This is a genomic window from Leucobacter holotrichiae (assembly GCF_055791005.1).
The window spans coordinates 56,828-112,861 of the sequence record NZ_JBVUAC010000009.1; the positions used below are offsets into that span (position 1 = coordinate 56,828).

51 protein-coding genes, 1 tRNA gene, 1 pseudogene and 1 riboswitch (1 of these 54 running past the window's edge) are annotated in these 56,034 nt (G+C 70.1%); of the genes and pseudogenes, 24 read left to right on the forward strand and 29 right to left on the reverse strand.

Annotated features, from left to right (window positions below):
* From pgm to AC0KXF_RS12015, 4 genes are all read left to right on the forward strand, one after another.
* Positions 1–1,409: the 3' portion of a phosphoglucomutase (alpha-D-glucose-1,6-bisphosphate-dependent) gene (gene pgm, locus AC0KXF_RS12000; protein ID WP_473109412.1), read on the forward strand. The gene continues 241 nt to the left of window position 1, outside the view; the window shows 1,409 of its 1,650 coding nt (coding positions 242–1,650); its start codon lies beyond the left edge, outside the window; its stop codon occupies positions 1,407–1,409.
* A gap of 50 nt (positions 1,410–1,459) precedes the next feature.
* The gene (pheA, locus tag AC0KXF_RS12005) at positions 1,460–2,410 is read left to right on the forward strand and encodes a prephenate dehydratase (protein WP_473109413.1); all 951 of its coding nucleotides are present in this window, start codon (positions 1,460–1,462) and stop codon (positions 2,408–2,410) included.
* Positions 2,411–2,581: 171 nt separating this feature from the next.
* Positions 2,582–3,319: an SDR family NAD(P)-dependent oxidoreductase gene (locus AC0KXF_RS12010; RefSeq protein ID WP_473109414.1), complete on the forward strand. Its 738-nt coding sequence runs from the start codon at positions 2,582–2,584 to the stop codon at positions 3,317–3,319.
* A 25-nt stretch (positions 3,320–3,344) separates the two neighbouring features.
* The gene (locus AC0KXF_RS12015) at positions 3,345–4,862 is read left to right on the forward strand and encodes a peptide MFS transporter (RefSeq protein WP_473109415.1); all 1,518 of its coding nucleotides are present in this window, start codon (positions 3,345–3,347) and stop codon (positions 4,860–4,862) included.
* A gap of 1 nt (position 4,863) precedes the next feature.
* Here AC0KXF_RS12015 and AC0KXF_RS12020 read toward each other — a convergent pair whose 3' ends face one another.
* Positions 4,864–5,862: a diacylglycerol/lipid kinase family protein gene (locus AC0KXF_RS12020; RefSeq protein ID WP_473109416.1), complete on the reverse strand. Its 999-nt coding sequence runs from the start codon at positions 5,860–5,862 to the stop codon at positions 4,864–4,866.
* 112 nt (positions 5,863–5,974) lie between these two features.
* Between AC0KXF_RS12020 and serS the strand changes: the two genes are divergently transcribed.
* From serS to AC0KXF_RS12035, 3 genes are all read left to right on the forward strand, one after another.
* Entirely contained in the window at positions 5,975–7,243 is a 1,269-nt protein-coding gene (gene serS / locus AC0KXF_RS12025; protein ID WP_473109417.1) for a serine--tRNA ligase, read from the forward strand.
* Position 7,244: 1 nt separating this feature from the next.
* Positions 7,245–8,132 (forward strand): HAD family hydrolase, encoded by an 888-nt coding sequence (locus AC0KXF_RS12030; RefSeq protein WP_473109418.1) that lies wholly within the window; start codon positions 7,245–7,247, stop codon positions 8,130–8,132.
* 66 nt (positions 8,133–8,198) lie between these two features.
* Positions 8,199–8,286 (forward strand) — tRNA-Ser (locus tag AC0KXF_RS12035).
* 135 nt (positions 8,287–8,421) lie between these two features.
* Here the strand turns inward: AC0KXF_RS12035 and AC0KXF_RS12040 are convergent.
* The 8 genes from AC0KXF_RS12040 to AC0KXF_RS12075 all read right to left on the reverse strand — a co-directional run bounded on the left by AC0KXF_RS12040 (position 8,422) and on the right by AC0KXF_RS12075 (position 15,872).
* Positions 8,422–8,691 (reverse strand): GlsB/YeaQ/YmgE family stress response membrane protein, encoded by a 270-nt coding sequence (locus tag AC0KXF_RS12040; RefSeq protein ID WP_223044990.1) that lies wholly within the window; start codon positions 8,689–8,691, stop codon positions 8,422–8,424.
* A gap of 202 nt (positions 8,692–8,893) precedes the next feature.
* The gene (locus AC0KXF_RS12045; RefSeq protein ID WP_473109419.1) at positions 8,894–9,184 is read right to left on the reverse strand and encodes a DUF7882 family protein; all 291 of its coding nucleotides are present in this window, start codon (positions 9,182–9,184) and stop codon (positions 8,894–8,896) included.
* Between the two features lie 9 nt (positions 9,185–9,193).
* Positions 9,194–9,517: a DUF7882 family protein gene (locus AC0KXF_RS12050; RefSeq protein WP_473109420.1), complete on the reverse strand. Its 324-nt coding sequence runs from the start codon at positions 9,515–9,517 to the stop codon at positions 9,194–9,196.
* A gap of 87 nt (positions 9,518–9,604) precedes the next feature.
* A complete protein-coding gene (locus AC0KXF_RS12055) occupies positions 9,605–10,078 on the reverse strand; it encodes a hypothetical protein (protein WP_473109421.1) in 474 nt (157 codons plus the stop codon).
* Entirely contained in the window at positions 10,078–11,325 is a 1,248-nt protein-coding gene (locus AC0KXF_RS12060; protein WP_473109422.1) for an aminotransferase class I/II-fold pyridoxal phosphate-dependent enzyme, read from the reverse strand. Before AC0KXF_RS12060 ends, AC0KXF_RS12055 begins: the two co-directional genes overlap by 1 nt.
* Before the next feature lie 83 nt (positions 11,326–11,408).
* On the reverse strand, positions 11,409–12,395 hold the full coding sequence (locus AC0KXF_RS12065; protein ID WP_473109423.1) for an LLM class flavin-dependent oxidoreductase: 987 nt from the start codon (positions 12,393–12,395) through the stop codon (positions 11,409–11,411).
* 170 nt (positions 12,396–12,565) lie between these two features.
* The gene (locus AC0KXF_RS12070) at positions 12,566–13,936 is read right to left on the reverse strand and encodes an MFS transporter (protein WP_473109424.1); all 1,371 of its coding nucleotides are present in this window, start codon (positions 13,934–13,936) and stop codon (positions 12,566–12,568) included.
* A 169-nt stretch (positions 13,937–14,105) separates the two neighbouring features.
* A complete protein-coding gene (locus AC0KXF_RS12075; RefSeq protein ID WP_473109425.1) occupies positions 14,106–15,872 on the reverse strand; it encodes an acetyl/propionyl/methylcrotonyl-CoA carboxylase subunit alpha in 1,767 nt (588 codons plus the stop codon).
* A gap of 158 nt (positions 15,873–16,030) precedes the next feature.
* Here AC0KXF_RS12075 and AC0KXF_RS12080 point away from each other — a divergent pair.
* The 6 genes and pseudogenes from AC0KXF_RS12080 to panB all read left to right on the forward strand — a co-directional run.
* A pseudogene (locus AC0KXF_RS12080) lies at positions 16,031–16,465 on the forward strand (FAS1-like dehydratase domain-containing protein); the annotation flags it as partial.
* Positions 16,466–16,551: 86 nt separating this feature from the next.
* Positions 16,552–16,998 carry a MaoC/PaaZ C-terminal domain-containing protein gene (locus tag AC0KXF_RS12085; RefSeq protein ID WP_473109426.1) on the forward strand — a complete coding sequence of 149 codons (447 nt, stop codon included), beginning with the start codon at positions 16,552–16,554 and terminating at the stop codon, positions 16,996–16,998.
* A 74-nt stretch (positions 16,999–17,072) separates the two neighbouring features.
* A complete protein-coding gene (locus AC0KXF_RS12090; protein WP_473109477.1) occupies positions 17,073–18,248 on the forward strand; it encodes a UDP-N-acetylmuramate dehydrogenase in 1,176 nt (391 codons plus the stop codon).
* A gap of 4 nt (positions 18,249–18,252) precedes the next feature.
* Positions 18,253–18,999, forward strand: a complete 747-nt coding sequence (locus AC0KXF_RS12095) for a DUF2520 domain-containing protein (RefSeq protein ID WP_473109427.1) — start codon at positions 18,253–18,255, stop codon at positions 18,997–18,999.
* Positions 18,996–19,874: a pantoate--beta-alanine ligase gene (gene panC, locus AC0KXF_RS12100; RefSeq protein WP_473109428.1), complete on the forward strand. Its 879-nt coding sequence runs from the start codon at positions 18,996–18,998 to the stop codon at positions 19,872–19,874. The genes AC0KXF_RS12095 and panC overlap by 4 nt, the downstream gene beginning before the upstream one ends.
* On the forward strand, positions 19,871–20,725 hold the full coding sequence (gene panB / locus AC0KXF_RS12105) for a 3-methyl-2-oxobutanoate hydroxymethyltransferase (protein WP_473109429.1): 855 nt from the start codon (positions 19,871–19,873) through the stop codon (positions 20,723–20,725). Before panC ends, panB begins: the two co-directional genes overlap by 4 nt.
* A 176-nt stretch (positions 20,726–20,901) precedes the next feature.
* Here panB and AC0KXF_RS12110 read toward each other — a convergent pair whose 3' ends face one another.
* From AC0KXF_RS12110 to AC0KXF_RS12125, 4 genes are all read right to left on the reverse strand, one after another.
* The gene (locus AC0KXF_RS12110) at positions 20,902–22,317 is read right to left on the reverse strand and encodes an O-acetylhomoserine aminocarboxypropyltransferase/cysteine synthase family protein (protein ID WP_473109430.1); all 1,416 of its coding nucleotides are present in this window, start codon (positions 22,315–22,317) and stop codon (positions 20,902–20,904) included.
* Positions 22,314–23,576, reverse strand: a complete 1,263-nt coding sequence (locus AC0KXF_RS12115; protein WP_473109431.1) for a MalY/PatB family protein — start codon at positions 23,574–23,576, stop codon at positions 22,314–22,316. Before AC0KXF_RS12115 ends, AC0KXF_RS12110 begins: the two co-directional genes overlap by 4 nt.
* Positions 23,577–23,654: 78 nt before the next feature.
* Complete coding sequence (locus AC0KXF_RS12120) at positions 23,655–24,878, reverse strand: heparan-alpha-glucosaminide N-acetyltransferase domain-containing protein (RefSeq protein WP_473109433.1); 1,224 nt, start codon at positions 24,876–24,878, stop codon at positions 23,655–23,657.
* Positions 24,879–24,889: 11 nt separating this feature from the next.
* A complete protein-coding gene (locus AC0KXF_RS12125; protein WP_223044975.1) occupies positions 24,890–25,369 on the reverse strand; it encodes an ATP-dependent zinc protease family protein in 480 nt (159 codons plus the stop codon).
* Between the two features lie 24 nt (positions 25,370–25,393).
* On the opposite strand from AC0KXF_RS12125, the gene AC0KXF_RS12130 reads away from it, so the two are divergent.
* Positions 25,394–26,587 (forward strand): RimK family alpha-L-glutamate ligase, encoded by a 1,194-nt coding sequence (locus tag AC0KXF_RS12130; RefSeq protein ID WP_473109434.1) that lies wholly within the window; start codon positions 25,394–25,396, stop codon positions 26,585–26,587.
* Positions 26,588–26,604: 17 nt separating this feature from the next.
* Here AC0KXF_RS12130 and AC0KXF_RS12135 read toward each other — a convergent pair whose 3' ends face one another.
* Entirely contained in the window at positions 26,605–27,330 is a 726-nt protein-coding gene (locus tag AC0KXF_RS12135) for a YceI family protein (protein ID WP_473109435.1), read from the reverse strand.
* A 421-nt stretch (positions 27,331–27,751) separates the two neighbouring features.
* On the opposite strand from AC0KXF_RS12135, the gene AC0KXF_RS12140 reads away from it, so the two are divergent.
* A complete protein-coding gene (locus AC0KXF_RS12140) occupies positions 27,752–28,429 on the forward strand; it encodes a hypothetical protein (RefSeq protein ID WP_473109436.1) in 678 nt (225 codons plus the stop codon).
* 74 nt (positions 28,430–28,503) lie between these two features.
* Here the strand turns inward: AC0KXF_RS12140 and AC0KXF_RS12145 are convergent, their stop codons facing one another.
* Positions 28,504–30,372, reverse strand: coding sequence for a hypothetical protein (locus tag AC0KXF_RS12145; RefSeq protein ID WP_473109437.1), 1,869 nt, complete (start codon positions 30,370–30,372; stop codon positions 28,504–28,506).
* 12 nt (positions 30,373–30,384) lie between these two features.
* Positions 30,385–30,630, reverse strand: coding sequence for a hypothetical protein (locus AC0KXF_RS12150; protein WP_473109438.1), 246 nt, complete (start codon positions 30,628–30,630; stop codon positions 30,385–30,387).
* 10 nt (positions 30,631–30,640) lie between these two features.
* On the opposite strand from AC0KXF_RS12150, the gene AC0KXF_RS12155 reads away from it, so the two are divergent.
* On the forward strand, positions 30,641–31,402 hold the full coding sequence (locus AC0KXF_RS12155) for a response regulator transcription factor (protein ID WP_473109439.1): 762 nt from the start codon (positions 30,641–30,643) through the stop codon (positions 31,400–31,402).
* A 38-nt stretch (positions 31,403–31,440) separates the two neighbouring features.
* On the opposite strand, the gene AC0KXF_RS12160 is transcribed toward AC0KXF_RS12155, so the two are convergent.
* Both AC0KXF_RS12160 and AC0KXF_RS12165 read right to left on the reverse strand, forming a co-directional pair.
* Positions 31,441–32,508 (reverse strand): diacylglycerol/lipid kinase family protein, encoded by a 1,068-nt coding sequence (locus AC0KXF_RS12160; protein WP_473109440.1) that lies wholly within the window; start codon positions 32,506–32,508, stop codon positions 31,441–31,443.
* 46 nt (positions 32,509–32,554) lie between these two features.
* Complete coding sequence (locus tag AC0KXF_RS12165) at positions 32,555–33,172, reverse strand: hypothetical protein (protein WP_473109441.1); 618 nt, start codon at positions 33,170–33,172, stop codon at positions 32,555–32,557.
* A 345-nt stretch (positions 33,173–33,517) separates the two neighbouring features.
* On the opposite strand from AC0KXF_RS12165, the gene AC0KXF_RS12170 reads away from it, so the two are divergent.
* Positions 33,518–35,164: a deoxyguanosinetriphosphate triphosphohydrolase family protein gene (locus AC0KXF_RS12170; RefSeq protein WP_473109442.1), complete on the forward strand. Its 1,647-nt coding sequence runs from the start codon at positions 33,518–33,520 to the stop codon at positions 35,162–35,164.
* Positions 35,165–35,411: 247 nt separating this feature from the next.
* Entirely contained in the window at positions 35,412–36,047 is a 636-nt protein-coding gene (locus tag AC0KXF_RS12175; RefSeq protein WP_473109443.1) for a class II aldolase/adducin family protein, read from the forward strand.
* A 168-nt stretch (positions 36,048–36,215) separates the two neighbouring features.
* On the opposite strand, the gene AC0KXF_RS12180 is transcribed toward AC0KXF_RS12175, so the two are convergent.
* From AC0KXF_RS12180 to AC0KXF_RS12205, 6 genes are all read right to left on the reverse strand, one after another.
* On the reverse strand, positions 36,216–37,529 hold the full coding sequence (locus AC0KXF_RS12180) for a hypothetical protein (protein ID WP_473109444.1): 1,314 nt from the start codon (positions 37,527–37,529) through the stop codon (positions 36,216–36,218).
* A 95-nt stretch (positions 37,530–37,624) separates the two neighbouring features.
* On the reverse strand, positions 37,625–38,359 hold the full coding sequence (locus tag AC0KXF_RS12185; RefSeq protein ID WP_473109445.1) for a PspA/IM30 family protein: 735 nt from the start codon (positions 38,357–38,359) through the stop codon (positions 37,625–37,627).
* An 80-nt stretch (positions 38,360–38,439) separates the two neighbouring features.
* Positions 38,440–40,392, reverse strand: a complete 1,953-nt coding sequence (locus AC0KXF_RS12190; RefSeq protein WP_473109446.1) for a TPM domain-containing protein — start codon at positions 40,390–40,392, stop codon at positions 38,440–38,442.
* 205 nt (positions 40,393–40,597) lie between these two features.
* Complete coding sequence (locus AC0KXF_RS12195; RefSeq protein ID WP_473109447.1) at positions 40,598–41,308, reverse strand: NUDIX hydrolase; 711 nt, start codon at positions 41,306–41,308, stop codon at positions 40,598–40,600.
* A gap of 48 nt (positions 41,309–41,356) precedes the next feature.
* The gene (locus AC0KXF_RS12200) at positions 41,357–41,632 is read right to left on the reverse strand and encodes a hypothetical protein (RefSeq protein ID WP_473109448.1); all 276 of its coding nucleotides are present in this window, start codon (positions 41,630–41,632) and stop codon (positions 41,357–41,359) included.
* Between the two features lie 96 nt (positions 41,633–41,728).
* Positions 41,729–43,279 carry an acyl-CoA carboxylase subunit beta gene (locus AC0KXF_RS12205; RefSeq protein ID WP_473109478.1) on the reverse strand — a complete coding sequence of 517 codons (1,551 nt, stop codon included), beginning with the start codon at positions 43,277–43,279 and terminating at the stop codon, positions 41,729–41,731.
* A 317-nt stretch (positions 43,280–43,596) separates the two neighbouring features.
* Here AC0KXF_RS12205 and AC0KXF_RS12210 point away from each other — a divergent pair, with 317 nt between their 5' ends.
* The gene (locus AC0KXF_RS12210; RefSeq protein WP_473109449.1) at positions 43,597–44,469 is read left to right on the forward strand and encodes a biotin--[acetyl-CoA-carboxylase] ligase; all 873 of its coding nucleotides are present in this window, start codon (positions 43,597–43,599) and stop codon (positions 44,467–44,469) included.
* Between the two features lie 27 nt (positions 44,470–44,496).
* On the opposite strand, the gene AC0KXF_RS12215 is transcribed toward AC0KXF_RS12210, so the two are convergent.
* Positions 44,497–45,912 carry an APC family permease gene (locus AC0KXF_RS12215; RefSeq protein WP_473109450.1) on the reverse strand — a complete coding sequence of 472 codons (1,416 nt, stop codon included), beginning with the start codon at positions 45,910–45,912 and terminating at the stop codon, positions 44,497–44,499.
* A gap of 39 nt (positions 45,913–45,951) precedes the next feature.
* Complete coding sequence (locus AC0KXF_RS12220) at positions 45,952–47,622, reverse strand: amidohydrolase (RefSeq protein ID WP_473109451.1); 1,671 nt, start codon at positions 47,620–47,622, stop codon at positions 45,952–45,954.
* A 182-nt stretch (positions 47,623–47,804) separates the two neighbouring features.
* Between AC0KXF_RS12220 and AC0KXF_RS12225 the strand changes: the two genes are divergently transcribed.
* Complete coding sequence (locus AC0KXF_RS12225) at positions 47,805–48,533, forward strand: TetR/AcrR family transcriptional regulator (protein WP_473109452.1); 729 nt, start codon at positions 47,805–47,807, stop codon at positions 48,531–48,533.
* Between the two features lie 27 nt (positions 48,534–48,560).
* Here AC0KXF_RS12225 and purU read toward each other — a convergent pair whose 3' ends face one another.
* The 3 genes from purU to AC0KXF_RS12240 are packed head-to-tail and all read right to left on the reverse strand — an operon-like array spanning position 48,561 to position 52,038.
* Positions 48,561–49,466: a formyltetrahydrofolate deformylase gene (gene purU / locus AC0KXF_RS12230; RefSeq protein WP_473109453.1), complete on the reverse strand. Its 906-nt coding sequence runs from the start codon at positions 49,464–49,466 to the stop codon at positions 48,561–48,563.
* 26 nt (positions 49,467–49,492) lie between these two features.
* Entirely contained in the window at positions 49,493–50,317 is an 825-nt protein-coding gene (locus AC0KXF_RS12235) for an HNH endonuclease (protein ID WP_473109454.1), read from the reverse strand.
* Positions 50,314–52,038: an ATP-dependent nuclease gene (locus tag AC0KXF_RS12240; RefSeq protein ID WP_473109455.1), complete on the reverse strand. Its 1,725-nt coding sequence runs from the start codon at positions 52,036–52,038 to the stop codon at positions 50,314–50,316. Before AC0KXF_RS12240 ends, AC0KXF_RS12235 begins: the two co-directional genes overlap by 4 nt.
* Before the next feature lie 180 nt (positions 52,039–52,218).
* A riboswitch (ZMP/ZTP riboswitch) is annotated at positions 52,219–52,303 on the forward strand.
* Between the two features lie 48 nt (positions 52,304–52,351).
* On the opposite strand from AC0KXF_RS12240, the gene glyA reads away from it, so the two are divergent.
* The 4 genes from glyA (at position 52,352) to AC0KXF_RS12260 (ending at position 56,023) form a co-directional block, all read left to right on the forward strand.
* On the forward strand, positions 52,352–53,635 hold the full coding sequence (gene glyA, locus AC0KXF_RS12245; protein ID WP_473109456.1) for a serine hydroxymethyltransferase: 1,284 nt from the start codon (positions 52,352–52,354) through the stop codon (positions 53,633–53,635).
* 85 nt (positions 53,636–53,720) lie between these two features.
* A complete protein-coding gene (locus tag AC0KXF_RS12250) occupies positions 53,721–54,605 on the forward strand; it encodes a bifunctional methylenetetrahydrofolate dehydrogenase/methenyltetrahydrofolate cyclohydrolase (RefSeq protein WP_473109457.1) in 885 nt (294 codons plus the stop codon).
* A 242-nt stretch (positions 54,606–54,847) separates the two neighbouring features.
* Positions 54,848–55,495, forward strand: a complete 648-nt coding sequence (locus AC0KXF_RS12255) for a DedA family protein (RefSeq protein ID WP_473109458.1) — start codon at positions 54,848–54,850, stop codon at positions 55,493–55,495.
* Between the two features lie 162 nt (positions 55,496–55,657).
* Positions 55,658–56,023, forward strand: a complete 366-nt coding sequence (locus tag AC0KXF_RS12260) for an ArsR/SmtB family transcription factor (RefSeq protein WP_223044955.1) — start codon at positions 55,658–55,660, stop codon at positions 56,021–56,023.
* Positions 56,024–56,034 lie beyond the last annotated feature (11 nt).

Here is a 56,034-nt window from a genome sequence, read left to right on the forward strand (position 1 = left end):
TCGGCTCCGACACGCATCCGCTGTCGGCTCCGGCCGAGCACACGGCGCGCGAGGTGCTCTCCGCGGCCGGGGTGCACGTGCTCGCGAAGGCCGGTACGGGCGACGAGGTCTTCGTGCCGACCCCCGCGGTGAGCCACGCGATCCTCACCCACAACCGCGATCGCGCCGTCGATGACCCCGGCCGTGCCGACGGCATCGTGGTCACGCCGAGCCACAACCCGCCCGCGGACGGCGGGTTCAAGTACAATCCTCCCCACGGCGGCCCCGCCGACACCGACGCGACCGATTGGATCGCCGCCCGAGCCAACGAGCTGCTGGAGGGCGGGATCGACGCGATTCCCCGCGCAAGCGAGGACGGGATCGGCGGTGAGCCGGTCGGCCGCTACGACTTCCTCGGAGAGTACGTCGAGGCGCTCGGCGAGGTCATCGACGTCGACGCGATCCGCGAGGCCGGTGTGCGTTTGGCCGCGCACCCGCTGGGAGGCGCGAGCGTGGCCTACTGGGCAGCGATCCGCGACCGCTACGAACTCGATCTGACCGTGCTCGGCCCGGGAGTCGATCCGCAGTGGGGCTTCATGCACCTCGACTGGGACGGGAAGATCCGCATGGATCCCTCCTCTCGTCACGTCATGTCCACCATCGCGGACTCGCAGTCCCTCTACGACCTCGTGACGGGCAACGACGCCGACGCTGACCGCCACGGCATCGTGACCCGCGAGGGCGGGCTCATGAACCCGAACCACTATCTCACGGTCGCCATCGACTACCTGCTGACGCACCGGCCGGACTGGCCCGCGACCGCGAAGATCGGAAAGACGCTCGTCTCGTCGGCGCTCATCGACCGGGTGGTCGCCTCGCACGGGCGCGAGCTGCTCGAGGTGCCCGTGGGTTTCAAGTGGTTCGTGCCCGGACTCTCGTCGGGCGAGGTCGTGTTCGGCGGCGAGGAGAGCGCGGGGGCCTCGTTCCAGCGCTTCGACGGCACGGCCTGGAGCACGGACAAGGACGGGATCCTGCTCTGCCTGCTCGCCGCCGAGATCCAGGCGGTCACCGGCCAGTCCCCCTCCGAGCGCTATGGCGAGCTCGTCGGGCGCTTCGGCGAGCCCGCGTACGCCCGCGTCGACGCGGCGGCGACCCCCGAGCAGAAGCGCCGCCTCGGAGCGCTGGCCCCCGACGACGTGACCGACACCGAGCTCGCCGGCGACCCGATCACCGCGATCCTCACCACCGCCCCGGGTAACGGCGCCCCCATCGGCGGGCTCAAGGTGCAGACCGAGCACGCCTGGTTCGCGGCGCGGCCCTCCGGCACCGAGGACGTCATGAAGATCTACGCCGAGTCGTTCCGCGGCCCCGAGCACCTCGCCCTCGTGCAAGAAGCAGCCCAGGCGCTCGTGGCGCGCGTGCTCGGCTGAGAGCGAATACCCGGCTCGGCAAGTCTCTGCGGCGCGGTACTCTGGACATCATGTCGCAGAGCCCCGCACCCGTCCGCCGTTACTCCTATCTGGGGCCGGCGGGGACGTTCACGGAGGCCGCGCTCAAGCAGGTGCCCGAAGCCGCCGATCAGGAGTGGAACCCCGTCGCGAACCTCGGCGAGGCCCTGAACGACGTCGTCACCGGCTACAGCGATGCGGCGATGATCGCGATCGAGAACTCGATCGACGGCGGGGTCACGGTCGCGCAGGATGCGCTGGCGACGATCCCGGGTCTGCGCATCGTGGGCGAGTACCTGGTGCCGGTGCGCTTCGTGCTCGTCGCGCGCCCGGGCACCGGTCTCGAGGACATCGCGGTCGTGTCGGGCCACCCGGTCGCTTACGGGCAGTGCCGGGCCTGGCTCGACGACCAGGTGCCGAGGCACCGTCACCTTCCCGCGACGTCGAACGTGCAGGCGGCCGCCGACCTCTTCGACCTCGAGAAGGGTATCGACGCCGCGATCGCTCCCCCCGGCATCGAGGATCACTACGACGTCGAGGTGCTCGCCGAGGGCATCGCCGAGAACCCCGATGCGGTGACCCGGTTCGTGCTCGTCAGCCGCACCGCGCCCGTCGGCGAACCGACCGGGGCCGACAAGACCAGCCTCATCGCGGAGCTGCCCGAGGATCGCGCGGGTGCCCTGCTCGAACTGCTCGAGCAGTTCGCGACCCGCGGGGTGAACCTCACGCTGCTGGCGTCGCGGCCGATCGGTGACCGCATGGGTCGATACCGCTTCGTCATCGACGCCGAGGGACATGTGAAGGACGAGCGGGTGGCCGACGCTCTGCTGGGTGTGAAGCGGTTCAGCCCGCGCGTGGTCTTCCTGGGGTCGTACCCGCGAGCGGATCGTGTGGCCGCGAGCATCCGCACCTCTTACGACGACGAGGCGTTCAGGGACGCCCGCGACTGGCTGCGCAAGATTTGCTCAGGCGAAGACGCGTAGCGTCTGAGTGCAAATCTTGGTGACGCCACTGCGTCAGCATCGAGGGCACGCCCGATGGCGAGGACGCGTAGCGGACGACCGGTTCAGCGTGTCGAGCCCGAGGTTCTCGGCGGTGCGCCCGAGGCGCGATTCGCAGGCGAGCGGAAGCAGAGTTCACAGGGAGAAGGACGTATGCGGGGACTAGCAGAGAAGGTCGTCGTGATCACCGGTGCAGCCGGGGCGATCGGCGAGGCCGCCGCGACGAGGTTCATCGAGGAGGGCGCGAGAGTCGTCGCCGTCGACTTCGACGCACAGGGGCTCGGAGGGCTCGCCGGGCGGCACCCCGAGATCGAGGCGACGTTCCAGCTCGACGTCACCGTGCCGGAGGCCGTCACCCGTGTCTTCGACGAGATCGCCGAGCACTGCGGCAGGATCGATGTGCTCATCAACAACGCCGGTATCAACGCTCGGTTCCCCTTCGAGGAGATTCCCTTCGAGAGCTGGCGCCGGGTCATGGGCACGAACCTCGACGGCGCCTTTCTCGTGGCTCAGGCCGCCGCACGTCACATGCTCGCCGGGGCGGGCGGAGCCATCGTGCACACGGCCTCGACCAACGGTCTCGTCGGCTACCGCAACCACGCCCTTTACAGCACAGGCAAGGGTGCCCTCGTCGAGCTCACGCGCTGCATGGCACTGGATCTCTCGCCCACCATCCGGGTCAACGCGGTCGCGCCCGGGTACATCCGCACCCCGCTCATGACAGCCGGGGACGAGCAAGCCGCGAGCATCCCGCTCGGCCGCTTCGGCACTCCCGATGAGGTCGCCGGTCTGTTCGCCTTCCTCTCCTCCAATGATGCCTCGTACATCACCGGCCAGACCTATGTCGTAGACGGGGGCGAGACCGCCGGCGGCCTGCTCAGCGGCTTCTGAACGGTCGATCACGAAACGGATCATCATGGAGCACCTCGTCTCAGCGCCGATGACGACCGTCACCACACCGCTGCCCGTGGGCAGATACCGCAGAGCCCAGCCGAAGCACTTCTGGAACCTCGCATTCACCGAGATGTGGGAGCGCTTCAGCTACTACGGTCTGAACGCGGTGCTCACCTACTACCTCATCTACACGGTCGCCGAGGGCGGCCTCGGAATGAACGAGACCGTCGCCGTCAGCATCGTCGGCGCCTACGGCGGCGCCCTGTATCTCGCACAACTGCTCGGGGCGTGGCTCGCTGATCGGGTCGTGTCGGCCCGCCGTCTCGTGTTCTGGGGCGCGGTGATCATCACCGCCGGGCACGTCTCGCTGGCGTTGCTTCCCGGCCTTGCCGGACTCGCGCTCGGGATCGTGCTCATCGCCGTCGGAACGGGTCTGCTGAAGACGAACATCACCTCGATCATCGGGGTGCTCTTCGGCGGCTGGTCCCGAGAGGCCCGCGACTCCGGTTTCTCGTACTTCTACCTCTCGATCAACCTGGGGGCGATCCTCGGCCCGCTCGCCACCGGCTGGCTCCAGTCGAACCTCGGTTTCCACTGGGCGTTCGGGATCGCAGCAGTCGGCATGACCGCGGCGCTCATCCAGTACTCGATGCGCATGCGCGCCCTGCCTGCGGAGACCGACGTCGTGCCGAACCCGATCGCGAAGCCGGGCCTGTTCAAGGCCGCCGCCTGGGCGCTGCTCGGCCTCGTGGTGGTGGCGCTGCTCGCGGTCTTCGGCGTGATCCGCGCCGACAACCTCAATTACGTGGTCGGCATCATGATCGCGGCCGCGGCGATCTCGTACTTCGCAGTGATCCTCTCCTCGAAGCACATCGACGGGAACGCCCGGAAGCGCGTGCGCGGCTACATCCCGCTCTGGCTCGCCGAGACCCTCTACTACGGCTTCTACCTGCAGCTGTTCACGACCGTGCCCCTCATCGTGACCGCGCGGGTGGACCTCGACCTCGACGGGTGGATCTTCCCCGAGGGTTGGTTCTCGGTCGTCGGCACCATCGCGCTCGTGCTCATCATCCCGCTGATCGCGACCGTGTGGAAGGACAGCTGGATCGGCCGTCTGCTGCCCGCTCAGAAGTTCCCGCTGGGATTCCTGTTCATCGGCGCGGCCTACCTGCTCCTCATCACGACCGCTTTCTCGACGGGGAAGACGGTGCCGGTGTGGCTCATCATCGTCGCGCTCGTACTCGCCGGCATCTCCGAGGTCTTCGTCGGCCCCATCGGCTTCTCCGTCGTCACGCGCATCGCACCCGGCCGCTTCAAGACTCAGCTCGTCGCCCTGAAGATCCTCACACTCGGGGCGGGTTCGACGCTCGCCGCGCTCTTCGCGACGCTCTACACCGTCGTTCCCGAGCTCACGTTCTTCGTGCTCATCGGCGGGGTGGCGGTGGTCGCAGGGATCGCCGTGCTCGTCGGCGCCCGTTCGATCCACCGCGCTCTCGATACGGGCATCGATGAGACCGGCGAGCCGCTCGAGGCCCCCTGACTCAGCTCTGCGCGTTCCACTCCGGCAGCACGCGCACGATGAGAGCACCGGGATCCACCGTGCCGCTCACGGCGAGCGCGAGACCGAAATCGTCGCCGTCGAGCTGCACCGGCTCGGGGTCGGAGACCCCGAGGGCGTAGCGCCTGGCCTTGAGGTAGTTGACGCTCTTCGTGTCGTGCACGAGGTCGATGATCCTGCGCCCCGTCTTGGTCCTGCGCAGCACCCCGTTCTCCCAGCCGATCTTGTTCCAGATGCGCAGCCACGAGAACGGCCCGAGGGGCCGCAGCGCCACGACGTCGAGCAGGCCGTCGTCGAGTTTCGCGTCGGGGATCAGCAGCACGCCGCCCGGCATCAGCCCGCAGTTGCCGATCATCACGGTGTACACCGAGAGCGACTTCACGGGCGCGCGGTCGACGGAGTAGTGGATCTGCAGCGGCCGATCCTTCAGCATCGTGCGCACGCCCGCGTCGACGTAGGCGAGCCAGCCCAGGCGTTTCTTGAGCGTCGCCCGGGTGGCGGAGATCGCGCGAGCGTCGAGGCCCATGCCCGCCAGCACGAGGAAGGTGTGCTCGTCTTCACTGTCGTCCTCGCGCACGATGCGCAGCACCCCCAGGTCGATGGCGCGCTCGCGGCCGTAGAAGGCGGCGCGCACCGCGGCCTCGGGCCTGCCGAGCGGCATGCCGAGGTTGCGTGCGAGCAGGTTGCCGGTGCCCTGCGGAACGATCGCGACCGGGATCCCCGATCCTCTCAGAGCTTCGGCCACCGCGCGCACCGTGCCGTCCCCGCCGCTCGCGAGCACCACACTCGCCCCCTCGGCCATGGCGCGCCGCGTCGCCGCGATCCCGGCATCCTCGGCATCGGTCTCGTACCAGCGGGTGGGTCCCCACCCCGCCTGGTGCTCGTGATGCGCGATGGCGGTGCGGAGCGCGGGGAGATCGGTCTTGAGCGGGTGATAGACCACGGCGGCGACGGGCAGGCTGCGCGCGGGGGTCTGGGACATGCAACCAGGGTAGCGGTGCGACGCGGGTGTGCGGCCGCGCCCGCGGGTGCGCCGCGGCCGCACCTGGGAACCGGGGCCCTGCGCGGGCCATCCGCACGGGTAAGCTGGGGGAGTGATCGATCCAGTCCTGCTCCGCACCGATCCTGAGGCCGTCAAGCGCTCGCAGCGCGCACGAGGAAACGATGAGGCGGTGGTGGATCAGGCGCTCGCCGCAGACGCGGCCCGTCGATCGGCCCTCACCGAGTTCGAGGGGCTGCGCGCCGAGCAGAAGGAGTTCGGCGGTCGCGTGAAGGCGGCGTCGAAGGACGAGAAGCCCGCCCTCATCGCGCAGGCGCAGCAGCTCGCAGCGAGCGTGAAGGCCGCCGAGGCCCGCGCCAAGGAGGCGGAGGCCGAGTTCGAGGCGATCGCGATGCGCATCGAGAACCTGGTGCTCGAGGGCGTGCCCGTCGGCGGTGAGGAGAACTTCGTCACGCTGCGCGAGGTGGGTGAGAAGCCCGAGTTCGAGTTCGAGGCGCGGGATCACCTGGAACTCGGCGAGATGCTGGGCGCGATCGATATGGAGCGCGGCGCGAAGGTGTCGGGCGCGCGCTTCTACTTCCTGCGCGGCGTCGGGGCGCGGCTCGAGCTGGCGCTCATGAACATGGCGCTGGATCGCGCGCTGTCGCACGGCTTCACGCCGCTCATCACGCCGACGCTCGTGAAGCCCGAGGTCATGCAGGGCACCGGCTTCCTCGGCGAGCACGCCGACGAGGTCTACCATCTGCCGGCGCAGGATCTGTTCCTCACCGGCACCAGCGAGGTCGCCCTCGCCGGCTACCACGCCGACGAGATCATCGACCTCTCGGGCGGCCCGCTGCGCTACGCCGGCTGGTCGACCTGCTACCGCAGCGAGGCCGGCTCGCACGGCAAGGACACCCGCGGCATCCTGCGCGTGCACCAGTTCAACAAACTCGAGATGTTCGTCTACACCTCGCCCGAGGAGGCGGAGGCGGAGCACGACCGGCTCGTCGGCTGGCAGGAGGACATGCTGCAGTCGCTGGGCCTGCACTACCGCGTCATCGATGTGGCGGCGGGGGACCTCGGTTCGAGCGCGGCCCGCAAGTTCGACATCGAGGCCTGGGTGCCCACGCAGAACGCGTACCGGGAGCTCACCTCGACCTCCAACTGCACCACCTACCAGTCGCGCCGGCTCGCGACCCGGTTCCGCGGTGAGAACGGCAAGACGACTCCCGTCGCCACCCTCAACGGCACGCTCGCGACGACCCGCTGGCTCGTGGCGATCCTCGAGACCCACCAGCGGGCCGACGGCAGCGTGGTGGTGCCCGAGGCGCTGAGGCCGTACATGGGCGGGCTCGAGATGCTCTCTCCGGCGGGAGTCTGAGATGGGTGCCGCATCCGCAGCAGCCGTGTCCGTGACGGGGGATCGGCGCCACCTCATCGCCCTCGACCTCGACGGCACCGTGCTCGACCACGGCTCCGGCGGACCGGGCGATGAGCCGGAGGGCGGGCACATCGATCCCGAGCTCGGCGATGCGATCCGCTCCCTCCACGACGCCGGCCACGAGGTCGTCATCGCGACGGGCCGCTCGGTCGATGCGACGCTCCCCGTCGTCGAGCGGCTGAGGATCCGCCCCGCCTGGGTGGTCGCCGCCAACGGCGCGGTAACGCTGCGACGCGACCCGCTCGCGCCCAGATCCTACCGACGCGAGTACGTCGAGGCCTTCGACCCGAGCGACGCGCTGCGCAAGATCCGCACCCAGCTGGTGACCGCGCGCTTCGCGGTCGAGCTCGCCGACGGCACGTTCCTCTACACCGCGCCGATCCCCACGGGCACGCTGCCCGCGGAGCAGCGCATGGTGCCGTTCGATGAGCTGCTCGGCGTGCAGGCCTGCCGCGTGGTGGTGGTGTCGCCGGATCACCGGCTCGAGGAGTTCCTCGGTGCCGTCGAGACGCTCGGCCTCACCCACGTCTCCTACGCCGTCGGAAGCACCTCGTGGCTCGACATCGCGCCCGACGGCGTGACGAAGGCGAGCGCGCTCGAGGTGGTGGCGGCGCACCTCGGCATCGACCGCTCGCGCGTGTTCGCGGCCGGTGACGGGCGCAACGACATCGACATGCTGCGCTGGGCCGCGCACTCGGGCGACTCCGTCGCGATGGGGCAGGCCGTGCCCGAGGTGCAGGCCGTCGCCGGGCGCGTGACGGGCTCGGTCGAAGAGAGCGGGTTGCTGAGCGCGCTGCGCGACCGCTTCCCCGAGGTGCTCGGCGGCTGAGGCGCGTGGGGCGGGGCCCGGGGGCGCGGTTTCTGGCGCGCTCCCGGCTTTGCTAAGCTCGTCGGCGGAGGGTTGTCCGAGCGGCCGAAGGAACTTGTCTTGAAAACAAGCAGGCGGTAACCCCGTCTCAGGGGTTCAAATCCCCTACCCTCCGCGGATAGGAAATAGCCCCTGACCGGGCGTTACGACGCCTGGTCGGGGGCTGTTCTGCGATCGTCCCGTGTTTCGATGGAGAACACGGGAAGGCCCCCGCCGACGGCGAGGGCCTTCCCAGTACTGCGCAGACGGGTCAGTCCGCTGCTCCCTTGCGACCCACGATGAGGCCCCAGATCAGCAGCACCACGATCGAACCGCCGATCGCGAGCAACCAGGTCTGCAGCGACCAGAAGTTCTCAAGGCTGGCGTCGAAGATCACCGAACCCAGCCAACCGCCGAGCATCGCTCCCACGACGCCGAGAAGCAGCGTCACGAACCAGCCGCCTCCCTGCCGTCCCGGAAGGATCGCCTTTGCGATCGCACCGGCGATCAGACCGAGCACGAGAAAAGCAATGAAACCCATGTCCTGCTCCTTTCCATGAGGCGGCCCGCCTGGAGGCAGAACCGCTCGGGTAATGACGACGCTACTCTCACCGCCCCTGACGCTGCAGGGGCTTGCGCGACGCCTTGCCGATGCGGTAGAAGCCGAAGCGCAGAGGCCGAGCCAGGAGCACTGCCGACCCGTGGTCCCCAACGCGTGCGCGAAGACTCGATGGGCCGAGCGATCAGCTCGGGTGGGGCGGCTCCTCGACCAGCCGCAGGCCCCCCTGCGAGTTGGCGTGCGCGAGAAGCTGCTCGATCCACGCGGGGTTCAGCTCGTCCGTGGTGCGCTGGTCGAACTCGAAGTGCACGGGCATGGAGGGGTGCAGCCAGATGCTGTGCTGGCGCTCGTCGCTCCAGGTGAACACGAGGCTCTCCTGCAGGTTCAGCTTCGCGAGGATCACCGTGCGCAGGTGGGTGAGTAGCCGATCGTCGAATGCGAATCGTTCACCGTGCCCATAGATGAGATGTCCCATCGAGTCCCCCTACTTCTGTTCTGTCTGATGCTGTTGCGCCTCCTGCTCGGAGACGACGATGAGTCCCCGAGGTGTGTGCGCAAGCTCGTTCAGCACGGCGAGCCAGTGCCTGTTGAGCTGCGGTGCGCGGCTTCCGGCGAACCGGAAGGAGAGAGGGATGGAGGGGGTCAGCCAGATCGAAACCCGTCCGCCTCCTCGTTCGGCCGGCACAGTCCAGCTCATGAGGAAGCTCTCCTGTCTGCGCATCTTGATAGTGATCGCGACCTTGAGGTGCGCGAGGGTGCGGTCGTCGAATTCGTATTCTTGCACGCCGCCATAAGTAAGGAAGCCCATGGGCCTATGCTCCCACCTTTTCATCGCGCCGTGTGGGGCGCGCCGTAACGAATACAGAAATGAACTGGGAAAAGCTGCGGCGCGGGGTCACTCGAGGGGATGGCGCACCATTTCGCCCGCGCCCGGATACTCGTCCTCCTCGGGTTTCGGATCGCGCGCGTCGGCGTACGCGAAGGCGATCGAGGCGATGACGAGTGCGAACGCGAGGATGCCGAGGGGATTGCAGAGCGCGATCGACATCTCGCCCGAGAACGCGGATCCGGCGGCGAGACTCAGCACCGAGACCAGTTCGTCGCCGACGAGATCCGGTACGGTGAGACCGAAGCCGACCGCGCATGCCCACGCGAGCGAGAGAGCGACGATTGTGCTGCGGCCGGTGCGCTTGCCCCGTGCTCGGGTGACGCCGACGCGGCGGGCGAGCCAGAGGTGGAGGGCGACGAACACGAGCCCGATCGTCGGTGCATACCACCAGGTGAGCGGCCCGCCGATCCCGAACAGCCAGCGCCCCGCGCACATCCAGAGCGCGAGTATCGTCCCGACCAGCACGATGAAGCGTCCCATCAGACTGCCGCCTCCTTCGCGCCGCCGAGCGCGCGCAGCCGCTCGACGGCGGTGCGCAGGGTCTGTTCGTCCTTGACGAAGGTGAACCGCAGCCAGGGGTCGAGCGCACGCGCCGTGGCGGACCCCTCGCGGCAGAACGCGCTGATCGGCACAGCGGCGACTCCGACGAGTTCTGGCAGCGCACGGGCGAAAGCGGCTCCGGCCCCGACATCGACCGGCTGCTCGCCGGAGCCGAGCAGCGGTGCGGCGTCGGCGCAGACGAAATACGTGCCGTTCGGCACGATCACCTGAAAGCCGGCCTCGCGCAGCCCGTCGACGAGCAGATCGCGGCGGGCGGAGAGCGAGTCGCGCAGCACCGCGATGTCGGTGTCCCCGTCGACGAGGGCTCGGGCGATCGCGGGCTGGAAGGGGGCGCCACCGGTGTAGGTGAGGAACTGCTTGATGGCGGTGACGGCCTCGATCAGCTCGGCGGGGCCGGCGATCCAGCCGATCTTCCATCCGGTCAGCGAGAACGTCTTGCCCGCCGAAGAGACTGTGAGCGTGCGCTCAGCCATGCCGGGCAGGGTCGCGATCGGGGTGTGGGAGAGGCCGTCGAAGGTGAGGTGCTCGTAGACCTCGTCGGTGACGACCAGCGCGTCGACTCGCTGCGCCGCCGCGGCCACCGCCCGCAGCTCTTCTGCGGAGAGCACGGTGCCGGTGGGGTTGTGCGGGGTGTTGAGCAGGATCAGGCGCGTTCGCTCGGACACCGCGGCGTCGAGTGCGGCCGCGTCGAGTCTGAAACCGTCGGCTCCCGCGACGAGGGGGACGGTGACGTGGGTCGCACCGGCCATCTCGATCGCTGCCGCGTAGGAGTCGTAGAAGGGCTCGAGTGTCATCACCTCGTCCCCGGGCCCTGCGAAGGCCAGCACGGCGGCGGCGATCGCCTCGGTGGCTCCGGCGGTGACGAGCACGTCGCGGTCGGGGTCGAGCTCGATCCCGTAGTGCCGCGACTGGTGGGCGGCGATCGCCCGCCGCAGGTCGGGAATGCCGCGTCCGGGAGGATACTGGTTGGCGCCGTCGCGGATCGCTGCCATGGCGATCTCGCGGATCCACTCCGGGCCGTCGGCGTCGGGGAAACCCTGACCGAGGTTCGCGGCGCCGGTGCGCTGAGCCAGCGCCGTCATCTCGGCGAAGATCGTCGGTCTTGTCGAGCCGTCGGGGGAGGCGAGACCGCTCGCCCGGGCCACGTCACGCCATCTCTGCACCACGTCTCCCAGTCTAGGCGCCCGCTGCACGGCGCTGGTCTCGCCGCGTGGCCGGCGACGCCCCGCCGCCGCGGAGCCGCTATGGTTCAGGCTGCTGCGGGCGCCGTGAGCCGGATCGACTTGAGCTGCTCCGCGCGGGTCGGCGCCGGGTGCAGGGTGACGAGCTCGTCCACGTCGGCGAATCGGGCGAAGGCCTCGAGCTCCGCGCGCACCCTCTCGGGCCCGCCGACCGCGGTGTACTTCAGCATGCCGCGGATCTCGGTGCCGGCGGGGGTGTCGAGCAGGGCCGAAGCCTCATCGGCGGTGAGCTCACGTTCCCGGCCGCGCGACAGGAAATTGCGCACGCGTTCGACCTCCGTGCGCACGAAGAGCGCCTCCGCCTGCTCGTCGGTCTCGGCGGCGACCACGTTGATGCCCGCGCTCACGTAGGGCTCGGGGTGAGCCTCGCTCGGCACGTAGTGGGCACGATAGTGCTGCACGGCCGAGGTGAGGTGCTGCGGCGCGAAGTGCGAGGCGAAAGAGTAGGGGAGGCCGAGCTGGGCCGCGAGACTCGCGCCGAACATGCTGGACCCGAGGATCGTGAGCGGCACGCGTGTACCGCGGCCCGGGTAGGCGTTGACCGCGTTCCTCGGCAGATCGTCCGAGAGGTAGCGCTGCAGCTCGACCACGTCGCTCGGGAAGCTCTCGGCTGCCTGGTGGGTGCGTCGCAGTGCTCGGAAGGTGGCGCCGTCGGTGCCGGGAGCGCGGCCGAGCCCGAGGTGGATGCGCCCCGGGTGCAGCTCGGCGAGCGTGCCGAATTGCTCTGCGATGACGAGCGGGGAGTGGTTCGGCAGCATGACTCCGCCCGCACCGAGCCCGATCGTCTCGGTGCGGGCCGCGATGTGCGCGATGAGTACCGCCGTGGCGCTCGACGCGATCGACGGCATGTTGTGGTGCTCGGCGTACCAGATGCGGCTGTAGCCGCTGCGCTCGGCGAGCCTGGCGATCTCGACCGAGTGCGCGAAGGCGTCGGCGATGCTGCCGTCCGCTTCCACTGTGGCGAGATCGAGGATCGAGAGCGGGGTTGAGACCATGCCGAGTCCAACCAGGGCGCGGGACCGCGTATTCCCGGGCCGCGGGATCGCGGGGCGGCTGCGCGCTCCCCGGCGCGTCGAAACGCGAACGGGGAGTCTCAATATGCGGTTACCCGTGGCCGGGTGACCGCATATTGAGACTCCCCGTTTGGGAGATGCGATATCCGGAGCTAGCGCTTCGCGGGCACCCAGGTGTTGATGAGCCCGCTGTGCTCGAACTCGGGATCGAGCGGGATGTTGGTGCGATCCTTCAGCAGCGTGCTCGCGAGCAGACCGAATCCGGTCATGATGAGCAGGTAGACCACGATGGCCCAGGTGCTGCCGAACGACTGCAGCAGGATCTGCGCGATGGTCGGAGCGAACGCGCCGCCGATGACGCCGCCGATCGCGTAGCTGATCGAGATGCCGGAGTAGCGGATCGAAGCGGGGAATGTCTCGGCGTACCAGACGGCCGTGGGGCCGTAGGTGAGGCCCAGGCCGATGGCCAGCAGGCTGGTGCCGAGCAGCACGCCCCCGACGCCGCCGTTGAAGACGAACTGGAACAGCGGGATGACGGCGGCGGCCTGCAGGATCCAGCCGACGGTCATGACGGGCTTACGGCCGAAGCGGTCGCTCAGCGGCCCCGAGACGAACGTGAAGATCGCCCACACGACCGCTGAAGCGAGCACCGCGAGCTGCACCTGCACCGGGTCGTAGCCGAGTCCGCCGTCGGCCTCGGGGCGCGAGGCGAGGCCCTGCACGTAGCCCCCGGTGAGCATGTAACCCACGGCGTTGTTGCCCGCGAACAGGAGTGCGGCCAGGATGACGAGCGGCGTGTGCGCCTTGAAGACCTGCACGATCGGTGCGGAGGCCTGCTTCTTGGTCTCCTTGATCTCGCTGAAGACGGGCGACTCGTCGACGGTGCGGCGGATGACGAAGCCCACCACGATCAGCACGACCGAGAACAGGAACGGCACGCGCCAACCCCACTCCTCGAACGCCTCTCCCGGTGCGACGACGCGCATGAGCGCGAGGATGGCCGAGGCGAGCAGCATGCCGAACGGCACACCCAGCTGGGGGAAGACGCCGAAGAGGCCGCGCTTGCCCTCGGGTGCGTGCTCGACGGACATGAGCACCGCGCCGCCCCACTCGCCGCCGGCCGAGAGACCCTGCAGGATGCGCAGCACGATGAGGATGACCGGCGCCAGGACGCCGATCGACTGGTAGGTGGGGAGCAGGCCGATGCCGACCGTGGCGACGCCCATCACGAGGAGGGTGATGACCAGCATGGGTTGGCGCCCGAGCTTGTCGCCGAAGTGCCCGGCGAGGAACGCGCCGAGGGGGCGGAAGAGGAAGGAGAGGCCGATGGTCACGAGCGAGAGGATCTGCATCATGCCCGGTCCGGCCGGCTCGAAGAAGAGCTTCGCCAGCACGAGGTTCGCGGCGAAGGCGTAGATGAAGAAGTCGTACCACTCGATCGTGGTGCCGATGACGGAAGCCGCGACGACTTTGCGACGTTCGCGCGGAGTGCTCCGCGGGTGGGCGGGCGCAGGTGATGTCATTATTTGACGTCCTTGTCCAATTATCGGATGAATTTGTACCGGAATAGTCTACGGGTAGAGAAGATGGGAGTCGTGCATCCTGCTCCGGAGAAGCGGAAGGGCCGCTCCGACGTCTGTCGGAGCGGCCCTGGGTGACCCCTGGCGGTCGTGCTGACCGGCGCGACGTCCCCTACTCGGGATCGACGATGCTGAGCAGTACGTGCCCGCTCGGAACGGTCTGCCCGACCGGTGCGTCGATGCTCGTCGCGATCCCGGCGCGGTGCGCGTAGAGCGACTGCTCCATCTTCATGGCCTCGAGCACGGCGACGAGTTCGCCCTCCTTGACCTCCTGGCCCTCCTCGACCGCCACCTTCACGACCGTGGCCTGCATGGGGGCGGCGACGGCGTCGCCCGTGGCCGTCGCCACGCCGGCGCCCTTCGCGCGCTTCGGCGCCGGGCCGCGGGTCACCTCCTGGTCGACGAGCGGCAGCAGCGTCGCCGGCATCGACACCTCGACACGGCGGCCGGCCACCTCGACCACGACGGTCTGGCGCTTCGGATCCTGTCCGAGCGGGGGAACCTCGCCCTCCCAGGGCTCGATGTCGTTCTCGAACTCGTTCTCGATCCAGAGCGTGTACACGCCGAAGCGGCCGTCGGGAGCGGTGAACGCGGGATCCCGAACGATCTTGCGGTGGAAGGGCAGCACGGTGGGCAGGCCCTGGATCTCGAACTCGTCGAGCGCTCGGCGGGAGCGCTCGAGCGCCTCCTCGCGGGTCGCTCCCGTCACGATGAGCTTGCCGAGCATGGAATCGAAGGCACCCGAGACCACATCGCCCGACTGCACGCCGGTGTCGACGCGCACGCCGGGGCCCGCTGCGGGCTTGAACAGGGCGACGGGGCCGGGGGCGGGCAGGAAGCCGTTGCCCGCGTCCTCGCCGTTGAGGCGGAACTCGAAGGAGTGGCCCTTGGCGACCGGATCGTCGTAGTCGATGACGCCGCCCTCGGCGATGCGGAACTGCTCGCGCACCAGGTCGATGCCCGTGACCTCCTCGGAGACGGGGTGCTCGACCTGCAGGCGGGTGTTCACCTCCAGGAACGAGACCGTGCCGTCCTTCGCGACGAGGAACTCGCAGGTGCCGGCGCCCACGTAGCCGACCTCGCGCAGGATCGCCTTCGAGGCCTCGTAGAGCGCGGTGTTCTGCTCGTCGGTGAGGAACGGCGCCGGCGCCTCCTCCACGAGCTTCTGGTGGCGGCGCTGCAGCGAGCAGTCGCGGGTCGAGACGACGACCACGTTGCCGTGCTGGTCGGCGAGGCACTGCGTCTCGACGTGGCGCGGCTTCTCGAGGTACTTCTCGACGAAGCACTCGCCGCGGCCGAACGCGGCGACCGCCTCGCGGGTGGCCGACTCGAAGAGCTCGGCGACCTCGTCGCGCTCGTAGGCGACCTTGAGGCCGCGGCCGCCGCCGCCGAACGCCGCCTTGATGGCGATGGGAAGGCCCACCTCGTCTGCGAACGCGAGCACCTCCTCGGCGTTCTCGACGGGGTCGCTCGTGCCCGCGGCGAGCGGGGCGCCGACCTTCTCGGCGACGTGGCGGGCGGAGACCTTGTCGCCGAGGCGTTCGATGGCCTCGGGGCTCGGGCCGATCCAGGTGAGGCCGGCGGCCGAGACCGCGCGGGCGAACTCGGCGTTCTCGGCGAGGAAGCCGTAGCCAGGGTGCACGGCGTCGGCGCCGGAGCGGCGGGCCACGCCGAGGATCTTGTCGATCACGAGGTAGGTCTCGGCGCTGGTGGTGCCGTTCAGCGCGTACGCCTCGTCGGCGAGCTGCGCGTGCATGGCGTCCCGATCCTGATCGGCGTAGACCGCGACCGAGGCGATGCCGCTGTCTGCGGCTGCGCGAATGATGCGGACGGCGATTTCGCCACGATTGGCGATGAGCACTTTACGAATGCGCGACATGGGGTACAGCCTATTCCAGCTCCCCGCCGGAGCCTTGGATATAAGGCACAAACCTTTCGCGGTTTCGTTGCCGATGGGCATAGCGGTGGAGGGCGGGGCGGGATCGGCGGGTGAGCGCCCGGCCGGACCGTGTCGGTGCCCCGCGCTAGACTGGCGCCGTGGTGAATCCAGAGATCCAAGGCCGGGTATACCCGCCGACTGCCCCGTATCTGGTGGGTCGCGAGAAGGTGCGCGAGTTCGCGCGCGCCGTGCAGAGCGACTCCCCGCTGCACCTCGACCCCGAGGCGGCCCGCGCCGCGGGGTACGCCGACGTCGTCGCGCCGCCCACCTTCGCGGTCGTGGTGCAGGAGGCGACGCTCGCGCAGCTGCTCGCCGACGAGGAGGCGGGCGTCGACTTCTCGATGGTCGTGCACGGCGATCAGCGCTTCACCTACTCCCGCCCGATCGTGGCGGGCGACGAGCTGACCGCGACGCTCACGATCGCTGCGGTCAAGCAACTCGGCGGCAACTCGATGGTCACGGCGTCGAGCAGCGTCTGCGACGCGGCGGGCGAGCACGTCGTCACGGCGATCTCGACACTCGTGGTGAGAGGCGGCAAGGAAAGCGAGGAGCGCAGCTCCGAGCCCGATGCCGGCGCGCCCGCAGGCGCGGCCCACGGAGCGAAGCGAGGGGTAGAGGCATGAGCGCGTCGGTCTTCGAGAGTCTGAGCGTCGGCGACGTCGTCGGCGAGCGCGAGCTGCGCTTCACCCGCGACAGCCTGGTGCGTTACGCCGGGGCCTCGGGCGATTTCAACCCGATCCACTATCGCGATGACGTCGCCCAGTCCGTCGGCCTGCCGGGCGTGCTGGCGCACGGCATGCTCACGATGGGTGCGGCCGGATCGGTCGCGACCGACTGGCTGACCGAGTTCTCGCGGGTCGCCGGCGTCTCGGCCTGGGTCAAGGACTACCAGTCGCGCTTCACGCGCCCCGTTCCGGTCGACGCGGCCGAGGGAGCGACGGTCGCGGTGACGGCGACCGTCGGGGCCGTCGATCCCGAAGCCGCCACCGCTCGCATCGACCTCAAGGTGGTCTTCGACGGCTCGACCGTGCTGGGCAAGGCTCAGCTGCTGGCGGCGTTCGCGTGAGTTCGGCCCGCTCCGGCGCGGATCCCGCGGCCGTGCAGATCGGAGACGACACACCGCTCTCGGAGCTGACGACCATGCGGGTCGGCGGGCCCGCCGAGCGGATCCTCGTCGCGCGCAGCGCCGAGGAGATCGTGCGTCACGCGAACGAGCTCTGGTCGGGTGACGAGCCGTGGCTGCTGCTCGGCGGCGGCTCGAACACCGTGGTGCACGACGACGGTTATCCCGGTGCGGTGCTCCTCGTGCGCAGCGAGGGTGTGGAGGTCGTGGACGACGCGGATCAGCCGGCCGGCCGCGTGCGCGTTCGCGTGCAGGCCGGGCACGACTGGGACCAACTGGTCGCCGGCTGCGTCGAGCGGGGCTGGTCGGGGATCGAGGCGCTGTCGGGTATCCCGGGTCTCGCTGGCGCGGCGCCCGTGCAGAACATCGGGGCGTACGGGCAGGAGCTATCCGACGTGCTGCACTCGATCGAGTTCCTCGAGCGCGAAACCGGCGAGGTGCGCCGCATGTCGGCCGCCGAGCTCGAGCTCGGCTATCGCGACTCCGTGATCAAGCGCGGTCTCGAGGGTGTGGTGCTCTCGATCGATCTGCTGCTGGCAGAGGGATCCGCCGCCGTTGCATCGACGGGCAGGCACGCGGCGCCCGCCGATCCCGCCGCCATCGCAGAGACCTCGGGCTCCGCTGACCCGGCGATCCTCTCCGAACCGGTACGGTACGCCCAGCTCGCCGCCGCCCTCGGTGTCGAACCCGGCGACCGCGTGCCGATCCGGCAGCTCCGCGAGTCCGTGCTGCGGCTGCGGGCCTCGAAAGGCATGGTGCTCGATCCCGAGGATCACGACACCTGGAGCGCCGGATCCTTCTTCACGAACCCCATCGTCACCGAGCGGTTCGCCCGCACCCTGCCTGAGAACGCGCCCCGCTTCCCCGTCGATGACGACGAGCCGACGCCCGCCGTCACCACGTTCGAAGAACTGGCCGCCGGCGTGCCGCTGCGCATGCCCCGCGCCGCGCCCGAGCGCCGCATCAAGCTCTCGGCCGCCTGGTTGATCGAGAACGCCGGGGTGCCGCGCGGATTCCGGCTGCCGGGGTCCGGAGCCGCGATCTCCTCGAAGCACACCCTCGCCATCACGAACCGGGGCGGCGCGTCGGCCGCGGATGTGGCCGAGCTCGGCCGGTTCGTCGTGCAGCGCGTGCAGCAGGAGTTCGGGGTGATCCTCGCGCCCGAACCCAACCTGTACGGCATGGAGCTGTAGCCCGATGCGCGTTCAGATCGTCGGTCGCGGTCGTGTCGGAGCGGCGATGGCGCACGCGCTCGCGGGCTCCGGGATCGAGGTGCCGCCGCCCGCCAGTCGGGGCGCCGACGGCGCGGGCCCGGACGGGGCCGTCGCCGACGTCGTGCTGCTCGCCGTGCCCGACGGTGCGATCGCCGACGCGGCCGCGCGCATCGTGCCCGGCCCGGTCGTGGGGCACTGCTCGGGTGCGACCGGCCTCGATGTGCTGCGGCCGCACCCTGCGTTCAGCCTGCACCCGCTGCTGACCGTGCTGGGCGCGGGCACATCGTTCGCGGGGGCGCACGCCGCGATCGACGGTTCCGACGATCGGGCGCTCGCCGTCGCGCAGCGGCTCGCCGATGCGCTCGGGCTCGAGACCTTCAGGGTGCGGGGCGAGGATCGGGCGGCGTACCACGCCGCGGCGTCGATCGCCTCGAACTTCCTCGTGACGATCGAGGGCGTCGCCGAGCGGCTCGCGGCGACCGCCAGGGTGCCGCGGCAGGCGCTGCTGCCCCTCGCATCGGCGGCCCTGAGCAACTGGGGAGCCCGCGGCGCCGAGGCCGCACTCACGGGCCCCGTCGCCCGGGGCGACGAGGCGACGGTGGAACGGCAGCGGGCGGCGGTGGCTGATCGCGCTCCCGACGCGCTCGCACTGTTCGACGCGCTCGTCGCGGCGACCCGGGAACTGGCGGCGGGGACACCGCAGGCACACGACCGGGAGGATCACCGATGAGGATCGTGCGCACCGTGCGGGGACTGCGCGAGGCCGTCGCGGCGGCGAGAGCCGCGGGCTCCACCGTCGCCCTCGTGCCGACCATGGGGGCGCTGCACGAGGGGCACCTCTCGCTCGTGCGGGCGGCCAGGGCCGAGCACGGTTTCGCCGTCATGTCGATCTTCGTGAACCCCAAGCAGTTCAACGAGGCCTCGGACCTCGCGGCCTATCCCCGCCAGGAGGAGCGCGACGCCGGCCTCGCAGAGGCGGCCGGGGTCGACCTCGTCTTCGCCCCGGATGCGGCAGAGCTCTACCCCGAGGGCTTCGCGACCACCGTGCACGTCTCCGGCCCCATCACCGAAACCCTCGAGGGTGCGAACCGGGGAGCCGTGCACTTCGACGGCGTCGCCACGGTCGTCTCGAAGCTGCTCATCGCGGCGACCCCGGACGCCGCCTACTTCGGCCAGAAGGATGCTCAGCAGATCGTCGTGGTGCGGCGGATGGTCGCCGACCTGGGCATCCCGACCCGCATCGTCGCCTGCCCCACCTCCCGCGACGATGACGGGCTCGCGCGATCCAGCCGCAACGTCCGGCTCAGCACCGAGGAGCGATCCCGGGCCCTCGCCATCCCGCGAGCGCTGGAAGCGATCGCGGCGGCCGCGGCCGCGGGGGAGACGGATCCCGTCGCGTTGCGCGCCCGCGGTGAGGCGGTGCTCGACGGAGCCGGGATCGATCCCGAGTATCTCGCGTTCGTCGACCCCGATACGCTGGAGGCGGTGCCGCGAGTGTCGGAGCCGACGCTTTGCGCCGTCGCCGCACGGGTCGGCGAGGTACGGCTCATCGACAACGTGCTGCTGGGCGTCGCGCCCGAGCAGCGTGAGGAGAGTGTGAAATGACGAAGGTCTCGATCCCCCGGTTGCTCGAGAAGCAGCAGGCGGGCGAACCCATCGTGATGGTCACCGCGTACGACTTCCCGACGGCGCGGGCCGTTGAGCGAGCCGGCGTCGACATGGTGCTCGTGGGCGATTCCGGGGCGCAGGTGCACCTGGGCTACGCGACGACCGCCGAGGTCACGACCGATGAACTGCTCGTGCTCGCGGGGGCGGTGCGCCGCGGAACCGAGACGGCGTTCCTCGTGTGCGACGTCGCGTTCGGCACCACCGAGGAGTCCGACGCTCAGGCGGTCGCCACGGCAGTGCGCTTCGTCAAGGAGGCGGGTGCCGACGCGGTGAAGCTCGAGGGTGGCAACGCCGAGAAGCTGAGCAGGATCCGCGCCATCGTCGCTGCCGGTGTCCCGGTCGTCGGGCATGTGGGGCTTACCCCGCAGACCGCCACCGTGCTCGGCGGGCTGCGCGCTCAGGGCCGCACCGAGTCGAGCGCGGCGCGCGTGGTCGAGGAAGCTCTCGGGGTGCAGCGGGCGGGCGCCTTCTGCGTCGTCGTCGAGGCGGTGCCGGCGGAGGTCACCGCGGTGCTGCGCGAGGTGCTCGACATTCCGATCATCGGCATCGGCGCCGGCCCCGCCGACGGGCAGGTGCTGGTGGTGAACGACCTGCTCGGCGTGACCGAGGGGCGCACCGCGAAGTTCGTGAAGACCTACGGTTCGATCGGCGACGACACCGTCGCCGCGATCTCGGCGTACGCCGACGAGGTGCGCTCGGGGGCGTTCCCCGGTGCCGAGCACCAGTACGCGGCGACGCCCGAGGCCGTCGCCGCGGCGCGGAAGAGCGCTGAGAGGTTGCGCCAGTAGGGTGCCCGCGTTACCCTGCGCGCGGTCGCAGGAGCTCAGCGGGGCCGTTCCCTCAACCCCGTTGTAGACCTCTCGCACCGTTGTAGATCTCCCGCACCGCACGAGAGGTCTGCAACGGTGCGAGAGGTCTACGTCGGCGGGCAGAGAGGAACGACGCAGCCGCAGGGGGGCGCCTCTCAGCCGAGTTCGGCGACTCGATCCAGGCCCGCGCGCAGGTCGCGGATGAGATCGTCTGCCGACTCGAGCCCGATCGACAGGCGCAGCAGGCCGGGCGTGATCCCGAGCCTCTCGTTGATCTCGGGTGCGAATGTACCGTGCGTCGACGTGAGCGGGTGCAGGATCATCGAGCGCGTATCGCCGATGCCGGTCATGCGCGAGAACACCCGCACGCCGTTGACGAAGGCGCGGGCACCGTCGATCCCGCCGCGCACCGTGACGCCGAACACCGACCCCGTGCGCCCGCGACCGGCTTCATCGGCGCCGTAGTCGCGCACCGCGAGTTCGTGCAGCGGGCTCGATGGGAGGCCCGCGTAGTCGACCGAGAGCACCTCCGGCTGCTGCTCGAGCCACTCCGCGATCGCGATCGAGGAGTCGACGTGCCGCTCCATGCGCAGCGACAGCGTCTCCATGCCCTGATGCAGCAGGAAGCCGTGCAGCGGTGAGAGTGTCGGCCCGATGTCGTTGACGACTGATTCGCGCACCGCCCGCGCGTAGGCGCCCCGCCCGAAGCGATCCAGCATCGAGGCGACGCCCGGCCGAGACGACTGCGTGATGAGCGGGTAGCTGCGGCCTGCCTGCTCGGCGGCCTCCCAGTCGAAGGTGCCGCCGTCGACGATCGCGCCGCCCACGGCCGCCCCGTGCCCGGTGAGGAACTTCGTGGTCGAGTGCACGACGATGTGGGCGCCGTGCTCGAACGGGCGGATCAGCGCCGGCGTGCCGACGGTGTTGTCGACCACGACCGGCAGGTTGTAGCGGGCTGCGACCTCGGCGATGCGGCGCAGGTCGGTGACGTCGTTGCGGGGATTCGGGATCGTCTCGGTGTAGATCGCCTTCGTGTCGGGGCGGATCGCGCGCTCCCACTCGGCATCGTCGTCGGCGTCCCAGACGTAGTCGAAGCCGATGCCGAAGCGCTTGAAACTGCGGCCGAACAGGATGCGGGTGCCGCCGTAGATGGAGCCCGTCGAGACGATGTGGTCGCCGTGCTGCGCGAGGGCGAACAGCGCCGCGGAGATCGCCGCCTGCCCGCTCGCGACCGCGACCGCGACGGTGCCGCCCTCGAGCGATGCCAGGCGCTCCTCGGCGACCCAGTTCGTGGGGTTGCCCTGGCGGGAGTAGATCGGCGCTCGCTCGCTCGGGGAGAACCCCTCCGCCTCTCCGTGACCGGGGTGCTCGCCGTCGCGCCAGTGGATGCTGCCGTTGAAGCGGCTCACCTGGTCGTCGAAGTCGTCGAAGAGGTAGCCCGCGGAGAGTGCGATCGGCGGTACACGCAGGCCGCTGTTCTTGTCCGGGTACTCGCCCGCGTGCACCTGGCGGGTATCGAAGCCGAAGCCGTCCCAGTCGTAGATCGGCGCGGCGGCGGTGGGCTCGGTCATCGGGTCTCCTTCGGGGCGGAGGGAAGGATCGCAGCGATGCGGTCGACGGCTTCACGGATCGTGGCGGGAGCGCAGGCGAGATTGAGGCGCACGTGCCCCGCTCCGCCCGCACCGAAGTGGCGGCCGTCGTTCAGCGCGACGCGCGCCCGATCGAGGACGGCGGTGAACGGGTCGTCGCCGACCTCCGTGCCGCGGAAATCGAGCCAGGCCAGGTAGCCGGCCCGCGGGCGGGTGTATCCGACGCCGGGCAGGCGATCCCGAATCAACTCGGCGAGCAGCCGCTCGTTCGCCTCGATCTGCTCGACCGCGCGGTCCAGCCATTCGCGGCCTTCGACGAATGCCGCGACACCGGCGTGGAGCCCGAGGATGCTGGCGCGCGTGACGGTCTCGGGCGGCAGTCCTGCGAGCACCGCGTTCGCCCGATCGTCGGCGGCCACGATCACCGAGCACTTCGCGCCCGCCAGGTTCCACCCCTTGCTCGCGGAGGTGGTGACCACGGCGAGAGCGTCGGCGGCCGCGGCGAGCGGCGCGAAGGGGGTGAAGGTCTCGTCGGAGAAGGTGAGCGGGGCATGGATCTCGTCGGAGATCACGAACACGTCGTGCTCGGCGGCGAGGCGGGCCAGCTCTGCGAGATCGTCCGCGCTGTGCACTAGGCCGTGCGGGTTGTGCGGATTGCAGAGCAGGAACGCGTCGATCCCCGGGCCGGCAGCGAAAGCGCTCTCGATCGCGGCGAGGTCGAGGCGCGTCGCCCCGGCCTCGGCGAGCGGGATCTCGACGATCTCGAACGGTACCTCCTCGAGCATCTCGAAGAACCCGGGGTAGACGGGCGTGGGCAGCGCGAGGCGGCCGCCCTCGGGCCTGAACACCCGCAGCGATTCGACGATCCCCGTGGCGACATCGGTCGCGAGGTGCACGTGGTCGTGCGGCACGCTCCACCCCCAGCGATCCCGCGCGAAGTCGGAGAACGCGGGGGCGAGCGGGCCCGGGCCGTCGAGGTACCCGATGTCGGAGGCTTCGATGCGCGCGACGAGCGCGTCGCGGATCTCGGGCGCGACGGCGAAGTCCATCTCGGCGACGAAGAGCGGCAGCACGTCGGCGGGGAAGCGCGTCCACTTGAGACTCGTGCGCTGCCGCCGCAGCAGGGCCGGGTCGAGCTCGGCGAAGGGAACGCCGCTCGGGTCGGTCTGCTCCCGCGGGGCGCAGCCCGCGCCGCGGACCGCGGCGGTGCCCGGGGCGGGTCGACAGTCGGCTTCGGTCATGCACCCATGCTCTCGCGCACCACTGACATTCTGCGAGTCGTCCGGTAAGGCGGCGTCACACTCGGGCAGATCCTCGCCCTACCCCCGCACTGCGACGCGCACGACGCCCGAGAGCAGGGCCTCGAGCGGGCCCCGGCGGCCGGTCGCCGAGAGAATCGCGCCGATCCCGAGCGCTCCGGCCAGCTGCAGCAGGAACGCGCCGGTGCCCGCGGCCCACCAGGGCAGGCTCTGGGCCAACGCCGGGTCCTCCATGAGGGGGCCGAGCAGCCACCCGGTCGCGATGACGTGCAGGGTGTAGATGGTGAGGGGTGCGGCGCCCGCGGCCCGGAAGATGTCGAGCAGGCGCCCCGGCCGGTGCCCGGGCGCTCGCCGCCGGTCGCAGAGCAGTACGAGCACGCCGATCACGGCGCAGGCGATCCCGATCGTGCGCGCGAGGTCCATCGGCGACCCGGAGTGCGGGGTCGCGATGAGCTGCGCCCAGAGGTCGGGGGAGAGCGGGGCGCCGCTCGCGGACGACAGGAGCAGCTCGGGATCGACGACGTCGACGGGGTGCAGGCCCAGCGCCGCGGGATCGTCGAGCACCAGGCGCGTGACGAACTGGGCGCCGGCGGCGAGGAGGGCTCCAGCCGCGGCGAGCGCGGCGGAGACGCGCCCCAGCGCCTCACGTCGGTTCGCGGCGACCAGCAGGCGCCCGATGAGGATTCCCGCGAGCAGGTAGACCGCCCACGTGATCGCCGGATAGATGCCGGTCAGCAGCAGGGCCCGCACCGCCTCGATCCAGTCGTATCCGAAGGTGTCGAAGGTCACCGAGCGCCCCTCGTAGTCTGCGATGTCGAGCGCGACGCGGAGCGAGGCGTTGAGCGGCCCTCCGACGACGCCGATCCCGATCCCGAGCACGGCGAGCACCCAACTGCGCGCCGCGACGAGCGGCGCGACGAGCAGCATGGCGGTGCCGTAGTAGGCGAGCACGACCACGATCGGGTTTTCGATCATGCCGAGCAGCAGTCCGAGCAGCACGAGCAGGGCCCCGCGGATCGCCACCGCGGCGACGGCCGCGCCGATGCGGTGCTCGCGCAGCAGCCTCCCGGTCGCGAACACCGCGCTGAGCCCGCCGAGCACGGCGAACAGCGGCGCCGCGATGCCCTCCGTGAGCGTGTTCGTGATCTCGGCGGCGCTCAGGGCCGAATCGGAGACGAACGGGTTCCACTCGACGATCGTGATGAGGTGCGCCGCCATCATGCCGGCGATCGCGAGGAACCGCGCGAGATCGACCCCGATGTAGCGCACTCCGGCGACGCGCATGCCTGGGACCCCTAGGCGCGTCCGCGGTTGCGGCGGCGGATCCCGCGCGGCGGCTTGCCCCCCACGAATGAAGCGGAGGAGTCGACGATGAACCCCTGGCGCAGCGCCTCGCGGCCGATGAGCATGCGGAACACCATCTCTTCGCGATCCGTCAGCGTCACCTCGGCCTCGATCACGCGGCCCGCGATCCCGACCTCCATGAGTACCACCGGGCGCATCTGAGCGTGGCCCGAAGAGCTGCGCACGGTGCGGCGGTCGTGCACCGGGAGCTCGACCGCGACCGCGTCCTCCTCGGTGAGCTGCCACGGCTGCACGAGGAACCGCACCCACGACTCGCCGTCGCGCTCGAACTCCTCGATCCCGGTCGCGTGCAGGGCCGATGTCTGCGCCCCGGTGTCCACCTTCGCTTTGACCCACGGCACGTCGATTCCGGGGAGCGACACCCACTCGCGCCAGCCCGTGAGGGTGCTTGAATGGTCGGGTACGGTCACGCAACTATCTTGGCAGGAAACACGGTGAAACTCGCGATTCTCTCGCGCGCCCCGCAGGCGTACTCCACGCAGCGGCTGCAGGCAGCCGCAGAGCAGCGCGGACACAGGGTGAAAGTGCTCAACACGCTGCGCTTCGCCATCGATCTCGCGGGCGAGGAGCCCGACCTGCTGTATCGCGGCAAGCAGCTCAGCGACTACGACGCGATCCTGCCTCGCATCGGCAGTTCCATCACCTACTTCGGCACGGCCGTGGTGCGCCAGTTCGAGCAGATGGACGTCTACACGCCCAACACGGCGGGCGGCATCTCGAACGCGCGAGACAAGCTGCGTGCGATCCAGATCCTCTCCCGCCACAACATCGACATGCCCGCCACCGCCTTCGTGCGCAACCGGGCGGATGTGCGGCCCGCGATCGAGAGCGTGGGCGGCGCGCCCGTGGTGATCAAGCTGCTCGAGGGCACGCAGGGGATCGGCGTGATCCTCGCTCCCCAGGTCAAGGTGGCCGAGGCGATCATCGAGACGCTGCACTCGACGCGCCAGAACGTGCTGATCCAGCGATTCGTGTCGGAGAGCCGCGGTCGCGACGTGCGCGCGCTGGTGGTGGGGGATCGTGTGGTCGCGGCCATGCGGCGGCGCGCCAGCGGTGACGAGTTCCGCTCGAACGTGCACCGTGGCGGCACCGTCGAGCCGGTGCAGCTCGATCCCGTGTACGAGCAGGTCGCCGTGCGCGCCGCACAGATCATGGGGCTGCGCGTGGCCGGGGTCGACATGCTCGAGGGCGACGAGGGGCCGCTCGTGATGGAGGTCAACTCGTCGCCTGGGCTGCAGGGCATCGAGCAGGCGACCGGGCTCGACGTGGCGGGCGCGATCATCGACTATATCGCCGGCCAGGTCGATTTCCCCGAGATCGACGTGCGGCAGCGGCTGTCGGTGTCGACCGGTTACGGCGTCGCGGAGCTCACGATGCACGGTTCGGAGCACGTGGGCAAGACGCTCGGCGAGCTGGGGCTGTGGGATCGCGACATCACCGTGCTCACGCTGCATCGCGGCGTGCAGGTGATCCCGAACCCCCGCAAGCACGTGGTGCTCGAGGCCGAGGATCGCCTGCTGTGCTTCGGCAAGCTCGAGGAGATGCGGACCATGATTCCCGAGCGCCGTCGCCGTCGCGCTCGGGTGCGCAAGCTGCCTAAGTCGGCGCAGGATCTCGCCGAGGGGTAGGGGCGGATCGCCGTTCCCTACTCCTGCTGCGCCGTGAGCTGGAACTCGACGAACCCTTCGGGCTCCACCTGCACGAAGCCGAGGTTCGGGGCTTCGACCCCGAAGTCGGCGAAGGAGATCGGGATCGAGCCGGCGATATCCGCCGTGGTCTCCCCGTCATCCGCGGTAGTGCCCCGCAGCTGCACGTCGACCGTCACGCTGCGCGTGGTACCGGCGATCGTGAGGTCGCCGGTCGCCTCCGCCTGCACGACGTCTCCCGAGGCCGGCGCCTCGTCGAGCGTCACCGGCTCAGTGAGAGCGAAGGTGGCGGTGGGGTATTCGGAGACCCGCAGTGCCTGATCGCGGAAGTAGGCGTCGCGCTGCGCGCTGTCGGTGCTGATGGAGGCGACGTCGACGGTGAGCTCGGCTGCCTCGAGCGTGAGGCCGTCTCCGCCGATGGTGAAGGTTCCGGTCACCTCGTCCGTGCGCCCGGTCACGGTCACGTCGGTGCCGTTCAGCACCTCGTCGACGCGGTAGCCGGCCTCCGAGCCGCCGGCCACGCGCCAGTCGCCGACGAGGACGGCGGGATCGATGGCTGCGCCCAGCGGCTCGAGCATGCTCTCGTCGCCGCTCAGGCTCGGGGCCTCGGCGGCGGGGGGTGCGATGAAGTCGCGATAGATCATGGGCCCCGCGATGGCGGCAGCCGCCGCAAGCGCGAGCACTCCGACGCCTGAGCCGATCAGGATCTTCTGGGATGTCTGCACGGTCTGCTCCTCGCACTGCGGATGGGTGATGCAGGATCCACACTTCCAGGCCGTCCAATGAACGAGCTTGGAGCCCGAGGGGAAAAGCCTGGACGGGTGCGGGTGGTATTCGCGGCGTCACCGGGTGGAATAAGCGGGGGAATCGGGGGCTCGGCACCCATCCACGCCCTGCCGCGCTCCTCTCCGATGCGGCTCTTCCTCTCCGATGCGGCGTCTTCTTGCGCTTCGAAGCGGTGCGTGCCGGCCGCGGGTGGGGAATTCGCGCGGCGGAGGGGGTTTTCTGCGAAAGTGCGAACGGCGCGCATAACCTCTCCTAACCTTACGAAATACACATTTGTGTGCAGGTTCGGATTCGGGTGTCGTCGATCCCTCGGCGGCTCCCGTGCTCCGGACGAGGACGGAAAGGAAGACGAGGAGAAGAATGCCACACGAGACACCAGGTATCAGCCGCCGCTCGGTGGTCACCGCCGCGGCCTGGGCCGCTCCCGTCGTCGCGGTTGCCGTGACCGCGCCGATCGCCGCGGCGTCCGGCGAGCCGGAGGTCTTCTTGCCGACGATGGTCGGCGACTACAGCTTCGGCATCCAGGAGGGCACGCCCCAGGGCGATCAGTACCACTTCAACCACTCCCAGGGCGGGTACGTCCGCTACCGGGTGCCCGCCGACTACCCGAACCCGACCACCACGACGGATGCCACGTTCAGGATCTCCTGGAGCGTCGATGTGCCGCTCACCTGGCATCTCGAGGATCGTGAGTGGGGGGCCTACGGCAGCTGGCAGGACTACTGGGAGATCCAGGAGGTGAGCGGCAGCGCTGCGGTTCCGGATCCGGTCGTGGACGGCCAGGGTTACGGCGTGCCGTACGGGGAGGCCGCCGCCAGCGGCTACGTCGTCTTCAGGGCGAAGTCGCCCCTGCCCGTGGACGTGAACATTCCCGTGCCGCACATGATGTTCCACGGCGAGGATTTCGCGCCGGTGACGGTGGCCGCGGGTGGAGAGCTCGAGGCCGGGTTCATCCCAGGGACCAACAGCGAGGGGCAGCAGGTCGTGGGCGAGAACTGGCTCGTTCGCCGGAACAGGGAGGCGGAGGAGCTCGGCTGACGCTGTTCCGTCCCTTCCTCGCGATCGAGATGACGCCTGTGGCCCCCGACAGCGCTCGTGAAGGGCAGGAAGCGTCATCTCGATCTCGAAGGGAAGGGGCGAGGTGAAAAGCAGGATGGTTTTCGTGCCTTCGCCACGGGGAACGCTCGGGGATTCGCTTGACTTGAACGGTCATGGACATTCCCGCGATCCGATACCCGACCTCGGTGCGCCCGAGAGTGTGCGGACTCCTCGCGCGGCAGATCGAAGATCTCGCCCCGCTCACCCTTCTGCACGCGCCCGCGGGTTTCGGCAAGACCGTCGCGACCGTGCACTGGGCCCGGTCGATGAGGGAAGCCGCCGAAGTGCGCTGGGTGGCGACGCCGGAGCCCGGGATCGGGCACGAGCCCTCTCTCGCGCCCGGGGCGCTCTGGTGCCGGATCGCCGAGGCGCTCGGGGGCGAGGGCGCCCGGCTGAGCACGGCGGGTCCTCGGCTGAGCGCAGCGGGTTCGCGGCTGAGCGCGGCGGATCAGCGGCTGAGCGCGGCGGATCAGCGGCCGTGCGCCGCTGATGACCGGCAGCAGGTCGGGGGACACGCGCGCGAGGAGGTCGAGCGCATAGTCCACGGATTGCGCCGTCCGACCGTGCTCGTGCTCGACGACTATCATCACGTCACCTGTGGAGACCTCGACCTCGGGCTGGCGCGACTGCTCGAGGCCAACCCGCTCCTGCACATGGTGGTGCTGTCGCGGCGGTTCAGCGCACTCGACGGCCCCCTCGTCGGTGGCCGGACCTCGGCCGTGCTCGTCGACGAGCGGATGCTCGAGTTCACGGAGGAGGAGGCGCGTGCGCTCGCCGAACTCTACGGCATCGACGATTTCGCGCAGGTCGAGGAGCGGCGGAAGCGGGCGCACGGCTGGCCGGTGGTGATGCGCTCGGTGGTGCAGCAGCTGGCCGCGGGGAGCAAGCCCAGGGAGATCACCCGGGTGCTCGCCCGACTCGGCAAGCAGCAGTTCGACACCGTGCCCACCGTCTCCGGTCGTCGCGCGGTGCTCGCGATCGTGCTCTGCCCGGACGCCTCGCTGGAGACGCTGGCCGAGACCCTCGAGACACCCTACGCCGATCTCGAGGCCGTGCTGCGGGAGCTCGAGGAGCTCGGGATCGTGCAGCAGAGCTGGTGGCCCGACTCGCCGCGCTATCGCTGCCACGCCGGCCTGGGCGACGCGCTCGGAGCGCTGGCCCGTCGCGAATTCGGACCGGAAGCGCACGCCATGCGCTTGAAGCACGCGGTGGAGCTGAGCCGGGACAAGCCGATCGCAGCGGTGGCGCACCTGTTCGAGATCGGCGAGTACGGCGCCGCATCGCGCGTCTTCACCCGCCACTTCCTCGAGCTCGCGGTACCCGGAAGCGGGGTGATGCAGCTGCTGCGCGGGCTTTCCGACGCCGTGCTCTACGAGTACCCGGTACTCGCGGGCGCCCTGCTGCTGCTCGAGACACCCGAGGGCGACACCCCCGACGAGCGCATCGAGCAGCTCCATCAGTGGCTGCGAGCGCGGGTGCGCCAGCAGCTGCGAGACGGAGAGCACGAGCCGACCCCTCCGCTGATGGCGCTGCTCGCCGTCGCGGAGCGCATGCGAGGCGACGACGATGCCGCGCTCCGCCTCTCGCAGCACATCGAGAAGCGGCTCGAGCGCACCCCCGAGGAACGCTGGGACGCCGAACGCTTCACAGCGCCCCTGCTCTATCGAGCGCTCGGCCTCACTGGGCTTGTAGTCGGCGACCCGGCGATGGCCGAGCGCAACTACCGGCGCGCGTTCGAGGCCGCCGGGCGCTTCGAAAACCTCTCGACCCAGGCGCGTGCATGTGAGGGGCTGGCTGCCGCCGCCGCCTTCTCGGGCGATCTGCTCGCGGCCGAACGAGCCCTGCTCCGACGCGACGCGCTGCTCGACGGTGCTGTGCCGCACGACCGTGCGGCCTCACGCGAGCGCACTTCGCAGGATGTTCGCACTGCACAGGGCGTTCGCACTGCGCAGGGTGACCGCTCGGCGCGGTCGCTTCCGAGGCACAGCTGGTCTCACGATGTGCTGGCGCGCCTGCACATCGCCCGCGAGCGGGGGCGGATCGGCGAGGCCTTCGAAGCGCTGCAGCAGGTCGATGCGCACCCGCTCAAGCGCGTCGAGCAGTGGCCGCTGCTGGTCGTCGCGGAAACCCAGGTGCGTCACCTGGCCGACGGTGCGCCGAGCGCACTCGAGGCGCTGGAGCGGCGTCGCCGTGAGGCGCGGGGCGGATTCGTCGCCACCCGCTACCCTGCGGTGCGTCCTAGAGGCGCACGCCGCGCGTCTGCACATCGCGCTGGGGAACTACGCCGAGGCGGAGCGCCTGCTCGGCCAGCTGCCGGCTGCGCATCCGGACGTCGCGGTGACGGGTGCCCTGCTGCACCTGTTCACCAACCGCTACGCCGCGGCACTCGATGCGGCCGAGCGGACATCGGGGCGGATGGCGGAGTGGCCGCCCGAGCTGTCGGAGCCGCAGCGGCCGCCGCCCCGACTTCGGGTCGAGAACGGTCTCGTGACCGCCGCGGCGCGCTGGGGCCTCGGCGAGCGAGAACGGGCGATCGACTGCTTCGCAGAGGCAGGCGAACTCGCCGAGCGCCTCGGCAACCGCCTGCTGCTGGCGTGCATCCCCCACGATGCGCTCGTGGCGATCGCTGCAGTCGCACGGGAGGCGGGTCGCATCGACCTGACCGAGATGGTCGACCGGATCCCTCCGAACCTCAGAGCGGAAACCTACGAGTCGCTGACCAGGGCCGAACTGCGCACGCTGCAGAGCCTCGCCACGGGGCAGACCGTCGTGCAGATCGACATCACCGAGAACACGGTCAAGTTCCACCTGAAGCGCATCTACCGCAAGCTCCGCGCGTCGAACAGGAGCGAGGCGGTCGCCCGTGCCGCGAACATGATGCTGCTCCCGGCACGCGAGGGCGAGAGCCGGTAGTGGGGCGCGCCCGCCGAGGCGCCCCCAACGGCGCGCGCTTAACGCACGCGGAGAGCGGCGGGCAGGATCCTCACCTCGAACGCCGACACCGATCCCACGTCGTCGCCGTCGACCTCGAACGCGAGCGGCACCGGCAGCTCCGCGCGCACGGTGCGGGCGCGCAGGTGAGCGGTGGATCCCGAACTCTCGGCCTTGTCGCCGCCCGTGATGAGACGCTTCAGGCCGTTGTCCCACACCATGTTCCTCATGGTGTCGAGCCAGGCGCCCGCATCGTCCGCGCGCAGCACCAGCAGGTCGAGCTCGCCGTCGTCGGGGGCGGCATCGGGCAGCAGCGTGATCCCGCCCTGAATGCTGCCGCAGTTCGCCACCAGCACCGTATGCGCGCTCTCCGTGATCGCGGCATCGTCGTCGAGTTGCAGCGAGAGCTCCACGACCTCGGTGCCGGTCGCCGCGCGCCCCAGCGACTCGACGTAGGCCAGCCAGCCCGTCTTCGCCTTCAGCTCGTCGTCGGTCTCGACGATCATCTGCGCGTCGATGCCGAAACCCACCATGACCACAAAGCCGTGACGCTCGCGGCCCGCCGAGCCCGCAGAGTCCGCCGAATCGCCCGTCGCCGCAGAGCCCTCGGATCCGCCCGTCTCCTCGCCCGTGCCTGCCGCCTCGGGCCCGCTCCCGCCCCCACCGGCCGACGCCCGCGTGATGACGACCTCGCCGAGGTCGAGCGGCGATCCCGAGCCCGTCAGCGCGCGCTCGAACGCGGCCCGAGCAACCCCGAGCGGCACCCCCAGGTTGCGGGCCAGCAGGTTGCCCGTGCCGAGCGGCACGATCCCGAGGTCGGCGGCCGGCGATCCCGACTCACCGAGACGCTCGGCCACCGCGCGCACCGTGCCGTCACCGCCCGCTGCGATCACGAGACCGCACCCGGCGTCGATCGCGGCCGAGGCGGCGCCCTGGCCCGGATCCTCCTCGGTCGTCTCGAACCACTGGCACTCGGGACGATCCTGATCCGCCGCGAAGGCGCCCTCGAGCGCGCGCTCGAACGCCTCACGCAATTCTTCGCCATCGACCTTCGACGGGTTCCAGACGATGCCGACCTTTTCGTTCATGCGCGCTCCCTCGGTGCTCGGTTCACAGTAGTACTCGGTGCTCGGTTCACAGCTCTGCGAGCAGCGTCTTCCAGTGCGCTCGCCACTCCTCGATGCGCTCGCCGTCGGCGAGGCCGTCCTGCGACACCGCGAGCGAGGTCTTCTCGCCCTTCGGGGTCGCGGACACCTCGACGCGCCCCGCCCCTTCGAGGTCGAAGCGCAGGAAGCTGCGCTTATCGGTGCGGGATCGCCGGGGCGCACCGGCGGTGTGCCCCAGGTGCTCGGAGCGACCGCTGTGGGCCGCCGCCCAGGCCTCGATCGCGGCGTCGCGGTCGAGGGGCAGCGTGCGGCTCGCTCCGACGCGGAACGTGCCCGACGACGACTGGCCGGGCACGCGCAGGCCGGCGTGCTGCTCGAAGGCGATCGCCGCGCTCTGCGCCCACCAGTCGGGGTTCTGCAGGTCCTCGGGCATCGCGGCGCGCGCGAGGCGGGCGATCTCGGCGTGGCTCATCTCGCGGGCCCCCGTGTCCTCGAAGACGCGCAGCCAGTCCCCCCACGGGCGGCCGGTGGCGCGCTCGAGCGCTTCCACGTTGCCGGCGCGGGTGCGATTGCCGGTGGGCTGCTGGTTCGCGCGGCTCTCGGGCCCGATGTCGGATCCTGCGTCGTTCTGTGATGCAGCACTCATGCCATCAGCGTACTCGCCCGGCTTCCTCCCCGGGCCTTGTCTCGGCCCCCTTCCTGCCCCGTCTCCTGCCGGGCCTTGCCGCGGACCCCTTCCTGCCCCGTCTCCTGCCGGGCCTTGCCGCGGACCCCTCACCTGTTTTCTCCTGGAGCCTTGCCCCGGCCCCTCCGCCGAGATACGGATAACGCACGCCGATGTGCGAGCGGAGCTGCGAGATCCGTATCTCGGCGGGAGCGTGTGCTGGCGCGGGGTGGGGCTGGGGCCGCTGGGGGGGCGCGGGTGGGACAGGCGCGGGATCCGGCCCGCCTGATCCGGCTCGCCTGACCCGGCGGATGCTTGAATGGGTGCATGACTGAGCACACCGACCGCGAGGAGCGCCGGCACGTCGAGCACGTCTCGTCGCAGCACCGATCGGCCGGCATCGATGACGGGTACTTCGCCGGAGACAGCCTGGGCGACGCGGTGGCGGCCACTGACACCGCGAGGCCCGAGATGCCGGGCGCGCAGGAATACCGGATAGACCTCGAGCGCATCCGCTTCTCGTCGTACTTCGCGCGGCTCTCGGACGTGACGCAGGTCGTGCCGCGCTCCGGAGTCGGCCCTGTCATGCACAACCGGCTCACTCACTCGCTCAAGGTGAGCGCCGTCGCCCGCGTGATCGCCGCGCAGCTGGCGGGGCACGAGGCGCGGCACCGAGCGCACGTGCGCGGGGAGCGCCGCGACGACGACACGACGGGTGCCGCGGTCGCGCGCCTCGGCGGCTGCGATACCGTGGTGGCGCAGGCCGCGGCGCATGCGCACGATCTGGGGCATCCGCCGTTCGGACACCTGGGGGAGCGGGTGCTGGATCGCGTGGCACGCGAACGACTCGGCCTGGTCGAGGGGTTCGAGGGCAACGCGCAGAGCTTCCGCATTCTCACGCAGCTCGACACGCTCGGGCGCGACTTCCCGGGGCTCAACCTCACCGCGGCAACGCGGGCGGCGACGCTCAAGTACCCGTGGACGCGGGCCTCGTGGATCGGCGTGTCCGAGGCCGAGCGTCCCGTGACCGAGCGGCCGCGCGGCGTCGGGGCCGATGCCGTGCACGGTGCCGAAAAGTTCTCGGTGTACGCGCTCGACGCGGGCGAGATGGAGAGCGCGCTCGCCGCCTTCCCCCGAGTCGCACGCGGGATGCAGACGGTCGAGTGCGCCGTCATGGACCTCGCCGACGACATCGCCTACGCGGTGCACGACCTCGATGACTTCACGCGCGCGGGGGTGCTGCAGCAGGCGGCGGTCGCGGGGGAGTTCCGGGCGTGGCTGGCCGACGGGGCCCGCCTCGCGCGCATGGTCCCCGAGGAGCTGACGGGGTCGGGCGCGCTGCGCATTCCGGGGCACGCGCTCGAGCAGCTGTGGCGCCGTATCGCGCTCAAGGACGCGTGGATCGCGGATCGCGACGCCTTCACCGCGGCAGTGCGCCGTGTCAGCGCCGATATCGGTGACTCGCTGCTCGCGGTGCCCTACGACGGTGGCATCGACAGCGAGCGGGCGGTTTCCGACTTCACCAGGCGCTGGATCGAGCACCTGCGCACCTCGATCGTGGTCGATGAGCAGCCCCACATCCGCAGCGGATACGTTCGGCTCGACCGCCAGGCCTGGCACGAGGTCGCGGTGCTGAAGTTCGTGCACGCCCACTTCGTGCTCGAGCGCCCCGAGCTCGGCCAGCCGCAGCGCGGGCAGGCCCGGGTGATCGAGCAGCTGGTGCTCGGGTTCGACGCGTGGCTCGCGGATCCCGTCGACGCCGACCGCGCGCCCCGCCGCCTGCTGGAGTGGGCCGACGAGGCCACAGGGGCGAACTTCGAGCTGCGCCGCGCGAGGCCCGAGCTGCTCTCGGGCGACACGAGCGACTCCGGGCTGCGCCGTCAGGGCCGCACGCGCGCGATCCTCGACTACGTGGCCTCGCTGAGCGACCAGCAGGCGCTCTCGACGCACCGGGACCTGACTGGCGCGGCCTGATCGAGGCGCGGCCCTCCGCCCGTCGCCCGCCGCCGGAGTGGTGCCGTGCTCCGGGCAGGAGATCCTCATCCAGGCAGGTGGTTTCAAGGAAGAGCTCCCGTTCAGGGCACGATCTCCTACCTGGGGCGGGGGCATGGGGGCGGGGTGGGTTGGCGTGAGGCGGGGTGTGCTGGTGTGAGGCAGGGCGGATTGGGGTGAGGCGGGGGAGGCGTGAGGCGGGGGAGGCGTGAGGCGGTACGGTGGGGGCATGAGTGTGAATCGGGATCGGGACGAGCTCATCCGGCAGTTGATCGAGGTCGGCCGCGACGCGGCCGGGAGGGGCCTGGTGCTCGCGAGCGCCGGCAACATCTCGGCCCGCATCGCCGACGACCGCTTCGTCGTCTCCGGGAGCGGCGTCTGGTTCGACCGGCTGACCCCCGCGGACTTCGTCGAGCTGACGCTCGATGACGCCGAGACCGGCGCGCCCTCGACGGGCGGGGTCAAGCCGTCGAGCGAGTGGAAGCTGCACCACCGCGCCTACCGCGCGCGCCCCGACGCCGAGTGCGTACTGCACCTGCACCCCCGCACCGCGGTGGTGCTCGCCAGCATGGGCCGCGAGGTGCGGCGCATCACGCTCGACCACGCCTATTACCTCGGCTCCATCGGCGTCACGCCGTTCTTCCACAACGGCACCGACGAGCTGGCCGACTCGGCCGCCGAGCAGCTGCGCGAGCACGACTGCGTCATCATGCGTCACCACGGCTGCTCGGTCGTGGCCGACACGATCGACATGGCCTACCGGCGCGCCCTCAACCTCGAAGACGCGGCGCAGGCGACGGTGCTCGCGCTGCAGCTCGGCGACACCGAGACGGTCTTCCCCGAGGAAGGCGCGCAGCACGCCTGAGCACGCTGCGCAGCGTGTCCAGGCGCTCTCGCAGCGCGCCGGAGCACGGAGCCCGCGCCTCAGCAGCACAGACCTGCCGTGCGGCACAGCGGATCATCGATTTCGGTGTGCCGCACGGCAGATCTGTGCGTGTGAGTTCGCGGGTCGCGGGGCGGGCCGCCGCAGTGCTCAGTCGAAGATGTCGTCGAGCAGGCCGCCGAGGATCACGCCGCCGATCACCGGTCCGAGCAGGCCGGCGGCGCCTCCGCCCGCACCCTGGCTCCGGCCCCGGTTGCCCCAGCCCCAGTCGTCGTTGTCGGGGCGCGACGAGTCGATGTCGCGCTGCGCCAGCTGCATGGCTTCGTTCGCGAGCTGGGCTGCGCGGCGGGCGATCTGCTGCACCTGCTCCCGGGTATCCTCGACGTCGGGCATCCGGCTGATCTCGGTGCGCAGCCGCTGGGCCTCGGCGAGACGGGTGCGGGCGTCGGCCCCGATCCAGCCCCGATGGCCGTTGATGAGCCCGGCGGCGACACCGATCGCCCGATCCGCGGTATCGATATCGTGGCCGACGTGCTCGCGGGAGGGCGCCGGCCGCGCCGCGCGCTCGCGGGCGGCGTCGAGCGCCGCATTCGCCTCGGAGACGAGCGCGAGGTCGGCGAAAGGATCGCGGCGAGCACCCGCGCCCGCGCCCACCGAGGCGAGCGCCTCCTCGAGCCGCGCCGCGGCGGCGTCCACGGCCTGGGTGCGGGGCCCCCGCCGGGCACCGGCGAGGTCTCCGCGCGAATCCGCGATGACGTCGGCCAGCGTGGTCTGAGCCCGCAGCGCCTCGATCTCGAAGCTCTCGACCTCGTCGATGATCGATTCCGCACGCCGTACGGTCTCGGTCGCGGCTTCGAGTGCGACGTTCGCCTCCTCCGGTTTGCCGGCCGCGCGGCGCCGCTCGGACACGTCGGCCGAGTGCAGGGCGAAGTCGAGCAGCTGCTCCACCTCCCCGGAGGTGAGGCGCAGCCGCTGCAGCGCGTCCGTGCTGTAGCGCTCGGCCAGGCGGTCGACGGTGGCACGCGCCTCGGGCAGCCGCCCGCGCAGCGCCTCGGCCTCCGCGCGCACACGCCGCAGGATCTCGGGCGCCCGGCGCACGCGGGCGATGCGCTCCTGCAGTGCCGAGGTGCGCTCGTCGAGCACGCCCTCCGCCCAGTCGCACAGCTGCACGATGCGGGCGTTGCGAGTGCGCAGCTCGTCGGGGGTGTCCGGCACCTCGTCGTGATTGAGCTGGTGCAGCTGGAACGCCTCGGTCATGTGGGTACGCACCGCCTCGAGCCCGGCTCGCAACTCCGAGGTGGCCGCCTCGCCGAGTTCGGCCGATGCGAAGGCGAGCTCGTCGCCCGTGACCCGGATCCGCTCGTCGGCGGCGACGAGCGCCGTTCGAGCCCGCTGCGAGAGCTCGGTGTCGGCCGCCTGCTGATGCCCCTGCTCCTCGCGCGCCCTGCGTCCCCAGAAAGCCAAGTTGTCTCCGATTCTCGAAAGGGGTCGCGCGGGGAGGCGCGACTGCCGCTGCGGGATCGGCGGAGGGCGGCGTCGCGCCGCCCTCCGCCGAGAGGTTACTGCTCGATCGCCTGGGCGGGGCGACCGCTCTTCAGGGCCGCGAGCCGAGCCTCCACCTCGGTGACGGCCTCGAAGTTCTCAAGCTCGTTGAACTGGGCGTCGAGGGTCGATGCCGCGATCTCCTGCTTGCCGCGGGCCAGTGCCTCCTGGCGACGGATCTTCTCCTCGAAACGACCGAGGTCGCTGGTCGGATCGAGCACGTCGATCGACTTCACGGCGTCGGCGACGCGGTTCTGCGCCTCGGCGGTCTTCGCGCGGGCCACGAGCTCGGCGCGCTTCGACTGGAGCTGCTTCAGCTTCTCCTTCATGCCGTTCAGGCCGTCCTTGAGCTTGGCCGTGACCTCCTGCTGAGCCGCGATGGTCGGCTCGGCGGTCTTCGCCTCGTTCTCGGCCGAGATCTGGCGCTGCAGCGCGACCTTGGCGAGGTTGTCGAACTTGTCGGCATCGACGCTGTTGCCCGCGGCGCGCAGCTCGTCGGCCTTGCCGCTCGCGGCGACCGCCTTCCGGCCCCACTCCTCGGCCGTCTTCACGTCCTCGCGGTAGTCCTGCTCGAGCAGGCGCAGGTTGCCGATGGTCTCGGCGATCGCGGCCTCCGCGTCGGAGATGTTGTTCGTGTAGTCGCGGATCAGCTGGTCGATCATCTTCTCGGGATCCTCGGCGGCGTCGATGAGGGAGTTGATGTTCGCCCGGACGAGGGTCGTGATGCGTCCGAAGATGGATTGCTTGGTCATGCTGGGTTCCTTTCGAGGGGGATTGGCACGAGTCTATGGATCGGTGCTCGGAGTTCGCAGGGATATTTCAGGTCGGGGTCTCAGAATCGTCCGCCTCCGCTGCGGCGCCGCGATCCGCCTCCGCTCCGCGAACTGCTGCGGCGGGAACCGCCAGAGCTGCTTCGGCGGGATCCGCTGCGCGATCCGCCGCCCCAGCTGCCGCCCCACGAGCCGCCCGAGCCGCCGTAGCCTCCGTAGCCGCCGCGACCGCCGCCGCTGCCGAGGATCCCGCCGAGCACCGCGGCGAGGTCGCCCCCGACGCTCGCGCTCCCGTACCCGCCGTACCCGTTCACCTCCATCTGAGCCGAGGCGAGGGCCTCGGATGCGAGACGGGTCGCGCGTTGAGCCTCGCCCAGTGCTCCCCGCGCGTCGCTCCGCTGCTCCGCCTCGGCGCGCGCGAGCGCCGCCCGGGCTTCCGAGACGCGGGTGCGCGCCACGGACCCGACCGCGCCACGGCGGGATGCGATGTAGTTCTCGGCCTGGCGCACGTCATCGCCGGCCTGGGTGAGGCTCGCGCCGAGCAGTTGCCGGGCGCGCTCCTCGTCGCGGGCCGACTGCAGCACGCCGTCGATGCGGGAATTCGCCGCTTCGAGCGCCTGCAGCGCCCGCGAGGGGCGCCGGTCGCCGGCGCCGAGGTCGCCGCGCGCCGCCGCGACCTGCTGCTCGGTCTCCTGCGCTGCCGCGGTGATCCTGCCGTCCGGATCGGCCATCCCTCGAGCGGCCGCGATGTCCCCCTCGAGATCCGCGATCAACTCCGAGCAGCGCTGCTCCACTGCGGCGACCGCGGCCCCGTGCTCAATAACGGCCTGCTGCAGCTGCTCGGCCTGCGCCGCCGCGGTCTCGGCCTCGCGGATTGCCACCGCCGCCTCCCCGCTGCGACCGGCCTCGATCGCGCGCGCTGCCGCCGCCGCGCGATCCCGAGCGAACGTCAGCAACCCCGCCGCCTGCTCGGGGTGCCCCGCCACCGCCTGCAGCTCATCGGCCGCATAGACCGTCTGCAGCCGGGCCAGCTCGGCACCGATCGAGTCGGGTTCGAAGCCCGCGAGCCGCGCCCGCGCCGCCTCGAGCGCGGCCGGCGCATCGCGTTCGATGTCGCGCAACTCGGCGAAGGCGTCGGCCTGGGCGTCGAGCGCGGCGTCCGCGGCCTCGCACAGCTCGACGATGCGGCTCAGCCACTCGCGCCGCTGGGCATCGGTATCGGGGATCTCGTCGTCGAGCTGCTGCCGCAGCGAGAATGCCTCGAGCAGCTGGGCGCGGGCGGCTTCGAGCGCGGCGGCGAAGGCCGTCACCGACGCCTCGCCGAACTGTGCCCGCGCGAATTCGAGCTCCTGCTCGCTCGTCTTCACCGCGTCGTCGGCGGCGACCAGCGCGAGACCCGACGTCCGCTCGAGCTCGGCCAGCTGCTCCTCTGCCTCCTGCCGGGCACGACGGTTGCGGCGCAGTCGCACGATCCCGAACGAGGCCCCCGCGATGCCCGCGGCCCCCGCGACGGAACCGATCACCACGGCCGCGGTGCGCCCGCCCGCGCCGTGCTCGGACTCGACCTGCTCGGCCGCGGCGTCGATGGCGCCGGACCAGTCGAGGTCGCGCAGCTCCGGCAGTATGCGCTCCTCGATCTTGCCGAGCTGAGCGTCGCTCAACGGGCCGCCGTCGAGCGCGGAGATGAAGTACTGGCGCCCCTCGGTCGACACCGCGAGCAGGTACTGCTCTTCGCCGAGGCCGTTGAGATCAGCGGTTTGGTTCGCCCACGCGACGCGGTCTGAAGGCTCGTCGAACTCGTCGACGAGCACCACGTAGAAGTCGATGCCGGTCTCGTCGAAGGTCGCTGCGAGGCGCTCGTTCGCGGCACGCTCGGCGGCGGGATCGAGCGTGTCAGCCTCGTCGGTGACATACGAATCGCCGAGCGGGATCGGGGGAGTCGCCCACGCGGCGGCGCCCAGCCCCCAGGTCGCAGCGAGCGCTGCGCCCAGGGCGCCCAGCGCTGCTCCCCGCATCGCCCTCTGCGCTGCCGCCCGTCGACTTCGAACCCGGATCCGCCTGTGTTCCACACTCGGAGTGTATTGCGCCCCGCTCGTGAGGTCCATGCGCGAACCCCACCTGGACGCCTCGTCACGAGACCGCGCTCCCTTGCGAGAGGTCGAAAACGGTGCCGAGGAGCGGGGATCAGAGCCCTTTTCGACCTCTCGCGGGGCGGCCCGGTTACCGGGTGATGGGTATCTCGCGATCAGCGTCCCACGGCACCGACCAGCCGAGCTCGTCGAAGAGCGCGGAGAGCAGGATCCCGGTGAACCCCCACACGACGTGGCCGCCGAGGCGGTCGTGCAACCGGAACGCCGGCCCGCGGTAAGTCGAGGATCCGTGCCGAAGGACCGAGGTGCCGCGCGCGGCGGGATCCAGCATCTCCGCCACAGGCACCCGGAATACGTCGACCGACTCCGTGCGATCCGCCGCGACCTCGCTCGGCAGCCGCCACCAGCCCACGACCGGGGAGACGAGGTTGTTGCTCACGGGGATGTGCACCCGCTGCAGCTCGCCCAGCACCTCCACGCCGGCGGGCTCGAGGCCTGTTTCCTCGGCGGCTTCGCGCAGCGCGGTGCGCACCGGATCGCCCCCGTCGACCGCCTCGGTGCCGCCTCCGGGGAACGCGATCTCACCCGCGTGGTGCCGCATACCCGTGGCGCGCCTGGTGAGCAGCACGTCGAGCTCGGCCGGGATCGCCGGGGCCGCGTCGGTGTCGCCGACCCCGCCCGTCTCCGCGAGCGTGCGATCGAGCGACCCGAACAGGATCAGCACCGCCGAGTGCCGCAGCGGCCGGTCTGCCAGCCCGCCCTGCGGATCGAACGGGAACGTGAAGCCGCGCCGCATCAGCGAGCGCAGCTCGGTTTGGGCGTCGGCGACCGTTCGGCTCACGCCGCGCTGCTCCGGGTGATCGGCATCACGACGAACCGCGCACAGGATTCAGCCCTCGATGAGCAGGTCGCTGATGCCCTCGGGAACCCGCTGCGAGCGCGCCCATGGTTCACGGTCGCGGCGCTCGACCCGCTTGCGGCGCTGCGTCTCCTCCGCGCGAACGAGGGTGAGCACCGCCGTGACCGCCGCGCGTTCCTCGTCGCTCACGCCGCGGGTCACGAACGTGATGTCGTCGCCGTGGATCGCGTCGTCCGGCTCGCCCAGCTCGCGGCGTCGGGCAGCGTCGCGCTCGGCGGCGTCGGGCGGCAGCAGGGTCTCGTTCACGTGGGTTCCTCTCGGTCGAGGGGCTGGCGGCGCGCAGTGCTACGAGCATAACGGGGCGCGGATCCGCGCACCCCGGCACCTGCCGCCGAGTCCGCTCTACAGCGGGATGTTGCCGTGCTTCTTGGCGGGCAGTTCGTCGCGCTTGCCGCGCAGGCCGCGCAGCGCCTTGATGACGGCGAGGCGGGTGCCCGCGGGCTCGAGCACGTTGTCGAGCTCGCCGCGCTCGGCAGCCAGGAACGGCGAAGACACGTCGGCCGTGTACTTCGCGGTCAGCTCGGCGCGCAGCGCCTCGACGTCGTCGCCGCGCTCGGCGGCTGCGGCCAGCTCTTTGCGGTAGAGGATGTTCACGGCGCCCGCGCCGCCCATGACCGCGATCTCGGCGGTGGGCCACGCGATGTTGAAGTCGGCGCCCATCTCCTTCGAGCCCATCACGATGTACGCGCCGCCGTAGGCCTTGCGCGTGATGATGGTCACGAGGGGCACGGTGGCCTCTGCGTACGCGTAGAGCAGCTTCGCGCCGCGGCGGATCACTCCCTGGAACTCCTGATCGGTGCCGGGCAGGTAGCCGGGCACGTCGACGAGGGTGAGGATCGGGATCGAGAACGCGTCGCAGAAGCGCACGAAGCGCGCGGCCTTCTCGCTCGCGTCGATGTTGAGGGTGCCCGCCATCTGGTTGGGCTGGTTCGCGACGACGCCCACGGTGCGTCCCTCGACACGGCCGAAGCCGATGAGAATGTTGGGGGCGAACAGCGGCTGCACCTCGAGGAAGTCGCCGCTGTCGAGGATCGCCTCGATGATCACCTTCATGTCGTACGGCTGGTTCGGGCTGTCGGGGATGACGGTGTTGAGCTTGCGGTCGGCGCTGGTGATCTCGAGCGCGGTGTCGCTGTCGTAGATCGGGGCCTCTGCGAGGTTGTTGTCGGGCAGGTAGCTGATGAGCGTGCGCGCGTAGTCGAGCGCGTCGAGCTCGTCGCTGGCGAGGTAGTGGCTCACGCCGCTGGTCTTGTTGTGGGTGAGCGCGCCGCCGAGCTCTTCGAAGCCGACATCCTCACCCGTGACGGTCTTGATGACATCGGGGCCGGTGACGAACATGTGGCTGGTCTTGTCGACCATGATCACGAAGTCGGTGAGCGCGGGGGAGTAGACCGCGCCGCCGGCCGACGGGCCCATGACGATCGAGATCTGCGGGATCACGCCCGAGCACGCCGTGTTGAGGCGGAAGATCTTCGCGTACTTGCTGAGCGCGACGACGCCCTCCTGGATGCGCGCCCCGCCCGAGTCGAGGATGCCGAGCAGGGGTGCGCCCGTCTTGAGCGCGAACTCCATGGCCTTGACGATCTTCTCGCCGGCGACCTCGCCAAGCGAGCCGCCGAAGGTGGTGAAGTCCTGCGAGAACACGACGACCTGGCGACCGTGGATCGTACCGGCGCCGGTGACGACGGAGTCGCCGAAGGGGCGGCTGCCCTCCATGCCGAAGCCGTGCGTGCGGTGCTTCACGTACTTGTCGAACTCTACGAAGGATCCGGGATCGAGCAGCGCCGAGATGCGCTCGCGGGCCGTCATCTTGCTGCGGGGGTGCTGCTTCGCAGCTGCTGCGGCGTCGCGGTCGCCCACGGCTTCCTGGTACTTGCGGCGGTGGTCGGCGATGCGGCCCGCGGTGGTGGCGAGCGTCGCGGCTGCGTCTGTCGCTGCGGGCGCCGTCTGCTGCGAGGCGGGTGCTGCTGCGGTGGCGTTCTCTTCGGTCACGCCTGCCAGCCTAGCGCGGGCCCCCAGCGGATGGTTCATGAACACCTCCAACTGATACGGGAATTCGTAGTCGATCTCCCACTGGGAACGCTGCGTTTCTCGCACGCGGAGTCTCGAATTGCTGCTTCCTCATCCCGTTCAACAGCAATTCGAGACTCCGCGTTGCGAGTGGGAGGGGGTGGGGTGCCGGGGGAGCGCGAGGCGATACCGTGGAACCCATGGAACTGAGGCGCACGCGCGAACTCCTGCCCGCAGTGATCTGGCGGGAGAGCTCGCCCTCCACGAACGCCGAGCTGCGGCATCTCGTGAACGGCGAGACGGGGAGCGCTTACCCGCACGGCACGCTGCTCCTCACAGCGAACCAGACGGCGGGCCGGGGGCGCCTCGATCGCAGCTGGGTGACTCCGCCCGACACCGCGCTCGCGGCCTCGCTGCTGGTGAGGGGCTTCGGGCGCAGCGGTCTGGGGGTGGGCTGGCTGCCGCTGCTCACCGGATCGGCCATCACCGCGGCATTGCAGCCGTTCTTCGGCGAGGGCATGCGCGTCGGCTTGAAGTGGCCGAACGACGTGCACGTACGCGACGAGGACGACGCGATCGCCGGGCGTCCCGGCCTGAAGCTGTGCGGGATCCTGTGCGAACTGCTGGGCGACGGCTCGGTGATCGTGGGCACCGGCATCAATCTGCTGATCCCCGAATGGGAGCTGCCGACCGACCGCGCGACATCCCTGCTGGCCGCGGGGGCCGACCTGACCGCGGGTGCGGATCCGCGCTCCGAGCCGACCCGGGGCGCGGATCCCGCCCCGACCCTCGCCGACGGCATCGGAGGAGACCTCGCCGATCGCGTGCTCTCCGCCTACGCCGCCGAGCTGCTGCGCCTCATCGACCTCGCCGCGAACGATCCCGCAGCGGCCCGCGCCCGCGTCGCGCGGCACTCGCTCACGCTCGGCACCGAGGTGCGCGTGCACCTGCCCGGTGGAGAGATCGTCGAGGGCCGCGCGCGCGAGCTGGCAGGCGACGGGGCGCTGGTGGTGGATCTGCCGACCGGGGGCACCCTCACCGTCTCGGCGGGCGACGTCGAGCACCTGCGCTGACGCTGCGTTACCCGCTCGCCCGCCCGCCTACCGGCGAGGATCGAGCGGGTACTCCTCGCCCAGCTGGTCGATCTGCTCGGTGGTGGGGTCGTTCTCGGAGAAGTCCATCTTCGGCACCGGGCGCTTGAAGCCGCCCGTCACGATCGCGATGATCGCCACGCCGATGACGAGCCAGATGCCGCCCACGAGCCAGGTTCCGGGTTCGAGCGAGGTCCACAGCCAGATCGTGAGGCCGAAGCCGATGAGCGGAGCGACGCCGTGGGTGAGGATCTCGCGCGCGGTGAGCGGCTGCTTCCGGCCGCCCTTCGGGAAGAGGTACGTGCGGATCACCGAGAGGTTCACCATCGCGAACGCGGCGAGCGCGCCGAAGCTGATCATGAACGCAACGGTGTCGAGCGACAGGAAGAGGCTCGACAGTGCGAAGACCGACACGGTGACCGCCGCGACGATCGGGGTGCCGAAGCGGCGGTGCAGGCGCGAGAGCGGCTTCGGCAGCATGCCGTCGCGGCCCATCGCGTAGAGGATGCGCGACACCGACACCTGGCCGGTCATGCCCGACCCGAAGGCGCCGACCACGTAGACCGCGACGAAGAATGCGGTGAATGCTTCACCGCCGATGTTGTTCATGACGGTCACACCCGCGGCGTCGACCTCGCCGGGGGTGAGCGACGGCCAGTCGGGCTGGTAGGCCATGGCGCCAGCCCACGAGACGAGGATGAAGAAGAGGCCGCCCACCATCGTGGCGAGCACGATAGCGCGGGGGATGTCCTTGCGGGGGCGCTTGGCCTCCTCGGAGAGCGTGGAGACCGCGTCGAAGCCCAGGAAGGAGAGCGCGAGGATCGCGGCTCCGGAGGCGACCGCGCCGATCCCGCCCTCACCGAAGGTGAACGGCTCGATCAGGCTGATCTCGGTATTGCCGCCGAGGGCGTGCTTGAAGGCGAGCACCATGAAGAGCACCACCAGCACGACCGAGAGCGCGATGATCACGAAGTTCGCCTTGTTGACGAGCGTGATTCCGAGCACGTTGAAAGCGAGCACGATCAGCAGCGCCGCGAGCGTGAATACCCACGCGGGGATCGCCGGGAACTGCGTGTTGAGGTAGATGCCGATGAGCATGAAGTTGATCATCGGGATGAACAGGTAGTCGAGCAGCATTACCCAGCCGGTGAGGAAGCCGGCCGCGCCGCCGAACGACTGCTGCGAGTAGGTGTAGGCGGATCCCGCGACCGGGTACCGGCGGACCATCGCGCCGTAGCTCGCCGCCGTGAACAGCATGGTGATGACCGCCACGACGTAGGCCGCGGGGAGGTGGCCGTCGGTGACCTGGTTGACGATGCCGTAGGTCGTGAAGACCGTGATCACCGTCATGTAGGTGACGCCGAACAGCGTGAGGCCCGTGAGGCCCAGTGCTCGTTTGAGGTGCGGTTGGGATGAATCGCTCACGATATCTCCTTTGATTTCGAGGGGCCTTCGGGATGAAGACTACCGGCGGAATGTTTCGTCGCCGGCGAGCCACGTGCCGAGGACGGTGAGGTCGGCGATCGCCTCCGGTGGGATCGAGAGCGGATCGGCCGACAGCCAGACGGCGTCGGCGACGCGCCCGACGCCGAGGGTACCGCGATCCGCGCCGGCCAGCGCCTGCCGAGCGATGCCCGAGGTGTACGCCGCGAGGGCGGTGCCGGCGTCGATGCATTCGTCGGGAAGCCAGGCTGGGGCGCCCGGCTCGGTGTGGCTGTGCCGGGTGATCGCGGTCGCGAGCGCGGGACGCCAGTCGTGGGTGGTGACGGGCCAGTCGCTGCCGAACGAGACCGTCGCACCGCTGCGGTGCACGGACCCGATGAGGTACTGCCACTCGTCGCGGGGGTGGCCGAGGTGCGGGATCGTGAGGTCGCGCATCACCGCGTCGCACTGCGCCCAGTAGGGCTCGAAGTTCGCGATGACGTCGAGCTCGGCGAAGCGCGCCACGTCGGCCGGGTCGAGCACGGCGACGTGGGCGATGACGTGGTGCCGCTCGCGCGCCGGGTTGCTGCGGATCGCCGTGTCGAGCGCGTCGAGCGCGTCGCGGTTCGCGGCGTCGCCGATCGCGTGGATGTGCAGCTGGAACCCCTCGGCGTCGAACGCCGTCGCCGCTGCCGCGAGCTCCCGGGCCGTCCAGTTCGGCAGCCCCCGATCGTCCGGGCGGTCGGCGTAGGGCTCGATGAGAGCGGCGGTGTGGCTCTCGACCACGCCGTCGGCGAAGAACTTCACGGTCTCGGCGGTCAGGCGATCCGCGCCGGGCCGATCCGACTCCTGCTGATCCGCGCCCCGACGATCCGGCCCCAGCGACCGCACTCGGTCGCGGGCCGCCACGAACTCGTCGAGCTGCTCGCGCCAGCGCGCGGGATCGGCCCGGAAAGCCAGGTTGAGGCGCGTGTGCAGGCGGCCCGCCTCGGCCGCGGCCAGGTAGACGGGCAGTGCATCGAGTTCGACCCAGGCGTCCTGCACCCAGGTCGTGCCCTGCTCCGCGTACCCCCGGGTGGCCCGCTCGAGCGCCTCGACGCGCTGCTCGACCGAGAACGCGGGCACGACCTCGGCCAGGAAATCGTTGGCGGCGGCCTCCTGCAGGGTGCCGAGCGGCGAGCCGTCGTCGCGGCGAACGATGCGGCCGAGGGGCGGATCCGGGGTCGCCGCGGTGATGCCGCCCGCCGCGAGTGCCGCCGAGTTGACCCACGCCGTGTGGTAGTCCCAGGCGCGCAGCACGGTGGGCGTGTCGCCCGTCACCTCGTCGAGCCAGCGCGCGTCGAACAGGCCGCCCTCCGCGAAGGTCGCGTCGTAGCTGGCGCCGACGATCCACTCGGCGTCGGGGTGGGCGGCCTTCCAGGTCGCGACGGCGTCCAGGATCCCGCGCAGATCCGCGGCCTCCCGCACCCGCGGCCCGAGCGCCTCGAGCTCGCCGAGCAGCGGGTGGGCGTGCCCGTCGCCGGGGGCCGGCGCGAGGGTGCCGCCCGCGAGATCGATGACCTCGGCGCCGGGCTCGTCGGCCAGTGCTGCCGCCTCGTCGCCGTGCGCCGCCACGAGGCCGTCGCGGAACGCGATAGCCGAGGCGGTGAGCGTGCCGTTCGCGGGCGAGGGATCGACGATGACGGTGCCGCCGGTGAAGATCGTGAGACTCATGGGTACGTCCTTGTCTGCATGAGGGCAGGCGTTCAAGCGCTCGAAATGAACGGGGTTCTTTAAAGTGCGCCGCGTCGAGAATAGTACGGAACCGTCCGTTGCGCTAGCGTGAAGCGGGAACGGCCCGATCCGCGGTTCGCATGCGGGGCGCGGATCGCCGAGACGAATGAGAGGGGACCGCGATGGCGGCGGCAGCCGACGGCTCGACGGCGAACGCGCCGGCTCCGGGCGCTCGCCGCAGAGCGGGGCGCCCCGTCGTGGGCGTGCTGTCGCGCAGACTCATCATCGAGACGGGCCTGCGGTTGATCGATGAGCGCGGCGCCGAGGGCGCCGGCGTGCGGGCGATCGCCGCCGAGCTCGGAGTGCGGCCCTCGGCGCTGTACAACCACGTGGCGGGCCGCGCCGACCTCATCGCGGGCGTGCGCGAGCTGATCAGCGACCGCATCCCGACCGACGCGTTCGAGCAGGAGCCCTGGGACGTCGCGCTCGCCGGCTGGGCGCACCACTACCGCAGGGCGTTCGCGGCCCATCCCTCGACCATCGCGCTGCTCGCGGTGCTGCCGCTCGCCGAGGAATCCGCGACGACCCGCATGTACGACGCCGTGATCGGGGGGATGCTGCGCGCCGGATGGCCCGAGGATCGCGCGCTCGCCGCCCTCGTTGCGCTCGAGTCGTTCATTCTCGGATCGGCCCTCGACCTGTGCGCCGACGACGACATGCTCGATCCGGGTCCCCGCACCGACGTGCCCGCCTTCACCGCGGCCTACGAGGCCCGCGCGGCCGCGCTCGCCGCCTCCGGCCAGAGCCCGGCCGACGCGTCGTTCGAGCTGGGGCTGCGGGTCATGCTCGCGGGTCTCCGCGCCGAACTCGCGGCGGCGCGGAGCGCGGCGCCGCAGGGCTCGGGGGCGTAGGAAGCGGCCGCCGCGGGGGCGAGACCACTACTGGAAGATGATGGTGCGATCGCCGTCGGCGAGGATCCGGTTCTCGGCGAACCAGTTCACCGCGTGCCGCAGCACTCGCGCCTCGATGTCCTGGCCCAGCTGAACGAGCTGGCGCGGAGAGTAGGAGTGATCGACGCGGGTGGTGTCCTGCTCGATGATCGGCCCCTCGTCGAGGTCCGAGGTGACGAAGTGCGCGGTGGCGCCGATCAGCTTGACCCCGCGCTGGTGCGCCTGCTTGTAGGGGTTGGCGCCCTTGAAGCCCGGCAGGAACGAGTGGTGGATGTTGATCGCGCGCCCCTTGAGCGCGTCGCACAGCTCGGGGGAGAGGATCTGCATGTAGCGCGCCAGCACCACCAGCTCGATGTCGAGCTCCTCGACCGCCTCGAGCACGCGGGCCTCGAACGCCGCCTTGTCGTCGGGACCGGCGATGGCGCGATGCTCGAAGGGCACGCCGTAGAACTCGGCGATGTCGCGCACCGTCTCGTGATTCGAGAGCACGAGCGGCACCTCGATGGGCAGCTGCCCGCCGCGGCGGCGGTACAGCAGATCGTTGACGCAGTGGGTCGCGGTGGAGGCGAGGATCAGTGTGCGCACCGCGCGGCCGACCACGTCGAGGCGCCAGGCCATGTGGTACCGCTCGGTCACCGGGGCGAGAGCTGCGGTGAAGCGCTGCTCGAAGGTCTCGGGCTGAGCCACGGCGCTCACCTGCAGGCGCATGAAGAAGCGGCCGGTGTCGCCGCTCGCGAACTGCTGGCTCTCCTCGATATTGCCGCCGGCGGCGACGATCGCGCCGGTGATGGCGTGCACGATGCCGGGTCCGTCGATGCATGAGAGGGTGAGCACCCACTGGGTGCTGTCTGCGGGCTCTGCGGGGGCGATCGTGTTGGTGCTCACGGAGTACAAGGGTAGTGGATCCGGTGCTGCGCGGCTCACATCATCGGCAGAGCGTTCACTCGGTCGGTGAGGTAGTCCGGTATCCGATCATCGTGCAGTGCACCGCGAAGCAAAGCGGGATGCCAACCGTTGAGACCCTGCTCGAACTCCTTCTCCGCGAGCCGTTTCTCGAGATCCTGCCGAACCTTCTTCGGGGTGGCCGAGCCATCGATTCGCTGCTGAATCTGCTGCGGCAGAGTCGCCCAGTAGCGCCGGCTGCTCTCCTCCCATTCTCCGCCGAGCACCGTCGAGAGATGGAACTCGACGACTCGACGTTGCTCGTCGGTGAGGTCGCCGTGCGGCACTGCCCTGGGGACCACAGCGTCCAGATCCGAACCGAATTCGACTATCCAGATGGCCTTCGATGCCCAATGATCGTAGTACGGGTGAATGAGGCGTGCGGGAGGTGCGCTGCCGCGGTAGGTGGTCCCTTTTTCGTCGCTGTTGCAGATCGTGCAGGCGGGAACGAGATTCTCTCGAACGATCGAGAACTCAGGGAAGTCCTGTCGAGGCAGAGCATGGTCCAGTGACCGGCCTCCCGATGATCCGCACATCGGGCACGACCGGTATCCGTCCTCCGGGCCTTTCCGGATCCGGGCGATCGCGCCGCTCCTTCTGCGGGTGTCGTAGAGGCCTCGAAGAGCCAGCTGCTCCGATTCTTCGAACTGTTGGGGACTTACCTTCCATGGATTCCCGCTGAACTGACGGTAGGCCGCCGTCGCCGTCAGCCATCGGGTGCGGAAGCCGGCCCAGCCAGGCTTGCCACACTGATCAAGAACGCAGCGGTCGCCATGGTCTTCGGGCAGGGGCAGAAGCATCATTGCGAGTGCCGATCCGAGATGAGCTGGGCGAAGTAGGAGAGGGTCTCGGCGTTGAGGTCCGTTCGGAAGGTCTCGCGGAACTGCTCGACGGTCGCGTCGGGGGTGTTCCGCAGCCAAGCGTCGACGACCTCCTGGAAACGGTGCTTCAATGCGAGATCATCGAAGACGAACTGCGAGATCATGTCGATGCTGGCGCCGAAGGTCTGCATTCCAGGCGACTCGACAGAGACCTCGCCCCCGTCGTCTTTCCGCACCATCCGGACTCTGCGGGAGGGGACCTCGCGCACGATGTACGCCGAGTGAGTGGCAATCAGGGCGATGGATCTCGATTGCTCGAGAAGGCGATCGAGTATCGACATGAACAGGGATACGTACCGCGGATGGAGATGCGTTTCCGGTTCATCGAACAGGAACAGGGACCCTGGACGGAGCGACCCCACTGCCTGCGTCGCGAATCGTAGGAGCGCTTGTTCGCCGCTGCTTAGGCTGCGGGGCTGCTCGGTTCCGAGCAGTACCTTGGGTGGAGCGCCGGGAACCATCCTCGCCTGCAGTTGCAGCCGTCGCTGTTCGCCTTTCACCGCGAAGAACGGCAGGTACAGGCGGCCGTCTGCCCGCACCGGCTCCGGCAGGAGGTCCTTTTCTCCAGGGGCGACCTCGACGTGGAGGTTGTTCCTGATCCCCAGAGGTTCGAGCGCTTCGTTCAGTACCTCCTGATCATGTGCGCTGCCCGGTCCGGTGTCATCACGCACCGAACGCATGCAATCCAGAAGGGACTGTGAGAGGTCGTCATCGATGCCAGGCGGGTGACCGATCATCCGGTGAAAACGGTAATCCAGGCCGCGCCAGGGCGGTACCTGCAGCGGATACGGGTCCGAAGCTGTGGAGGAGAAGACGAGGAGTCTCGAGAACCGTGGTCGCGGGTCGAATGTCGACGGGTTCTGGTGCTGTACCGTCTCCCATTCCGGAAGGGTCTGAAGCCCTTCGATCATCGAATTGAAGAGCCTGGTCTTGCCCGCGCCGTTCTCCCCCACCAGCACCAGGGTTCGCCGTGAGAGCGGAAAATCGGTGTCGAAGTCGGCCTCGAGCGCATATTCGCCGTCGATTCCGGGCAGATGCACCCTGGTGTTGAAGGAGTGCGCCGCGTCGTCGACGTCCGGTGCGCCGGTGGGGGTCAGATATCTGTCTCCCTGACGGTAGGCATCCCACGTTTCGTCCCTGCGGAGCACGCTCTGCACGAAATCCAGGCTTTCAGCCAGATCGAGCACTTGCTGGTTGTCCTCGAGCCGGGCGACGACGACGTCGTGTGTGGCGCGCAACGCACTGAAGGCGTCCTCGAACCCGAGACGCTCCACGAGATCTCGATACCCGGTCGTTTCAGCGAGTACTGAGACGAACGGGCCGGTCACCCGCTCCTCGCCCATGCTCTTCAGCTGGGTCTCCGCCTCGGAGGTTCTGTCGATGCCGGGGAACATCAGCCGCATCGGGAGGGGAGCGAGAGGTTCGGGGAACCCCACGAAGTGCATCTCGGCATGGTAATTCTTGGTGAAGTCGTTCCACGCGCTGCGATCCGGTATCACAACGAGTGCGCGCTGCTCATGCCCGGCACCTTCGTCGGGATCAAGAGCATCTTTGAGCAGGACTCGTATGCCGGTCTGTACAGGTATCTCTGGCATGCCGAACGGTGATCCTATTCCAGTCCTCTTGAGCGCCGTGAAATGCACTGGACGATCCGCCAACCGCCGCGCAAAGCAGATGGAATCTGTGCGTTGAGCCGACCCGTGCCTTTTCTATGCAGCATCCTATTAGCCGAACCTCAGCCTGCGGGAAGTGACGGGGTAGAACGGTGCGAGGAGTGTACGAAGCTCCTGGACAGTCGGCTCGCTCGAGCCCACCGGCTATGATGGAGACGTCGTGACTGGCGTGCAGATGGGACACCATCGGGGAACGACGAATCGCATCAATTGGCCGCTCGCCTGGGTCGTATTTTTCTGGAGATCTCCGTGTGCGCGGAGGCAGGAACAGAAGGAGCACACAATGTCCACCCAGTCCGCATTCTTCAACGAGCCGCTCGAGACGGTCGATCCCGAGATCGCCGAGGTGCTGAAGAACGAGCTCGACCGCCAGCGCGGCACGCTCGAGATGATCGCGAGCGAGAACTTCGTGCCCCGCGCCGTGCTCGAGGCGCAGGGCTCCGTGCTCACCAACAAGTACGCCGAGGGCTACCCGGGTCGCCGCTACTACGGCGGCTGCGAGTTCGTCGATGTGGCAGAGGATCTGGCGCGCGAGCGCGCCAAGTCGCTGTTCGGTGCGAAGTACGCCAACGTTCAGCCCCACTCGGGTGCCAGCGCCAATTCCGCAGTGCTGAGCGCGATCGCCGAGCCCGGTGACACGATCCTCGGCCTCGAACTCGCCCACGGCGGCCATCTCACGCACGGTATGAAGCTGAACTTCTCGGGCAAGCTCTACAACGTCGTCTCGTACGGCGTCGATCCAGACACCATGCTCGTCGACATGGACGTGGTGCGCGCGAAGGCGCTCGAGCACAAGCCCAAGGTGATCATCGCCGGCTGGTCGGCCTACCCGCGCACCCTCGACTTCGCGAAGTTCCGTGAGATCGCCGACGAGGTGGGCGCGACGCTGTGGGTCGACATGGCGCACTTCGCGGGCCTCGTCGCGGCCGGCCTGCACCCGAGCCCCGTGCCGCACGCGCACGTCGTGAGCTCGACCGTGCACAAGACCATCGGCGGCCCCCGCTCGGGCTTCATCCTCACGAACGACCTCGAGCTCTACAAGCGGCTCAACTCGAACGTGTTCCCGGGCCAGCAGGGCGGCCCCCTCATGCACGTGATCGCGGCGAAGGCGACCGCCTTCAAGCTCGCGGCCACCGATCAGTTCAAGGATCGCCAGGTGCGCACCCTCTCGGGCGCGAAGCTGCTGGCCGAGGCGCTCACGAGCGACGCCTCGAAGGCGGCGGGCGTCGACGTGCTCACCGGCGGCACCGACGTGCACCTCGTGCTCGCCGACCTGCGCAACTCGCAGCTCGACGGTCAGCAGGCCGAGGACGCGCTGCACGCCGTCGGCATCACCGTGAACCGCAACGCGGTGCCGTTCGATCCTCGCCCCCCGATGGTCACCAGCGGCCTGCGTATCGGCACCCCCGCGCTCGCGACCCGCGGCTTCGGCGACACCGAGTTCGCCGAGGTGGCCGACATCATCGCGCTCACCCTGCAGCAGCAGGGCGACATCGAGGCGCTGCAGGCGCGCGTGACCGCGCTCGCCGAGGCCTTCCCGCTGTACCCCGGCCTCGAGACCTGGTAAGCCCCGTTCGCTGAGCCTGTCGAAGCGAGCGGCGTTCCCGCCCCTTCGGCAGGCCCAGGGGACGACTCACACTGAGGAGTCAGTCATGACCGCGAACATTCTCGACGGCAAGGCCGCGGCCGCGGCGATCAAGGCCGAGCTCGCTGATCGCGTGGCGGTGCTGCGCGAGCGCGGGATCCAGCCGGGTCTTGCGACGGTTCTCGTAGGCGAGGATCCCGGCTCGCAGTGGTACGTCGCCGGCAAGCACCGCGACTGCGCCGAGGTGGGCATCGCCTCGATCAAGCGCGAGCTGCCGGCGTCGGTGTCGCAGGAGGAGCTCGAGGCCGTGCTCGACGAGCTCAACGCCGACCCCGAGTGCACCGGCTACATCGTGCAGCTGCCGCTGCCGAAGCACATCGACACGGATCGCATTCTCGAGCGCATCGATCCCGACAAGGACGCCGACGGCCTGCACCCCACTAACCTCGGGCGCCTCGTACTCAACGCCAACTCGCCCATCGCCTCGCCGCTGCCGTGCACGCCGCGCGGTGTGATCGAGCTGGTGGAGCGCAACGGACTCTCGTGGGCGGGCAAGCACGTGGTGGTCGTGGGTCGCGGCGTGACCGTCGGTCGCCCGATCGGCCCGCTGCTCACGCGGCGCGAGTACAACGCGACCGTGACGCTGACGCACACGGGCACGCAGGATCTGGCCGCCGAGCTGGGTCGCGCCGACGTGATCGTGGCCGCGGCGGGTGTCGAGGGCATCGTGCGCGCCGAGCACGTGAAGCCGGGTGCGGTCGTGCTCGACGTGGGGGTCTCGCGCAAGACCGATCCCGAGACCGGCAAGAGCCGCGTGGTGGGGGATGTGGATCCCGGAGTCGCCGACGTGGCGGGCTGGATCTCGCCGAACCCCGGCGGAGTCGGCCCGATGACGCGCGCGCTGCTGCTGAAGAACGTGGTTGAGATGGCCGAGCGGCTGACAAACGCGTAGCGTTTGGCGGTCACTCGGCCTCCGCTCACAACCGGAGTCTTCGAGCGGCTGACAAACGCGTAGCGTTTGGCAGTCACTCGGCCCTTGGCGGCGTCCCAGGGAGGAGATCGTGTTTCAGGCGGTGTCAATCCGAGAAACGACCCGCGTGGATCCTGATTTCCTCCCTGGCCCGTGCTCCGGCATACGGTTCCGAGCAGCCGCGCCCCGGGAATCTGCAGACGGCGGCTGCTAGTCTGCTGCGGATGGAGACGCATCCCGGAGCCGAGTACGAGGGCCTTGTCGGCTGGATCCTGAACCTGATGGAGACCATCGGGGAACTCGGCGTCGGTCTTGCCGTGTTCTTGGAGACGTTCATTCCGCCGATCCCGTCCGAGGCGCTGCTGCCCGGGGCGGGGTTCCTCGCCTACGAGGGGCGCCTGAACTTCTGGCTGGCCTGGGTCATGGCGACGCTCGGCGCGCTCGTCGGCGCCTGGGTCTGGTACGCGATCGGTGCCGCGTTCGGGCGCGACCGAACTCGCCGGGTGGTGGGCAGGATCCCGCTCATGGACCACGACGACTTCGATCGGGCCGAGGCGTTCTTCGCGCGCTGGGGCGGCACCGCCGTGCTGCTCGGCCGTTGCGTGCCGCTCGTGCGATCCTTCATCTCGATTCCGGCGGGCATCGAGCGCATGCCCATCGCGAGGTTCAGCCTGTACACGCTCGTCGGATCGGGCGTCTGGAACGGGATCTGGGTGGGGCTCGGCTACGCGTTCGGGCCAGCGATCAAGCCCGTGCTCGAGCAGTGGAGCGGGCTGCTCTCGGACGCGATCATCGTGATCATCCTTGTGCTGCTGCTGTGGTTCGTGATCGCTCGTCTCCTGCGTAACGCGCGCCGCAAGCGCGCTTCCTGAGCGGCGCGGGGGTGCGCCCGCGCCTGCGCTCCGCGCCCACCCCGGCGCCCGCGCCCCGTTCATCCTGAAGCGGGAGGCGCGGATCCCGAACCGGGGTTGACAGGGACTCCCGCGCGGCTTAATGTACAACCAAATGGTTTCATATTGAGTGAGGGAGAAGAAATGATCACCGGGCGGGCCGCGAGCCTCGATCTCGATCTCACCGACGACGAGATCGACCGCATCTTCAAGGCCCTCGCCGACGCGACGCGACGCGACATCGTGCGCCGCACGCTCGACGGCGAGGCCTCGATCTCGCAGCTCGCCGAACGATACGAGATGTCGTTCCCGGCCGTGCAGAAGCACATCGCGGTGCTCGAGGCGGCCGACCTCGTCGAACGTATTCCCAGAGGAAGGGAGCGCATCATCCGCGGCAACCCGAACACCATCCGCCGCGCCCAGCAACTGCTGAGCCGTTTCGAGCAGATCTGGCGCGGACGCGTCGAGCGACTCGACGCACTCCTCGCAGAAGATCCGCCTGCATCTTGAACGACAGGGAC

Excerpts from the sequence above, each read along its gene's own strand:
- AC0KXF_RS12185 (WP_473109445.1), bottom strand. The coding sequence starts at position 38,359 with ATGACCAAGCAATCCATCTTCGGACGCATCACGACCCTCGTCCGGGCG.
- AC0KXF_RS12255 (WP_473109458.1), top strand. The coding sequence starts at position 54,848 with ATGGAGACGCATCCCGGAGCCGAGTACGAGGGCCTTGTCGGCTGGATC.
- panC (WP_473109428.1), top strand. The coding sequence starts at position 18,996 with ATGAGGATCGTGCGCACCGTGCGGGGACTGCGCGAGGCCGTCGCGGCG.
- AC0KXF_RS12095 (WP_473109427.1), top strand. The coding sequence starts at position 18,253 with ATGCGCGTTCAGATCGTCGGTCGCGGTCGTGTCGGAGCGGCGATGGCG.
- AC0KXF_RS12120 (WP_473109433.1), bottom strand. The coding sequence starts at position 24,878 with ATGCGCGTCGCCGGAGTGCGCTACATCGGGGTCGATCTCGCGCGGTTC.
- AC0KXF_RS12065 (WP_473109423.1), bottom strand. The coding sequence starts at position 12,395 with ATGGTCTCAACCCCGCTCTCGATCCTCGATCTCGCCACAGTGGAAGCG.
- AC0KXF_RS12090 (WP_473109477.1), top strand. The coding sequence starts at position 17,073 with ATGCGGGTCGGCGGGCCCGCCGAGCGGATCCTCGTCGCGCGCAGCGCC.
- AC0KXF_RS12010 (WP_473109414.1), top strand. The coding sequence starts at position 2,582 with ATGCGGGGACTAGCAGAGAAGGTCGTCGTGATCACCGGTGCAGCCGGG.
- AC0KXF_RS12070 (WP_473109424.1), bottom strand. The coding sequence starts at position 13,936 with ATGACATCACCTGCGCCCGCCCACCCGCGGAGCACTCCGCGCGAACGT.
- AC0KXF_RS12140 (WP_473109436.1), top strand. The coding sequence starts at position 27,752 with ATGCCACACGAGACACCAGGTATCAGCCGCCGCTCGGTGGTCACCGCC.
- pheA (WP_473109413.1), top strand. The coding sequence starts at position 1,460 with ATGTCGCAGAGCCCCGCACCCGTCCGCCGTTACTCCTATCTGGGGCCG.
- AC0KXF_RS12050 (WP_473109420.1), bottom strand. The coding sequence starts at position 9,517 with ATGGGCTTCCTTACTTATGGCGGCGTGCAAGAATACGAATTCGACGAC.
- AC0KXF_RS12235 (WP_473109454.1), bottom strand. The coding sequence starts at position 50,317 with ATGATGCTTCTGCCCCTGCCCGAAGACCATGGCGACCGCTGCGTTCTT.
- AC0KXF_RS12175 (WP_473109443.1), top strand. The coding sequence starts at position 35,412 with ATGAGTGTGAATCGGGATCGGGACGAGCTCATCCGGCAGTTGATCGAG.
- AC0KXF_RS12250 (WP_473109457.1), top strand. The coding sequence starts at position 53,721 with ATGACCGCGAACATTCTCGACGGCAAGGCCGCGGCCGCGGCGATCAAG.
- AC0KXF_RS12225 (WP_473109452.1), top strand. The coding sequence starts at position 47,805 with ATGGCGGCGGCAGCCGACGGCTCGACGGCGAACGCGCCGGCTCCGGGC.
- AC0KXF_RS12055 (WP_473109421.1), bottom strand. The coding sequence starts at position 10,078 with ATGGGACGCTTCATCGTGCTGGTCGGGACGATACTCGCGCTCTGGATG.
- panB (WP_473109429.1), top strand. The coding sequence starts at position 19,871 with ATGACGAAGGTCTCGATCCCCCGGTTGCTCGAGAAGCAGCAGGCGGGC.
- AC0KXF_RS12220 (WP_473109451.1), bottom strand. The coding sequence starts at position 47,622 with ATGAGTCTCACGATCTTCACCGGCGGCACCGTCATCGTCGATCCCTCG.
- AC0KXF_RS12045 (WP_473109419.1), bottom strand. The coding sequence starts at position 9,184 with ATGGGACATCTCATCTATGGGCACGGTGAACGATTCGCATTCGACGAT.
- AC0KXF_RS12030 (WP_473109418.1), top strand. The coding sequence starts at position 7,245 with ATGGGTGCCGCATCCGCAGCAGCCGTGTCCGTGACGGGGGATCGGCGC.
- AC0KXF_RS12115 (WP_473109431.1), bottom strand. The coding sequence starts at position 23,576 with ATGACCGAAGCCGACTGTCGACCCGCCCCGGGCACCGCCGCGGTCCGC.
- AC0KXF_RS12015 (WP_473109415.1), top strand. The coding sequence starts at position 3,345 with ATGGAGCACCTCGTCTCAGCGCCGATGACGACCGTCACCACACCGCTG.
- AC0KXF_RS12075 (WP_473109425.1), bottom strand. The coding sequence starts at position 15,872 with ATGTCGCGCATTCGTAAAGTGCTCATCGCCAATCGTGGCGAAATCGCC.
- AC0KXF_RS12165 (WP_473109441.1), bottom strand. The coding sequence starts at position 33,172 with ATGAGTGCTGCATCACAGAACGACGCAGGATCCGACATCGGGCCCGAG.
- AC0KXF_RS12020 (WP_473109416.1), bottom strand. The coding sequence starts at position 5,862 with ATGTCCCAGACCCCCGCGCGCAGCCTGCCCGTCGCCGCCGTGGTCTAT.
- AC0KXF_RS12210 (WP_473109449.1), top strand. The coding sequence starts at position 43,597 with ATGGAACTGAGGCGCACGCGCGAACTCCTGCCCGCAGTGATCTGGCGG.
- glyA (WP_473109456.1), top strand. The coding sequence starts at position 52,352 with ATGTCCACCCAGTCCGCATTCTTCAACGAGCCGCTCGAGACGGTCGAT.
- AC0KXF_RS12170 (WP_473109442.1), top strand. The coding sequence starts at position 33,518 with ATGACTGAGCACACCGACCGCGAGGAGCGCCGGCACGTCGAGCACGTC.
- AC0KXF_RS12160 (WP_473109440.1), bottom strand. The coding sequence starts at position 32,508 with ATGAACGAAAAGGTCGGCATCGTCTGGAACCCGTCGAAGGTCGATGGC.
- AC0KXF_RS12040 (WP_223044990.1), bottom strand. The coding sequence starts at position 8,691 with ATGGGTTTCATTGCTTTTCTCGTGCTCGGTCTGATCGCCGGTGCGATC.
- AC0KXF_RS12260 (WP_223044955.1), top strand. The coding sequence starts at position 55,658 with ATGATCACCGGGCGGGCCGCGAGCCTCGATCTCGATCTCACCGACGAC.
- AC0KXF_RS12110 (WP_473109430.1), bottom strand. The coding sequence starts at position 22,317 with ATGACCGAGCCCACCGCCGCCGCGCCGATCTACGACTGGGACGGCTTC.
- AC0KXF_RS12085 (WP_473109426.1), top strand. The coding sequence starts at position 16,552 with ATGAGCGCGTCGGTCTTCGAGAGTCTGAGCGTCGGCGACGTCGTCGGC.
- AC0KXF_RS12190 (WP_473109446.1), bottom strand. The coding sequence starts at position 40,392 with ATGCGGGGAGCAGCGCTGGGCGCCCTGGGCGCAGCGCTCGCTGCGACC.